Raw genomic sequence first — 57,671 nt, forward strand, 5'->3', positions numbered from 1 at the left:
CTCTTGCGGTAGCGAAAGCCGCCGCTGCGCATTCTAAACTTCCCTTATATCGTTATATCGGCGGAAACTTTGCCCGTGAACTTCCGGTTCCTATGATGAACATCATCAACGGAGGGGCACACGCGGACAACAATGTGGATTTTCAGGAATTTATGATTCTCCCTGTGGGAGCCAAAAGTTTTCGCGAAGGACTTAGAATGGGGGCCGAAGTATTCCACTCTTTAAAGTCGGTCCTTAAAGGTAAGAAATTGAACACCGCGGTCGGTGACGAAGGCGGCTTTGCTCCTGACTTGACTAGCAACGTGGAAGCGATCGAAGTCATTCTCCAGGCGATCGAAAAGGCAGGATATAAACCGGAAAAAGACGTTTTATTGGGTTTGGATGCGGCTTCTTCCGAGTTTTACGACAAAAGCAAAAAGAAATACGTACTCGGTGCCGAAAATAATAAGGAATTCTCCAGCGCCGAACTTGTGGATTATTATGCGAACTTGGTTTCCAAATATCCGATCATTACGATCGAAGACGGCTTGGATGAAAACGACTGGGACGGTTGGAAACTTCTTTCCGATAAGTTGGGAAAGAAAATCCAGCTCGTGGGAGACGATCTTTTTGTGACGAACATCGAGAAACTCTCCAAGGGAATCGCTTCCGGAGTCGGGAATTCGATTCTGATCAAAGTAAATCAGATCGGTTCCCTTTCTGAGACTCTTGCGTCGATTGAAATGGCGAAAAAGGCGAAATACACGAACGTTGTGAGCCATAGAAGCGGGGAAACGGAAGACGTTACGATTTCTCACATCGCGGTTGCGACTAACGCGGGACAGATCAAGACAGGTTCTCTTTCCAGAACGGATCGAATCGCGAAATACAACGAACTTCTGAGAATCGAAGAAGAACTCGGAAAATCTGCGGTTTACAAAGGTAGGGAAACTTTTTATAATCTATAAGAATGGTTTCCGATAAAAACGATGCGATATTTTCAAATACCTCGTTTTCAAACTTCTCGATCATTTGGACTGAAAAGTCCTAAGATCGCGGAACATAAAAACGAAGAACTCGGTTCGAGTTCTTGTGTGATGAATCGATTTCGGGAAAAGGGAAAAGAAATTTAGGAGACGGGATCAATGATGACTACTCTTCCGACAAAAGTCTTTTGGTTTTCTTGCTTTCTTGGCGGACTTTTCTATTTCATCGTTCTGGGTGAATCTGGAATCGTCGTAAGGTCTCAACTTGAGGAATCTCTTGCCTCTCTACAGTTGGATGTGGAAAGGCTTACCTACGAAAATCGACAATTGGAAGAAAAGCAGAAGATTTTAAAAAACGATCAAGCGGCTCTTGAAAGAGAAGCCAGAAGATTTTATCTTTTGAGTGAAAACGCTCATATCGTGAAATTTCGGGAAACGTCGGATAACAACGAACTGAAACCCGTTCTGGCTTCCAGATTGAATGCGTTTCGTCCGGGAAAACAATTTCCGGTTCCGCCCATCCATTTTATTCGGATTTTCTACGCAATCTTCTCTAGTTTTACTTGTATTGGAGTTTTCATAAAAATGAGGAAGAAGAAACTGGACTTTACCAACTAGTAAAGGAAAGGTTCAGGAATGCCAGAAATAGAAAAAGTCACGGAAGTATTCGAAGAACTCATAGGAAGTAAAATTTCCAAAAATTTCCTCGACCACAGAAAGATTTTTCTTTGGGGTCCGGTAACCGACGAATCATCCAAAGACTTGGTCGGAAAGCTTCTCTACCTGGAAATGAAAGATCCGGGAAAAACGATCACATTTTATATCAATAGTCCCGGCGGTGTCGTGACTTCCGGAATGACCGTATTCGATACGATCAAAATGATTTCTTCTCCCGTTCATACCGTTTGTATGGGAATGGCGGCTTCTATGGGTTCGGTCCTTCTTGCGGCGGGAACAAAGGGGGAACGTTCCATTTGGCCGAACGGAAAAGTAATGATTCACCAACCGAGTATCGGGGGACAAATCGTAGCCCCTGCTACCGATTTAAAAATCCACGCGGAAGAAATTCTCAAGACAAAAGCGAAGTTAAATCAGATTCTTGCGGACGCTTGTGGGCATCCGGTTTCCAAATTGGAAGAAGACACGGATCGGGATTACTACATGGACGCGGAAGAGGCGATCCGATACGGAATCGTAGACAAACTCGCTACAAAAATCGATTTTAATTAATCGGAATTTTTTCCCTTGTCTAAGACGTTATCCTTAGAGGAATTCTTAAAAGAATTTTTAGCTTCTCCGCATCAGAAAGGCAGAAATCCGGAAGAGGATCAAAACTTAAGCGAACTCTTTTTGGAATTCTCTTCCCTTTTATTCTTAGAAGGAGAGGAGGAGACTCAGGAAAAAGTTCTTTTGAAGGACATAGGTTCTTTCGAACTCGACGAGTTCGTAAATTTTTATCTTTCCGATATGCATCCGAACGATCCGGCTATCGTAAAACGAGGAGCTGATTTTTTAAGAAGACTTCATAAGTTCGCGAAAAAAAACTCTCGTATCAACAAAGAGCAGATGGAAGATTGGGACGAATTTTTTCAGGGGCTCTAATCGGAACATTAGGCGTCTTTTATGAGTTCCCAATCCTTCAAACCGAAACGATTTTTTAAAAACGGACACCTTCAGACCGTTTACAGTACTTTCTTTCCTCCAAAAAACCGCCTCAGAAGTAAGTTTTATTTTGAGGATATCCTCTTACAACTTTCGGACGGATCGGGAGATGCTCTTTGGCTCGAACACAATCCTCCGATCGCTCATTATTCTTCTTCGGGTCCGGTTTGGAACGGAATCTATCTCGTGATGATTCACGGAATGGAGGGGACTTCCGACAGTGCGTATCTGGTGAGCCTCGCACAGAGCGCCTTGCTCAGAGGTTACGGGTGTGTTCGAATGAATCTCAGAAACTGTGGGAGAGGGCAGGGGTTTTCCAAGGGAACGTATAACATCGGTCAAACGAAAGACCTTCAGGACGTCATCGATTTCGTTTGGAAGAATTTATCTCATAGGATTTTTCTTTCCGGCTTTTCCCTTTCGGCCAGTCTCGTTTTAAAGTATCTCGGAGAAAAAAGAAATCACAAAGTGGAAGTCTTTTCTTCCACAAATCCTCCTTTGGATCTTTTCAAAGGTTGTGATTTTATTGATTCGAAAGAGGCAAGATTTTATAGGGATCGGTTTGTGTCGGGGTTTCGCAAAAAGATCAAAAACAAAGTCATTCAACTTCCACCCGAACTGGAAAGAAACGCGTTTCGAGTAAAAACATTCTTCGAATTTGACGATCAGGTTACCGCTCCGTTTTTCGGATACAAGGGTGCGACCGAGTATTATCAAGACTGCTCGAGTATTCGATACATTCCTAACATCCGTCATCCGGGAATCATAATTCATTCCGAAGACGATCCTGTCGTTCCTCCATTCGATTGGGAAACGATTCGTTGGGATAAACTTCCTCAAATCCAAACCATTCTCAGTCCCAAAGGCGGGCATGTGGGATTTTTGACGGATCCAACCCCGGAAATTCCGGATGGAAGGTGGTTGAATAAAATAATTCTGGATTATTTCGATTCGAAAACGAATTCTGGAAGCTGATTTGAATCGATGAATTCCTCAAAGAAGAATACGCCTGCCAAGGGAAAATTGGCCAAACCACCCGGAGCTTCTTTTTTTATCGTGGTCGTTTACGAGGATGCGGAAATGTTCTATTCCATCAAAACAAAGACCGAGAAAAAATTTTCCGCAACTTTGTATGAAAGTAACCCGATGCCTGCTTGGAAGGATGCGGACGAGGAACTTTGGAATCAGTCTTCCGGAAGGCATACTAAAATTCTTTCCTTCAAAAGAAGAATTCATAGGGAAGAACTTCCTTCGATTCAAAAAGAATGTCTTTCGATTCAAAACGCCGCAATTGAAAAAGATAGGGGCGTTCGTATTTTCCCGGGGTATCTTTGCAACCATTCCGTTGTGATCTCGAGTATTCAAGACGATTTTCATAGGATTTATCTATTCAACGGAGTATATGCCGAAACGGTTTACAACTATCAAAAACAAAAAATGGTCTATCTTGAAACGGCGCCTTCCTTTTTCAAAACGCCGGAAGCGGTCTATTTTTTTACGAGTTTGAGAGAGTCTTATGTTCAAAATATCAGTAAAATCTAATATTCTTTCTTTTGCATTCGTATTTTACCTGTCGCTTTTTTCGGGGACCTGCGCTCCCGCACAGTTGGAAATAGCGTCCGTCACCCTCTGCGATCATTTCAATCGTGCCGGGGAGTGCCTTGAGCCTGTGGAAAAGGATCATCACTATAAGGTGGAAGTTCCTCATATTAAAAAGCCGGATACTTGGGAAAGGTTTGCGAACTACCTTTACTTTCATGCGAGAGAAACTCCTGGTTTTCTCATTCGGTTCAATCGAAAGCTGACTCCTTCCGAGTCCAGGGCGATTCAGGATTCTTACTATGCGACCATGAATTTTTCCGGAACCGTGGAAAGGATGGAAGGGTTTGAAATGGGGGAAGACTGGATCGGTTCGTTTCAATATTTAGGTTCTATCATTAAGGACAAATTGAAAAAAGAAAACCGTCTCGGTTCTTATCCTTATACAAATATGATCTTTCCCGCGGAAGTGGAGTTCAAGTTCAGTTCCTCTTTTTTTGAAGGAGGGGAAAAGACAAAGATCAATTTAAGTTATATTGTGCTTCCTCCGGAAAAATGATGGAAAAAAATTATCTTTGTTTTTCAGTTTGAAAGTCTATTTAGAAAATAGGAAGAGCGTCTTTCGTTCGAACCGGTTTTCGGGGAAAGGGAGTGGAAAAAAGATAATTCGATAGAAAGATACCTTTGATTTTATTCCTTGAATTTCCATCTGTTAGGCTTTCTTTTGGTATTATCCATGAACTCGGAACCCCATTTCCGTATTATTTCTTCTTTTTTCTCAGGAAGTTATACGTACTTGATGAATCGGATTCTTCTCTGTTTTGTTTTTTGCATATTGGTGATTCATTGCGCGTTGTCGGAACAACCCAATCTGGGGATCCAGGAGTTCCAGGGAATTACTTTGGACGGGACGCTGGTTCGTCTTTCTGAAGTCAAGGCGCCTCGGTTGGTCTTAAACGTTTACGGACCGAATTGTGTTCCTTGTATCAAAGAAATTCCCGCTCTCAACTATCTCTATCAGGATATGCAAAAAGATCCTAAGATTCAATTTTATATGGCGGTGGATCCGACTTTGTTCTTCGATGAAGCGGAAACGATGTCGGAAGAGGAACTGTTGACCCAGGGGATTCCTTTGGTCAAGGAAGAGATTCGTAAGTACGGAATCCAAGTTCCGACGCTTCTTATGAAAAAACCGTTTCGGGTGAGTAGAACGGATTCTATCGTTACGGGGACTCCTGAAACCCTTCTTTTTAAAACGAAACCTTTCGTACTCTATTACAATTTTATCGGACCGATCAGCGAAGAGGCGAACCTGCAAAGGTTAAGCGCGGATCAAAAAATTCTTTTTTTCAAAAGGATGGCAGGATCTTCATGAGGAGTTTGATCGTTCGATTTAAGGATTGCGAGGGGCCCGGTATTTTACTCGATTCCTTAAAGGAAAGAAATTATAAAATCACCTATCACAACGCATACGATTCGAGGGTACGGCCGTTTCCCGACGCACATTTGGTTTTTGATTTGATCGTTCTTCTCGGAGGACCTCAGTCCGTTATGGATCCGGCACTCGTTCCTTTCTTCGAGCCTTGGCTAAATTTAATACGTTATGCGGCGTCGATGCCTAATCGTAAAGTGATCGGAATTTGCCTCGGCGCACAAATTATTTCCAAAGCGCTCGGCGGGGAAGTCCGACGGGGTGAGAAAGGACCGGAAGTGGGTTTTTACGACGTTCAGGTTCAGGAGCCCGCTCATCTTGTGTTCGACGGAATCGCTTCCTTTCCCGCGTTTCATCTTCACGAAGACATATTTTCGATTCCACAAGGGGCAAAACGTCTTTTAAAGAGCGAGATGTATTCCAATCAGATGTTTTCCTTTCAGGATCGAATTTTCGGAATTCAGTGTCATATGGAAGTTACGGCTTCTATGCTCAAGGTGTGGCGCGTGGTACATTCGGATTTTATCCGAGGTTGGGTTCCAGGACCTGAAACGGAGGTTTTGAGGTCTCAAATGGAGAGCGTCGGGCGCAAAATTTTCGGGGCGATTCTCGATCTTACACCCGATTCCGCAACAGATCGGTCCGTTCTCATTCCGCAAAGCCCCGACTTCGTTACGGCCGGAAACGAATGATTCAGCTTAGAGGAATTCGGGAGTCTCTAAGATTTGGAGCGGACTCTATGCGAACTCCTTTCGGATTGGGTTTGGACTTGATAATCTTAAAAGAAATGATTCAAATGATAGAATATACGGAAAAATGAATATGATTCAGAGCATTCTCCGGGTGATCCTCGGAAGTAAATTCGAACGAGACTTAAAGAAACTCATCCCGATTGTAGGACAGATTAATTCTTTGGAAGAAGAGATGAAACGGATGAATGATTCCCAGCTTTCTTCTCAAACGCAAAGGTTTCGCGAAAGGATCGCTCAGGGAGAATCTTTGGATTCGATTCTTCCCGAAGCCTTTGCGACGGTAAGGGAAGTTTCCTTGCGAACGATGGGAATGAGACATTTCGACGTTCAAATGATGGGAGGAATCGCTCTCCACAGAGGAAATATCGCCGAAATGAAAACCGGGGAAGGTAAGACTTTGACTTCCACTCTCGCGGTTTATCTCAATTCCCTAGCGGGCAAGGGGGTTCATGTAGTCACCGTAAACGACTATCTCGCAAAGAGAGATGCGAATTGGATGAAACCGATCTATGATTTCCTCGGGATTTCCGTGGGGGTGATTCAACACGATATGGATCACGAGCAAAGAAAGATCGCTTATTCCGCGGATATTACGTACGGAACCAACAACGAATTCGGTTTCGATTATCTAAGGGACAACATGGTTTCCCACAAGGATCACAAAGTTCAAAGATCCCATTTCTTCGCAATCGTGGACGAGGTCGATTCGATTCTGATCGACGAAGCGAGGACTCCTCTGATCATTTCGGGTTCTTCCGACGAAACCACCGATAAATACGTTCGTATCAATAAGATTATACCCAAGTTGATCGCAATCGAAGATTTCGAGGTGGATGAAAAGGCGCGTAACGTTCTTCTTTCCGAAAAGGGAGTTTCTCACGTGGAGGAAATTCTAGGGATCGAAAATCTATACGCTCCGGAAAACGTGGATCTCGTACATCACGTTCACCAGGCTTTGAAAGCGCATAAAATCTTTCAGAAGGACGTGGACTACGTCGTTCAAAACGGAGAGGTTATCATAGTAGACGAATTTACTGGACGTTTGATGGCGGGAAGGAGATATTCCGACGGACTTCACCAAGCGCTCGAGGCCAAGGAAAGTGTTACAATTGCAAAAGAATCCCAAACTCTCGCTTCGATTACGTTCCAGAATTATTTTAGAATGTACGACAAACTTGCCGGCATGACTGGAACCGCCGACACCGAAGCGGAGGAATTTAGGAAAATCTACAATTTAGATGTGATTGTAATTCCGCCTAACGTTTCGGTTCGGAGAAAAGATTCCCCCGATCGCGTATATAGAACAGAAAAAGAAAAGTTCGACGCAATTCTTGCCGAAATTCGGGAACTTCAATCCAAAAAACAACCGGTTCTTGTCGGAACAATCTCCATTGAAAAATCGGAGGTTCTTTCTAGAATGCTTTCATCCGCGGGAATTCAGCACAGCGTATTGAATGCGAAATTTCACGAGCGGGAAGCGGAGATCGTGGCCAATGCGGGAAAACCGGGAGCGGTTACAATCGCAACGAATATGGCGGGCAGGGGGACCGATATCGTTCTCGGGGGCGCGCAGCTTTATAAGGAGAACCTCGAAACCTGGAAGGAAGATGACGATCTTGTAAGACAGTTTAAGGAGTCGATTTTAAAACAGGAATTGGACAATGCGGAGTCGCTGATTCAGAAGATGAATTCTTCCGCGAAACAAAAACGCGCATCCGAAATTCTAGGGTCCGTCAAGATCTGGAAAAAAAATCACGAAGACGTTTTGGCCGCGGGCGGTCTTCATATCCTCGGAACCGAGAGGCACGAGGCGAGACGGATCGATAATCAGCTTCGAGGCCGTTCCGGTCGTCAAGGGGATCCTGGTTCCAGTCGTTTTTACTTATCTCTTCAAGACGATCTTATGAGAATTTTCGGATCGGATCGAATCTCCGGACTTATGAAATGGGCGAATATGCCGGAAGGACAAGAGATAGAAAGTAAAATGGTGAGTAACGCGATCGCGCGCGCTCAAAAGAGAGTGGAAGGGCATAACTTCGATATCCGGAAACATCTTCTCGAATACGACGACGTGATGAATCGCCAGCGAATCGTGATTTACAAAATGAGAAACGAGGTTCTCGAAAATGAGGATATCTCCTCTTTGATTTTGAGTTTTATTGAAGAGGCGGTGGAGAACCAGATTGTCGCCCACTGCGAGGGAAACAATCCTTCCGGTTGGAATCTGGAGTCTTTAAGAGAATGGCTGGAAGGTTTGGAGCTGAACTTAGAAATCAGCGAAGAAGATTTTAAAAAAACCAAAAATCCTCAACTTGCTCTTTTTGAAAAAGTGAATGCGGCCGCGAAACAGAAATACGAAGGTAGGGGCGAGAGTATCGGTAAGGATATTTGGAAACTTCTAGAAAGAAATATTTTCTTAGATATCTTGGATCATCGTTGGAAAGAACATCTCTACTCCATGGATCACCTGAGAGAAGGAATCTGGACCGTAGGTTATAGCGAAAGAAATCCTCTCGTGGAATATAAACTTCAAGGTTTTAGAATGTTCGATGTCGCGATCGAGAACCTGAAAAACGAAGTCGTAAATTTTCTTTTCCGTGTGGAAGTGTCGGAAAATTCCAAACTACCGGAAGAGAGACGGGAATATAAAAAAGTAGGACAAGAAGTTACCGGAGGATTTCAAGAGCTTTCGGGTGGAACTTCCAACCGCTCTCGTTCCAACGGGGCGACCGTAACTGTTACGACCAGCTCCGGAGGAGGAACCGAAAGAAAGACGAGCCGGAGGCGGAAGCGCTGAAGTTCCGTTTTGTTACGTTTGCTTTGGTTTGCGGATCGGGAATTCTGAATTCCTGTACCACTACGCCCCAAAAAGGATCGGCGAAGCAGATCTACGCCGATTGTATGGAAACATTCGGCGATAAGGAAAAGTGCGAGAAACTTGTTCTCAAACAACTGATAGGTTCTGAAAAAACGGAGGAATCTTCTCAAATCGAAACGAACCGGACTCAAATCGCTGAATCTGTCGTTTTGGATCCGGAAATCGAAAAGAATCTTAGATTGAGATCCGAGATCAAAGATACATTGCAGGGACAAAATAGAATTTTTGTGAAGGAATTCTTAGGAAATCCTGATCGGATTCAATTTAGAACCAACAGCATCGAGGCGTTTGTTTATACGAGGCCTATCAGCCGTTACAAGCCCGGCGCAAAACCGGATTTGGAAATTAGGGTTTTAATGCGAAATGGAACGGTAGTGCGCGTAGAGCATGTAGCCCCGTGACGACGACTTATTAGAATTTATCTCAAAAATAGCTTATCATATCGCGAAACGGCTTTCCAAGACAAAGTAATCGATTTTTGAGAAGGCCTTATAAAATCCCGAAAGTTGGATGGATTCGTCTTTTTAAATATTAAAAATCGAAAAACGTTTGTAAGCATAATCTTACTTTAGAATCTTGGGCTTAATGAAGGTCCGTTGGATCCATCGATTGCTGATTCTTGTTCTGACCGCGGTAATCGTATTGCCGTGCGAGGAAGATGGAACCTTTGATCTTGCATTTCTAGACGTTCGAGGTGGAGAAATTCATTTCGCTCTTGCGAAAAAGATTCAAAATCAATCGCATCGTAAAACGCGTTCCGAAATTCAATCCGGTATCGAAGCTAGAGATCTTGCAGTTTGTCTGAGAGGACGTTACGACTTTTTAGATCTCGTATTCTCCGGTTTTTTCGAACTTTCCAAAACGGAAGTTCGTTTCTTTTCCGGAAAGTTCAACGCACCTAAGACCCATTTTAGTTATTTATTATCTTCTCTCCTTCTGAATTTACCGCCTCCGACAGTTTGATTTTTTTCTTCCGGACTATATACTTTCCGGAATTCAAATGTAGATAATTTTTTTCGTTACGAATTGGATTCGTACGCAAAGAAAAAGGGAAAAATAAATGCAAACGCGGAGAATTGTACACTGGACCAGTAAACAATCATTCTTGAGAAACCTATGAGAAAGATTTTCACGTTTTTACTTCTTTTATGGATGGTTCCGATTCTGTCGGAGGGAAACAACCCGTCTTCGACCGGATCCGATCCGGGCTTGGGCATTCCCGAATCTCCGAGCCAATCTCCGAATCCGATCCAACGCGAGGTTCCCGAGTTTTCGCCCGACAAAGAAAGAACCTTGGATTTGAAAACCGCGGAAGAGAAGCTCTGGAGAAACAACTTACTTCTCCTTGCTTCGCGCTTTAACATAGACGCCCGCAAAGCCGGAATCGAACAAGCCGGACTCTATGCGAACCCGAACATATTCATCGATCAGAGTATTTTCGCCGAACCGACACAGCGTTATTTCGATTTTACCCGTTCGGGTCAAACCGTCGTTCAGATCCAGCAGTTGTTTTTGCTCGGCGGTAAGATCGGCAAACGAGTTCGCGTCGCCGAGCTCAACGCGAGAATGGGGGAACAGGAGTTTTATGATCTTGCCCGAGAACTCGTAAGCAAACTCAGAAAACTCTTCTACGCGATCTACTACTATAGACAAGCGATCTCCTTTTACGATCAGAGTTTGGAAGCCTTGGGAAGAACGGTTACTTCCGCGGAAATGGGTTATAAAAGAAGGGCGATTCTTCAAGCGGAAGTGCTTCGTCTGAAGGCGCTGTACTTCTTTCTTAAAAAAGAAAGAGAAGAATTGAATATTCGAATTTTGGAAAGAGAAGCCGATCTCCGTGTTTTATTAAATGACGATTCTTTCCGAAGCGCGGACGTGAAAATCGTTCCGATGATCGTTGAGAACCAGCTCGACAATCTAGAACCGGGAAAGTTAAAAAGGGACGAACTCTTAGAACTCGCCCGTAACAAAAGGCCGGATTTGAAAAAAGCGATCCAAGCGCTTCGATACGAAGAAGCCAACTTGGAATTGCAGCACGCGAACGCGATTCCCGATCTCGCTTTCGGTCCGATGTACAACAGAGGGGGGACGGCCTTCCAAAATTATTGGGGGATCACCGCTCAGTTGAATATTCCGATCTTTGACAGAAACCAGGGAAACATCAAAGCCTCGGAAAAAGCGATTCTCTCCAGAAAACAGGAACTCAAAAACACCCTTTTGGAAGTGGAAAACGAGGTCGCCGTTTCCATCGAAACCGCGAGACTCAAGGACGAACTCTACAAAAAGTTCAGAAACACATATACGAAGGAATACACGGATCTTTCCAAAGACATGATTCTCAGTTACGAAAAACGTTATATTACAATATTGGAATTTACGGATTTTTTTGAAACTTATCGTTCCAGCGTCGTGGAAATGCTAAAACTGCAGACCGATCGAATGGACGCGATCGAAGGAGTGAATTTCTCCGTGGGGCAGGGAGTTCTTATCCCGAAACTTTCCCAACCGGCCGCGGAAGAAAAGTGAGGAAACAGACATGAAGATACATTTTACCAGAAGAACACTTTTAATCACCGGGGCGGCCGTTGTCATCGCGATCGTTTCCATCGCGATTTTGGCCTTATCCGGCCGAGGAGATAAGAAAACGAAACTTCCTCCGAGCAAGCCGATCATTTTAGAAAACGGGGAAAAAATCGAATTCAAGGAAAACAGTCCTGGTCTTGAAATCATCAAAACGAAGGAGATCGGAAAGGACGGAGAGTTTATCAACGTGGACGCTCCCGCTCGTCTGATCGCTTCCACTTCTCCTTCGGTTAGCGGAGGAGAAAGAATCATTCTTTTCGAATCTTCGGATCTAAACGATCTTTACGTGGGTTACGTTCACTCTCGAAACAGTCTCGCCCGTTCGATCAAAAATTACGAACGGATCAAGGACATGTTCAAACATAGAGTGGCGACTGAAAAGGATCTGATAGAGGCCGAAACACAGCAGAACAACGATCAGGCGGAACTCGCGGAATACGAAGGAAAACTTCGTGCGGTCGGTTTGAATCCGGCTCTGCTTGGAAAATCAAGCGCTCAGAGTGCTTGGATCATCAGTGACGTTCCCGAATCACAGCTTTCCAAATTAAAAAAAGGGAAACGGGTCAAAGTCCGATTCTCCTCTTTTCCGCACGAAGAATGGAGCGGAACCGCCGAAGCTCTCGGGGACAACGTAGATCCTATGACGAGAACGGTTAAGGTTCGTATCGTGATTTCCAACACGGGATATAAACTCAAACCGGGAATGTTCGCTAACGTGAAGTTTCCCGAAGACACCGCGGGGAATACGGTCGTCGTTCCTTTCAACGCGATCGTCACCGTGGAAGGACAAAATTACGTTTTTGTGGAGGAATCTCCTCGCGAGTTTGTCAGACGCGAAGTGACTTTAGGTATTTCTACCATGGATCGTGTAAATGTAATCGAAGGGTTGTCCAAAGGCGACAAAGTGGTCGTTCAAGGTTCCATCCTTTTGAAAGGGTTGAGTTTCGGTTTTTAATATGAGAAAATTGAAATTCTTAGTCCTACTTACGGCTCATCTTAAAAGCTTACAGCTCGTCCTAAAACCTGCCGAGCGACCGATAGAGAGCGAAGGCATTGAGTTCTATGCTTTATCAGAAAGATTAAGCTGCAAGGTTCTGTCCCAGTTTTGGGACAGGTTCTTATATTGCTATATCAAAAAGATTAAGCTGCAAGAGTCTGTCCTACTTTTGGGACAGACTCTGATAATATTAGGATTTTTGAATGTTGGTGTTTTGGCGCAGAGCCAGAATCCGAAATACGATTCGAACTCTAACTCGAATTCCAAGGACGATTCTTCCCCCGAATGGACGGAAGATCCGGATAAAAAGACCAGAATCGGCAAAGAAGAATCGGGTGAGGATATTCTCAAAGGAAAACCTCTACGCCAATCGACCAACTTTCTTGTATACGGCGCAAGCATCGGTTCTCCCGGAGGTATCAATCTCAATCTCGGTTATTATTACAAAGACGTTGTTCTGCGTGCTTCCGGGGGAAAATGGAATTCTCATTGGTGGGGAGGTCAGGTTGATATCGGTTATAGTTTTTGGAAAACTCCCGTGATCGCACATAGCATTTCTCTTGTATTCGGAAAGTTTCAAGTAGATCCGTTCGAGCCGGAGATCGGCCGAGGAGGACAGAATTCTTATCCGTCCGGATCTTCCTTTCCGGGATACAGCCACAGAGACCCTACCTACGAAGACCTGATTATTCGCTCCTACGTTACGGAGCAGTATCCGGATTTGGCCTTATATCTCGAATACGAAAGCCGTGACAGACAAAAAGTGCATTTGAATCAGCAATACGTGGGTTTGACCTACGACTTTTTGCTCGGTAATTTTTTCCTCCAGGTCGGAGGTGGGATCGGCAAAGGGGATTATAAAAATCCTCAGTTGCTCATTCAGCTCGGCTATTTGTTTGATACGAGATAACATCCATGAAAATTCTAAACTTAATCATTGAATCCGCGCTGCGGTATCGTTTTTTCACGTTAGCCGCAGCAATTCTACTCTTAGCGGTCGGGGTTTGGTCCTGGATCGATATTAGAAAAGAAGCATATTCGGACATTGCGGATACCCAGGTTCGCCTGGTCGCAAAGTTTCCGGGAAAAGCAACTTTGGAAGTGGAAGAACGGGTAACGATGCCGATCGAGCGTGTTCTTCATTCCACTCCGAATTTGATCGTACGAAGATCCAGAACCATCAACGGTCTTGTCGTGTTTCAGTTCGTATTTGAAGAAGGAACGGACGATTACTTCGCCCGTATGCGTTTGATGGAGAAGGTCCGAGACGCGGTCATTCCGGAAGAGGTGACCCCGACTCTCGCGCCGATGAGTTCTCCCGTGGGAGAGGTGTATCGTTACGTGGTCGAGTCTGCTACGGGAACGCATACTCCGATGGAACTCAGAACGATCCAGGATTGGATCGTGATTCCCAAGCTGCTTCAGGTTTCCGGAATCGCGGATGTTGTGACGTTCGGAGGTTTGCCGAAACAATTTCACGTGGTGACTTCTCCCGAAAAACTGATTCGATATAACGTCACCGTCGGGGATCTGATCGACGCGATCAAAAGTAATAACTTAAACACGGGCGGTAACTTTCTCTTACAAGGGGAACAATCGCTTCCGATCCGTTCTTTGGGTGCGATCCGTACTCCCGAAGACATCGAAGACATCGTCGTCAAAACCGTGAACGGGGTTCCCGTATTCGTACGAGATATCGGTTCCGTGGAAATCTCGCATCCGATTCCGAGCGGTGTTTTGGGATATACGGTTCAAAACGACCAGGAAGGTCTGATTGACGTGGACTCCGCGGTACAGGGGCTGGTCGCGATGAGAAGATGGGTGGAACCGAACGCGTTCGGGGATCGGGTCCGAGCCAAAGTTAAAGAGATCAACGATCGTTATATGCCGGACGGAACGAGACTTCGGAACACATACGACCGGGGAGATCTCGTAAAATACACTTTGAGAACGGTGGGAACCACCTTGCTCGAAGGGATCGCGGTCGTGAGTTTGGTCGTGATCTTTTTTATCGGAAGTTTGCGAGCTTCGATCGTGGTCGTCGCGACGATTCCGTTCGCGCTTTTGTTCTCGTTTACGATGATGAACGCTTCCGGAATTTCGGCGAGTCTTCTGTCGTTAGGCGCGGTGGACTTCGGGATCGTCGTGGACAGCGCGGTCGTGATGGTAGAAAACATCATGCGTCGTTATAAGAACGCGACTCCCGCCGAAAAACAAAAAGGAATCATCCGCTTCACATACGACTGCGCGACCGAAGTCGGAACGGAAGTTCTCTTCGCGATTCTCATCATCATCCTTGCCTATCTTCCGATCTTTTCCTTTGAACGAATCGAAGGACGTCTTTTTAAACCGATGGCGTTTACTTTGTCCTTTGCGATTTTCGGTGCGTTGTTATTCACGATGACGGTCGTTCCCGTTTTGATGTCGTATTTTTACAGAAGATATTTCGAGTCCAAAAATCCGGGACCGATCGAATGGCATAACCCCGTTTACGAATGGGTGGAACGAAAATACGAAAAGATCGTCCACTACCTTGTGGATCGTTCCAAACGAGTCGTTACGATCGCGTTTACCGGCGTTACGGGGCTTTTGATCGTCGGTATGATGTCGCTCGGAACGGAGTTTCTTCCTTCTCTCGACGAGGGCGGGTTTACACTGCGTTTGTATTTTCCGGTCGGGATTTCCCTTCCCGAAGCGAAGAAGTTCATTCCCAAGATTCGAGGGATGATCTACAAAAACGAACAAGTCAATATGATTCTTTCCCAATACGGGAGAAACGACGACGGAACGGACCCGCTTCCTCCGAACCGTTTGGAAATCTATGTCGGTTTAAAAGATTATAAAAACTGGCACGAAAAGATCACCAAAGAACAACTTCTCATTCGAATGCGAAACGATCTCGAAGAGGGATTGCCCGGAGTGAAGGTGAGCTTTTCCCAGCCGATCATGGACAACCTATCCGAGGCGATTATGGGAACGATCGCCGACCTTGCGGTTTTCGTTTCGGGTCAGGACTTAAAGGAAATGCGGCATATCTCGCAACAGATTCTGGACATCGTTTCCAAAATGAAAGGCGCGAGCGAGTACGGGATCGAACAGGAAGGTCCTGCTCCTCAGCTCGTGATTCGCCTGAAACGAGCGGTGGCCGCGCGTTACGGAATCAATATCAGCGATATTCAAGACGTGATCGAGGCGGCGGTCGGTATGGAACCGATCAGTTATTTGTACGAAGGTCCGATGGATACTCCTCCGAAAGAAAGAGCGTTATTCGGAATCGCGGTTCGTTTTGCGAAAGACTATCGTCAATCCGCACGAGAGATCGCAAACATCCCGATCATATCTCCCAAAGGGGAAAGAATTCCTCTTTCGGAGTTGGCGGACATTACACAGGAAGATTCTCCTACGATGATTTTTAGACAGGACGGAAAAAGAACGATTACGGTTCGTTTGAACGTGCGCGGAAGAGATCAGGGCGGTTTTGTTTCCGAACTCCAGGAAAGAGTGAAGAAAGAAGTGAAGATTCCCGAAGGATTTGAAGTTCGCTACGGGGGACAGTATGAAAACCTCGCGCGGGTTGGAAAGCAGCTCGCGATCGTGATTCCCGTAACGATCGGAATCATCTTCGGACTTCTGTTTATGCTCTACCGGGATTTGAGATCCGTGATCGTCGCGCTCTCTTGTATTCCTCTTTCTCTCTTGGGAGGAATCTACGCGCTACTTGCTCGAGGATATTATTTCAACGTATCCGCCGGTGTGGGATTTATTTCACTTTTCGGGATCGCGACGATGGCGGGGATCCTTTTCGTATCGAAAGCGAATCACCTGCGTCACGACGATATCATGATGTCGGTCCGGGAATCCGCGATTCTTTCCGCTGTGACTCAGCTCAGGCCTCGTTTGATGACGATGCTGCTCGCATTGTTGGGGCTAATTCCCGCGACGATGGCTTCCGGGGTCGGCTCGGACGTACAAAGACCTCTCGCCACCGTGATGGTCGGAGGGCTTGCGTCCGCGTTGTTCTTGGTCCTAACCGTGATGCCTAGTCTTTACATTCTCATCATGGGAACCGAAGAGGATCTGAAAAAAGGTTCGAATTTTGCTTCCAAGGGTTTAAGCAGCGGGGATTATGCCTCACCTCATCCGGATGAAATTTATTCTACGATTGATTACGAAGAAGAATCTGTGAGCCAGACTCGTAACGAAAAGAATGAAAAAAAAGCCAAGTCCGCAAAGGTAAAAAAGCCTAAGAAAAAATAGGTTTTGTCAGATTTCGCCGCCTGTTTAGATTCCGGCCCAGCGGCGATTTTACCGCATTCTAAAATTCTCGCCTAACGCTTACCCATTACGAAGAAAAATAAATCATTTCTTTACGACGAGAACGTAGATTTAGAACTTAGGGCGCTTTTTTTTGCGCTTACTACTGGCCGCTTTGAGAGTTTTAGATCTTTTATCGGAACCTTCCGGCTTTTCATCAAATTGAAAGTAAAACTCGAAGGATTTACCGAGAATTTTATAGATTCTCCAGAATTCGATAACGTCGAGTCGCCTTTCACCGGATTCGATTTTCGAAATATAAGACTGAGGTTCACCCAAACGTTTTGCAATCTCAAGCTGGGTGAGGTCTGCGTTTTTTCTGGCAGCGATTAGATTTTTGCAAAAAATCTTCGCTTCGCGTGAATGAAGGGACTTAAACAAAACGCAGTAATTCTACATCCTGGAACGGAATATACCAAAATGGGATATTTTCATGACAAACATACGGGTGTTATACTGGATTTACGAATTTGGATTTTTTTAGAAACTTTTAAGATTATAGAATGGTGCAATTGTAAATTTGGAATTTTATAGGATGGATTTCAATTTACTAAATCGAAAAGCAATTTGTAATTCGGTTTAAAAAGTCAATCCTACCGAAAGTTCAAGTTTTTGCTTTCAGTATAAAATTCAATTCGAATTTGAAAGAAACGAAGGCCGGTTCTTAAAATTCGGTACAATAGTATTTGTTCTTTGTCTTCGAAGATGCGGGAGCTTTTTGTTTTTAAAGAGGTCTCTCCGATTTAGAGAATGTGAGACTTGTGCAGTCTATCAGTGAAAGGGAAATTTCAATCTACACCGAAAAAAAAATCAGGCATTTGTGTTCTAACTATGAGTTATTTAGCCTGATATGAATTCAAAGTTGTCAAGTTCTCCGATGAGACACCGGGCGCAAATGGGTCGGGCATGGGAAAGTTGATTTCGGCTTCGAAACGTTTTCACGAATGCCTCGGATACGAACTATCCCATTGCGCTTTCGATCCGATACTTATCTTATAAATCGGTTTATTTTTTGGAATAACGCCAACATCATCGAATGAATTTATTATGTTCTTTTTAATAAGTGCGCCGTAATCGTTTGTCCGATTAAATTCAGGATTTGAACGCTTAGAAAACTGATCATCAAAATTTCTTTTTCCAAATCGAGAACTTGAAAGGAATTTTTCCACCAGCGAAACAAGATGAACGCGAAAAGTAAAACTACGAATAAAATCATTCTCGCCGAATACCAGAAAAGAAGATCCTCGGATAGGAGATTTAATCTGGAATAAAAACTTAACTCGGGTGTTTTACGAGCCGCGAGAAACAAACCGATTGCCCAGATCGTCTGTCCGAATGTTGCTACCAAAAGGAAAACGGTGAGAGAATGGATCCCGAAGATATGGAAAGGACCGATCGCAACAATTCCCGTAAAATAACCCAAGATCGTAAACGCCCAGCCGATCCAAAAAAGCATAAAACCAGTATAATAAAAAAGCTGTTGAGAATGGATGAGAATCTGCAGAAGATGTCTCATTCCGTCTCTCCAAGTTCTCAAATGAGGAACTCTTCCCTCTACGTCCGGATACAAACTGATCGGGACATGGGAAAGTTTGACTCCGCTTCGAAGCGCTTTCACAAGCATCTCGGAAGCGAATTCCATTCCGGTACTTTCAACCTCCCATTCCAGATATTTTTTTTTCAAAAAGCACCGAAAACCGGAGTTCGCATCTTTGACACGATTTCCTTTTTTGGAATATAATAAATTAATGATCCAGTTGATGACCGGAGTTCCCAGATAACGATGTAAAAAAGGCATTGCTCCTTTGTGAATGGATCCATCCAGACGGGAACCGATTACAAACTCCGCGCCTTTTTCCATCTCAGCAAGAAGCGCGGGAGATTCCAGGAAGTCGTAAGTGTCGTCCGCGTCCGCAAACAAAACGATTTCCCCGCTTGCATTTGTGATTCCGAAATTGAGCGCGGCTCCGTATCCTCTTTCTTTGCAATGAACCACTTTCGCGCCGTATTTTTTAGCGATCGATACGGATTTATCTTCGCTTCCGTTGTCGGAGACTAAAATTTCCACGTTGTATTGTTTCAGTTCTTTTTTGAGCCGAACGAGTTTTTCCAAAACGAGAGGAAGGGTTTTTTCCTCGTTCAAACAGGGGATGACGTAGGTGACGTTTTTTTTCTTCATAATTTCAGGTTTAGAGAATTATCTTTTACGAATGGTAATGACTCTCATTCCGTAGAACAACCGATCTTTTCGATCGAATGTTTTTTGTGTGAATAACGAATCCGTATCTTCCGAGTTCAAATATTTCCAAGAAGTTTCCAAGATCACTAGATTCTTTCTTGCCGGATCGTGAACGAAAAGATCAACCTCTTTCTTCGTATAAGTCTTCGGAATTACTCCCTCAATTTTTGCCGTTTTTAAGAAATATTCCATGTTGTACACATGAGAAGAACAGAGAAGAGTAAATTCTCCGGGGCGATCCTGAACCGTAGAGATGATGTATTGGGAGCTTTCCCTCCACTGTTCCTTAAAGGGTTTGTAGTAAGATCGGGTAAAATAATAAAGGGAAACGACGGAGATTAGAATTAGAATCGATTCGAGTCTTTTTCCTTTGTAGATCGGGAATAGGGAAAAACCGGTAGTGATCAAAAAATACAAAGTAGGGGCGGTGACTAAAAGATTTCTGGCCGTAATCAAGGGTTGAATCAGAGAAAGAATCCCAAGGACGACGGAAAAAATCAGCAAGATCATTCCGAGTAAAATCACGGATCTTTTATGATTTGGTTCCAAAAAAACGGTCTTCGTTTGATTCTTCGGAAAATAAAGGGAAGCAAAACCCGCGAGTAAGGCTAAGGAGGCCACAATTCCAGGAATAAATTTTTTTAGAATTCCGGAATGAAAGATCAAATCGAAAAAAACGAGAAACGCGGTTAAACCCGCCTCCGGAATCCACGAAGCGATTCCGATCTTATCCGAATTGAACAATAGATAAAGAGCCGGAACAAATAAAATTCCGAATAAGATCCCGAAAAAGAATTCCACTTTGGGAAATTTTTTCGTAAAAATCCACTTCGTTATAAAAATTCCGAGAAAAACGGAAGCGGACCAGATGAATCCGAAAAAATGAGTATAAGACGCTAATAAAGAAATTCCTAATAAACTCCAGTATGTACGGAGATGGTTTTCGTAGACGGATTTTAAAAGAATTGCAAGTTGGATCGTGCTGAACAAAACCAAAAGACTATAAGATCTGAGTTCCTGGGAATAATAAATGAGCCCCGTAGATAAACTTAGGAAGGCCACGACGGAAATTTTGATTCTTCCATTTAAGTCACGCGGCGAAAGAACGTAAAACGAGAGAGGAACAAGTACACCCGCGATCGCACTAAGCAATCTTCCGGCAAAAACCGTAGGTTGAAGGAGTTGAAACCAGAAATACAAGAGTGTTTGATACAACGGTGGATGCGGATCGTTCTTCATCCAATTCCAAAGATTGTCGAATGAAGTCTCAGAAGAGGCCCGGATTGAAAAAAGTTCGTCTTCCCAGGGGCTTTGCAGATCTAAACGAAAGAATCGAAAAAATGCGCCTAATCCTAGCAGGAATAAGAAAACCTTCAGATCTTTATTCCTTTTGGTTTCTACTAAAAACGCGTTCAATCGGCTCATAGATCACCAGATTCCCATAATTCTTCTGTAGAGATCGGTTTCCAAAATCCCTTTCGGGTCGAATTTTCTTTTCAAAGAATGAAACGTTTCCAGATTTTTTTTCGGAAACGCTCTTTGAACGGTTTCCGGTCTGAGAGTGCTGTCTTTGGCGAAATAAAATTTTCCTCCGAACTTCAACACAATTTCGTCTAACTCGCCCGCAAGCTCCCAAAGTTTTTTTCTATTTCCGAAAGTCACGGGAAAATCCATAGCCATCGAATAACCGTCCAATGCGTGTGTGAGAAGAAAAGGATCTGGTTTATGTTTTTTGAATACGGCAAGCCAAGTAACGATTCCCCGCTTCTGGCAGATCTTTAAAATTTCAGAAAAAGCATCCACCGCATTCTCCTTGGGAATGAAACTCTGGTATTGAATCATGGAACCCGGCTTATACATGAACTTCCAATTTGGAACGTAATCCAATAAAAACGCATATTCCGCGTGACCTTGAAGATACGGTTTGTTCTCCGTCAAATAACCGGAAACGAATTTCGCAAAATTGACGAGTCTCATTCCCAAGTTATTAGCAAAGGGAATCATAAACAACCACATCCAAGACTTAGGGATAATTCCGAGAAATGTGCTTGGTAAATTCTGTCTTTCTAATTTACAATTTTCGGGAAAGTCCGGATCTTCTCCTTTCTTCAAATGCACCGCTTTGTGGATCTGCCCTCTTCCAAGAGAATTTCCGGATGCGAATGCGTCGACCCAACCTACGAGATAATCCGCGCTTTTATATTCCCTTTCGAAGTAGTCGAACATATCTTGCAGATTTTTGCTGACCACGGGCCATACCTTCATTTTTCCCGCGTAGATGTTTTTCAGTCGGATCGTTACGTTCAAAAAAACTCCGAGCATTCCAAAGCCGGAGATTGCGGCAAAAAAAAGTTCCTGATTTTTTTTACGGGAACAGACGAAGACCTTTCCGTTCGGAATCATAAACGTAAATTCAAGAACGTGATCGCCGATCGAACCCGCCGCAAAATTATTCTTTCCATGGATGTTCATCGATAAGGCGCCGCCTAAAGTGGGAAACATCGTTCCGCTTACGACAGGAGGCCAATAACCTTTTTCGATTCCGAATTCCCAAAGTTGTTTGATCGTAACCCCGGATTCCGCTTTAACGATTCCCGTTTTTGAATCGAATTCCAAAATTCGATTGTACTTGGAAATATCAATCACCGCTCCCTTGGTATTTGTGGCCGCGTCTCCGTAGCTGCAACCTCCTCCCCGAAGCGTCAACTTCAACCCCTTATTGTTCGCATAAGAGAAAAGATCCCTAAAGTCTTCTTCCTTTTCCGGAAAGAAGACGGGCGAAAGCGAATAATGGTTCATCCCCCAAGTCTCCACTTTACTCGGAGACGGAAGGGTGATTTCAATCGGAGACTTTTTTGCCGCTTTCGAAGTTTTTGCAGATGTTTTCTTTTTCGGAGAAGCTTTGGATGCCCTTGCCATAGTATTACCCTTTGATCGATTCAGGTTCGTTCAAATAGAAAGACGTTTGAAGAGAAAAGATGGAATCAAACGGATAATCAAACCCACGAGTCCCCAACGGGCCGGAACATAGACGCATTCTTTACCGGAGTCGGCCGCTTTGACGATGATAGTCGCCGCTTCTTTCGCGGAGATAAGCCAGAAAAGACCTTTCATGCCCCGGGTCATGGCAGTATCGATAAAGCCCGGTTTTACGGTGAGAACTTGAACGCCTAACATCGAAAGACGATTTCGAAGAGCTTCTAGATACGTGTTCATTCCCGCTTTGGAAGTATTGTAAACTGGATTGCCTCTTCTTCCACGGTCTCCTGCGATCGAAGAGATCCCGATAATCTTCCCGCTTTTTTGTTTTTGAAAAAGAACCGCCGCGGGATTGAGCCATGCCACACAACCCAGAAGATTTGTATTTAACATGGCGATGTCTTTTTTGACATCGAACTCATCCGGTTTAATATCGTACATAATTCCGGAAGCGTAATAAATTTCGTCGATACCTTTCATGGATTTGACCGCTTTTTGAAACGCGGAGTCGACCTGATCAAAGTTGGTGACGTCTTGTTTGATAACGAATGCGTTTGTTTTACCGGGCGAATTAAACGAAGCCGCGATCGCTTTCAGTTCCTTATCACGACGGGCTACGAGAGTGACCGTATGTCCTTGCTCCAAGAGGAGAATCGCTAATTCTTTTCCGATGCCGCTAGATGCGCCGACAACGACGATTTTTTTTGCCATATTCATCCGTTCTATGAAAAGAAACGGAACTGACAAGTATGATTTACCAGGAAAAATCGGTGTATTTTTTTTGGAATTCCTCGAAGCCGATCCAATCATTCGTACCAAGATCGCGAATTTCCGAGGGAGCCCAATACTTTTTATAGTCCATATCCGGATGTCCCGGAAGAAAATAACCGAGGTGATAGTATTTCATTCCCAGTTCTTTTGCGTAAAGGATGGAATAAAGAATCGCAAAGCTTCCCAGGCTACGGTCCGGATAATCCGGATCGTAGACCGAATATACTGCGGAAAGAGAATCGGATGCGGAGTCCAAGATCATAAAGCCGAGAACTTTTTCATCTAAGCTAAGAGTCATCTCTAAAGAATTTTCCGGATACCCGAAAAGATTCCAACGCATCCCTTCCAAAAGTTCCCGATCCGATTCTCCGATTACAAAATTTTGATAACGGGATCTTTGATAACGTAGGTAGAGAATTTCTTTCTCTGCGGTCAAACTGGGAGATCCGAAACGAATCAGAAGATCCGAATTCTTTTTTAAAAGTCTCTTCCGATTTCGACTGGGAACAAATTGATTTAAAGGAACCCGATAACTCAGACATTCGCGGCAATCGTTACAAGAGGTACGATAGAGAACGTTTCCGGTTCTTCGAAAGCCGGAATCGAAAAAAAACTGTAAGTTATTCTTTTCGATCTTTCCTTGAAATGGAAGATATTGAATCTGGCTCAAACGATCCGGATAGTAAGAACAGCTTCTCTCCGGACTGATTGGAAGAGAATTCACAAAGTTTTGGAGTTCATGCCGGATCATCTAAAGAGATGATGACAAACCGTGCCGGACTGTAAAGTTTTTTAGGGAAAACTCGACGAAAGAGGCGGTTGTTTTCAGTATGGCTTTTAATACGAATTACCTACAAGATTCGGAATTTTCAGATGCATAACCTCTTTACGAACTTCGAAGTAAAAAAACGTGGCCTTCGTATCGCCTTATTTTTTACGATCCTCAGTCTGATTTGTTTTTTGATCGAAAACACAATTCTTCAATTCATTCTCTTAGGACTCGGATTGGTTTCTTTCGTGTTCACTTTGATTCGACCGGATGCTTTTTATTCTTTTACGAACTGCGTTTTGGAATTCGTTTTGGTTTTTTTAAGTGGAATCGTAAAAGTCGGCTTATTACTTATCTATCTGATCGTCTGCAAACCGATTCGGTTTGCGATCGGTCTTTTTCCCGGGGAAAAAAAATCTTGATCTCCATTTTTTGCGACGGAGCATCCAAGGGAAATCCGGGACCTTCCTCGATTGGAATCGTGGCGTATAAAGACGACAAGGAAGAATTCAGAATCTCCGAACGTATCGGAGAAACCACCAACAACGTGGCGGAATGGGCCTCTCTCAAAAAGGGTTTGGAGGAGTGTATTCGAAGGAAGTTCGATACCATTCATGTGTATATGGACTCGGAGCTTGTGGTGAGGCAGGTCGGCGGAAAGTATAAGGTGAAACATCCCAATCTCCTGGAGTACAAAAAGGAAGTGGACAAACTTGTTTCTTCCTTACAGAATTTTCAAATCACCCATGTCCCTCGTGAAAAAAATTCGGTCGCTGATAAGCTCGCAAACGAAGCCTTTCAAAAATAAGAGCCAATTATTTTCTTTTTTGTGTAGAATTCCGTTCTGCGTCCTTTTGTTTTATGCGATGTTGAATTGCGGCCGATCTTTGAAGGACAAGCTGACCGTTCTTCAAAAAGAAGAAAGGTTCGAAGAAATGCTTCTACTTTGTCTTTCCGAAAAGGAAACGCAAGATACAAAGGAACTCTGTCATCTCGCTATGGAAAAGACGGAGGAGGGAATCGATAGAATTCTGTCCGAAAAAACGGAACTCCCTTACAGTCAAATTACGGTGGATCCGGAATGGAAAAAGAAAATCGATATCATTCTTGAAAATAACCGAACTCTCAAAAATCGATACGGGAATCTCTGGAAAAAAATGATTCAAAATGACTAACGTGAATCTGGACGAACTTATCAAAAAAATTCCCGAAAACTTTCGGGAAGATATAATCCGGATAACACAAACCATCCGTAAAGAAGGCGGAGAATGTTATCTGATCGGCGGATCCGTGCGCGATTTGTTGCTTTCAAAAAAACCGGATGAATTCGATTTGACCACTTCTTTGTTGCCCGAAAAAATTCTTACCTTGTTCAAAAGAACGGTCCCTACGGGGATCAAACACGGTACGGTTACCGTTCTGATACAAGACCGTTCTTACGAGATCACCACCTTCCGAAAGGACGTGGACTATGTGGACGGAAGAAGACCGGAAGCCGTTGAATTCGGAGTTTCGTTAAGCGAGGATTTAAAACGAAGAGATTTTACGATGAATGCTTTGGCCTTAGAGTTGGAAACGAAACGTCTGATCGACGAGCATTCGGGGCTCGAGGACATTCAAAACAGAATCATTCGAACGATCGGAGATCCGATCGAAAGATTTGTCGAAGACGGTCTTCGCCCGATTCGCGCGATTCGTTTTGTAAGTAGTCTCGGTTTCACTCTGGAGTCGGAAACCGCAAAGGCGATTGTTCAGTGTAGAAACGTAACCGCAAAGATTTCCAAAGAAAGGGTTCACGACGAATTAAACAAAACCCTCAAAAGCGAAAATCCGGCTCCCTCCTTGAGATTACTCAAGGAATTTCAAATCTTGGAATTATTTACGAATCTCAAATTGTATCCGACGGAAAATACGAACGTAGAGAAAAAAATTCAGGAAGTTCCCGTGTTCCCTTCGAGTCTTAGGCTTTCTTTTTTACACGCTTGGCTGTTCGGAAGTTTTCAAGATAGAAATTCGGCAAAACAGTTTATGAAAGATCTCCGATATTCCAATCAAAACACGAAGGATTCCCTATTTTTTTCGGATATGCTTTCTACGATGCTGAATCGGAAAGATGACGTATCTTTGACCGACGCGGAGATTCGAAAGATCGTTTTACATCCGATCTGTGTGTATGCAGGAAGAGAAAATCTAAGAATTTTGACAGAATATATTCTTAATCTTGCATATACTTACGAACCCATTCTCAAGGATGTTTTCGATTTTCAGAGAATTCTGGATTTGGCCGAACGGTCTCAAGCTCTTCTTGTGACCGAATTGGCGCTACGGGGAGACGATATCCTCAAGGCTTGTCCGAATCTTCCTCCTAAAGAAATAGGATCCGTACTTGAAAAACTTCTGTTTCATGTTCTGGAAAATCCGGACAAAAACCGAAAGGATTTCCTTTTTTCTCTTCTTTCCAAGTAGTTATTCTTGTTCCCGCATTCGAATCGGATGAGTTCTTTCGAGTAGGTATATTCGAGTTTGTAGTTTTTAACGTGAGTTTGGCGGTTGAAAATGAGAAAGAATTTTCTAAAAGTAAGAGTTCCTACTTTTAGAATTTGTTCGTAAAATCGCGATTTGTTGTAGTTCCCACATTTTACTGATCCCTATAAAATAACGTGAATCGGTATAACAAAATGCGAAAGCGATTATTATGTTGCGATCCGTAGAGCCGTAACCTTAAATTAAAAAGGCTTTTGGGATGATAAGGATCAAAAACTGATATTTTTCAAGTGTTCCGACAAGAATGATACTTTTTACTTGCAAAAAGTATCATTTTCTGATAGAGAAAAATCTCCCGAGTCTTTCCGCCTCCAGGCTCAATGATTTGCTCCCTACGGGTCGCTCATCACCCCACCACCCAAAATCAGGGTGGGGCCGATCGTTTTACAGAGGATTTGTCGGAATTCCGACAGATTTATCTTCGGATCCAAGTATTTGTGTGGGGTTGGTTATGTTAGAGCAACACTTTAGTTTCTTATTCATCCAAACTTTCTTACGCCGAACTCACGTTAAGATAAGAGGTCGCAACGTCTAAAAAATTTCGCACTGCGTTTTAAAGTCTCATAAAAATCAAAAATTCTACGAGAAATCGAATTTCTTTATGTATAAAAATTAGGCATATAATTTAAAAAATGGAATTCAGTGAAAAGTATATTCTATTTTATGGGCATCATATGTATTCTTAATAAAGAAAATATGCTTATTTTTTGGCCATGTGACTGATTTGAAGCATTGGCATACATTTTGCATAGTAGAAGCATAGGAGATTTAGAAGAATGGTGAGAATAAAAACAATAAACCTTATTGCTTCTGTTTTCTGCTTCTTGGTTTTTTCTCAGGTTTTTGCTCAGGCCGGAAAAAAATCAGGAGCGGATGCTTCCGTCGTTCCGGCGCCTGCTTCCCAAACGGTGGAACAAGAAGATAAGAAATGGTATGATCAAGTTGAATTTTCCGGGTTCGCTGATGTGTATTACATGTACAACCTCAACCCAAAACAGGGAGGAGACATTGATGCGACCCGTGCTTTCGAAACAAGCAACAAGAATTTTGCGGTCAACGCGGTAGCTCTTACGATCCAGAAGGCTGCTGAAAAAAGTTCTCCTTGGGGTTTTAGGATCGATCTCCAAAACGGTCAGAACAACGCATTTCAAGAAGCTCCTTATTCTCAAAGCAATAGCATTTACAATTACAACATGCTCAAACAGGCATACTTAAGTTTGTATTTCCCCGTTTTAAAAGGAATGACCTTGGATGCCGGGAAGATGGCCACCCATATCGGTTACGAGGTTCTTGAATCTATGAGCAATCCGAATTACTCGATAGGCGCGATTTTCCAGAATACCATTCCCTTTATTCATACCGGCGTTCGTCTGACCACTCAGTTTACGGAGAAATGGGCGGGAACCTTTTATCTCTACAACAGTGGCGGCGGTACCGGTTATAATTCTCCTGCGACTACGACCACCGCTCCATTGAATGTGATTACGGATCCGACTTACAGCGGTAATGCGGCGGGAAAAAGCTACTTTGTGGAAGGCCAGACCGAAAGAAAAGCGATCGGAACTCAGCTCAAAGGTCAGTTGATTGAAGACAGACTTTCCGTTACTTGGAACACTCTCTATTCCAGCGACGGAGCTTACGCTCGCGTCGATCCTTCCAAAGCGGCTATGGCTACGGAACTGGCGAACATTTCGGGAGATCCGAACATGGGAATGTACAATACCGCCAATCCTAGGAGAGCGAAATACAACAAAGACTATTGGTTCATGAACCACGCGATTCTTTCCATCACTCCTTCGGACAGAGTTACGATCGACTTGGATTACACTTGGAGTGAAAAATCCGGAGCGCTTGCAAACAATAACTTGGATCAGAAACGTTATAATGTGGACGCAACAGGAGCGGAAGTTTTCAACAAAGACACTCTTTTTTGGGGGTTGAACAACAAACGCGATTCTAAAACCGCTTACAAAGCTTACGGTATTTTTGCGAAGTTTAAAATCAACGAAGCTTGGGGTGTGAACGTTCGCGTGGAATACATAGACGATAAACACAACAACGGCGCTTTAACTACTTTCAATCCTTTTATGGGACCGAACACTTACGTCAGCGCATATAAAAAAGCCGCGGATCTTGCGATCGCGGACGCGGTGGCGACGGCTTTTGCGGCGGACTCTAATTTAGGATCCTTAGGAATTACCAAAGAGCAAATTCTCGAAGTGATGAGCGACGATTACAAAAACTACGCAGGAGTCAGAAACGCGGGGCAATACAAAACTTTCACCGTTACTCCCGTTTGGAATTTTACCGAAAATCTACTGATCAAACTCGATCTCCGAAGAGATTGGGCGACCGGCAAACAATTTGTGGATCAAAAGGGCGAAAAAACGGACCATCAATACGGTATGACTTTGGGAGCTGTCGCGAAGTTCTAAAATTGGAATTAAAGACTCCTGCATTAACGTGAGTTCGGCGTAAGAAAATGAGAAAGCGATTCTATGTTGTGACCTGGCTGCCGATCCATAGAGAGGCAGCCGCTGAGTTATGCCGATCCATAGAGAGGCAGCCGCTGAGTTATGCCGATCCATAGAGAGCCGTTTCGCTGAGTTAACGCGATTCTTAGAGAGCCCGTAACCAACCCTACAAATTAAGGAGGCTTTTGGGATAATAAGGATCAAAAACTGATATATTTCAAGTGTTCCGACAAGAATCCCACTTTCTACTTGCAAAAAGTATGATTTTCTGATAGAGAAAAATCTCCCGAGCCTTTCCGCCTCCCGCCCTATTTCGCGCCCCATAGAAAGCGAAATAGAGTTTATTTTCCCTGCCACCCAAAAATCAGGGTGGGGCCGATCGTTTTACAGAGGATTTGTCGGAATTCCGACAGATTTATCTTCGGATCCAAGTATTTGTGGGGTTGGTTATGTTAGAGAGCAACACTTTAGTTTCTTATTCGCCCAAACTTTCTTACGACCCTGCTCACACGTTTACATTAGAGTTGTTGAAAAATTAATTTCTCTATCCGTTTCCGCTTCATTGAAATGGATGTTTGAAGCGGTTTTGTTAATCTGAATCACGGAATTTTTCAACAACTCTATTCAAAAGCGCTTTTTAAAAAAGAGCGCCCTTCTTTTAAAAAGAAAACGATTCCAATACGATTGGACGAGAATAAACGGTTTCTCGAACGATTCGACGGAGAAATGATTCCAGAATATTCAAAATTTTGAATTCTTTTTCAGTTCGTAGGTTCTTAGGGAGAAATTCAGGATTTTCTTTCGGTCTTTTTCTCTATAGTAACGATTCGGATCCGGAAAACGAACCGCGATTTTTTCTTTAAATTGTTTCTCGGGAAGATTCGGGTCTCGGGGAGGTTCCGACTCATATTCTAAGATAGAATACGAGTCGACTTGGTTCTTTTTTAAAATCTGTTCCAATTGAGTCGCGTCTTTTTCCGTATTTACCGTGAAATGGATGGAATTTAAGTAAGAAAAACCGATTAAGTAATTCGTAAACTGTCCTTTGTGAACGATGATTCTCTTGGATTGGAATTCGTTTTGTATTTGCAAATAAGGTGCGATCGATCCGAATAAAATCTTAAAACCTTCTCTCGTGAATTTGTAATTATAATATAAACTCAAAGAAGCCAGCAAAATCAAAATTTTTCCGATATTTGGAAATTCGATACTCTTTCGGTACAAAAAGACAAAAATTCCGGCGGATAAAAAAATAAAACCGGATTCCAAATAACGGAGCCCGAAGTGATGAACTCCTGCCGTATAAGGGCTGAAAAAGGAAATTGAGAAGAGAGTTCCAATTCCCACAAGGCCGAGAATCGACTCGCCGGAAAGTTCTTTCTTACGAATCAGATCGGAAAAAATACCGAAGATTAAAATCGCGTAAGGAGATGCCTTTAGGAATCCGGATTTGGTTGTATCGCCCAAAAGATATCCTTGAAGAATTACGATCTGTTTTCCGATGGAAAACTGACTCATCGCGTCCTGTGAGCTGACAAGAAAACGAATTCCCATCGGATGGCCGGAATAAAATAAATTCAAGACGCCTATCAATCCGAAAGAAAGGACTCCGCCAAGAACCGAAAAGACCAAATATTCTTTAAGATTGTTTCTCGTTTTTTTGGAAAAAAAGGCGAGAAAACCGAATAAGAATACGGGAAATGCAGATTCGGTTCTTAGAAAGAATGTGGTTAGCGCCAAAAAACCGGAAACAAATGAGAATATTCTAAAATTCGAATTTAGATTTTCGTTTTGAACCGTAATTTTGTCCGCAAAAAGGGAACGAATCAAAAAATATCCGAAAGACAATAAAAGAAAATTATTGAGAGGAACCTCCGAAAACTCAACGGAGGATAGAGCCGGAAAACTGAGAGTGAAGGGAACTAAGGCGCCGATCAAAACGACCCAGGCTTTATCGATGAATAAGGAAAGAATTTTATCGAAAATCAAAAGACACCCGAGCAGACAGAGAAGAGGCACCAATGTAATGATTTTTGCTCCGAAAAAATATGCCGGAATTCCATTTAAAAGCGCAAATAGAGGAGGATATTGAAAGAGACATTTTCGATTCTCGTTTCCTTTCAAAAAGGCCCAGGGATAGTCGAAAGGAAAATACCTAAATTCGGGATCGTAAACCTTTCCAGGATAGAAACATTCCGATTTCGTGATCGCCTTGAGTCCTTTTTCGAAGAACATTATGGTTTGGTAATACTTAATCTCGGAGTCGCTGGAAACGAACGGAACTTTATTGTCGAGTTTCAAACGATTAAAGATCAGGAATAATACTACGAGTAGGTAGATGAAATAGCGAGAATAGGGAGAGGAAATCAATCGATTGAACATACTTGTTTATTCCGTAAAAATGATATGGAACGGATCCGTTTTTTTCCCTTCTTCCAATTCTTTTCGGATATCTAAATTCGGATCCTTTTTTTTAAGAACATCGACTTTTTCTTTCCAACAAACGGAAGAATACGGATTTTTTCGGACGCAGCGATCTAAGAAGGATTCCATCAAATCCGAATGGCCCGGACTTTTACGAAGAATTAGGGACGCCAGGACTAAATTTTCTTCGGAACGGATCCAGATTTGATTGTTAGTGATTTCTTCGATCGGATGAGAAAACTTTTTACGGTTTCCGGAAACTTTTTTTTCTTTGTATATTAGAAAATTATCAAATTCTATTTCGTCTTGAATGGAGGCTATGATCAGATTTCTGAGTCTTTGTTCCCAGACCAACTGAAAAGAAAGATATCCCAAAAGAACCAGTGAGACTGCGTAAACGGCCTTAAACGAACTGTTCTGACGAAACGTTCCCATCGTAGAACTGGATCGGGTTCGAATCAAAGATAATGCAAGCACTACCGGGACGAAGAAATGTTGTTCCCCCAAATTGTAATCGAAGAACTCGTGAACAGCCACAAACACAAGAACTCCTGAAATGAATATCCCTATATCGAAAATCTTCTTACTTTTGGAAACTAACATTCGATAGGAGAGAAGAGAAAGATAAAGGGTGATCCAAAGAAAAAAGAGGGAACCTAAAATTCCGAGACTCGTAAACGTTTCCACGTAGAGATTATGAGCTTGCGGATAGGATCTGAAAGAATGCAGAAATTTATAAAAATCGTCGTAGCCGATTTTTTCTGAATGCGCTCCGGGCAGATGAGCCAAAAGAGAATCCGCATCCAATCCAATTCCGAAGATCGGAGAATTTTGAAGCACCGATTGAAAGTGGAAGTTCCACAGGGAAAATCGAATGAGAAGTGTTTTTGGATCGAAATACTGGGAAGCGGCTTCTTGGGGAAAGAAAAACACGCTTACGACCGAAAATAGAACGATTAGACAGAATGCCGGAATGAAAATCCGAAAGAAAACTTTCCTTTTACTCCAACGGAAAAGAAAAATACAAAGGATAGCGAGGCCAAAAGCCAATAAACTTGCGCGCGAATGATTGAAGTACGTAAGATAAATTGCAATGAGACCTCCCGGAATTAAAAACCAGGAATACCGGCCATATTGGGACGCTGTGTAAAAGGCGACTAACGCGGAAAATGCGGATATCACCGCGATCGACGACACGGGGAAACCCGCGTAGGTAAGCAAAAGAGAAGGTTGCAAAAAATCAAAGGGCCAGATCGTGTGAACCGCGGAGAACAAGTTTACGGTATTCAAAAGAAGATTTGAGGAAAGGATCAAAAGAAGTCCTTTTTTAATAAACAGACTCGGATAAGAAGAAAGCAAAAAGAAAATCAGAATTCCTGAAAACAAAAGACAAAGTTGCAAGAGGGCCGCTTGGGATTTGTAGGAAAGTAAGGACGAAATCAGTAGCACAAAAAAGGAAATGGAAACGATGACATACAATTTACGAAGCCGAATTTTTTTCGGAGTAAGATAAAATAAGGAAGCGGCTACGAAGAGTAAAAGCGGAACCGATTTGATGCTTGAAAAAAGAGGGGGGGAGCATGCAAACGCAACGGTGTGAACGAATAGGAAGATCGGATGGACGTTTTTAAGGAATAAATAAATCGCAAGACACAAAGCCGCTACATAGAGAAGTTTTAAATTTAACTTTTGGGAAAAGTAGACGACCGGAGCCCGGTTGATTCCGTTGACCGTAGAAAGTCCGATTAATAATAGACAGGCCAAAAGGAAAAGAGGATGAACTCTGAGTTTCTTTTTCCGAAACGAAATTCCTAATGAGACAAACCAAACAAAAAAACTAAATACCACCGAATCTCTGGAAAGAGAGGGATTCGAAGGATCGAAAAAAAACAACAAAGCGAGAGAAAAAGTAAGTACTACAAGTGGAATCGTTTTTAAGTTGAGAAGCAGACTCATTTATTTTTTATTTGGTTTTGTAAATGATAAATAAATGCAGGGTGTCTTCGCTACCCAATTTTAGCAATCAAGATTCTTCCGACAGAAAGAGAGACCCGTTTTGAAAAAAATTATAAATTTTTTAGATACCATTCCCGCCTATTTTTATCTTCTCCGTTTCGAAAGTAATAAGAATCGAATTCGGAAAATTTTTTCTTTCGGAGAATCGGATCCAGTTTTTTATATTTGTGTTTGTAGGCGTCCAAATACGATTCGAAATCCACCGCTCGAAACGAAGGAATTTTAAGAAGTTCTTTCATTACGGAAGGTGAATACGTTAGAATCCTCCAAGGTGTGGAAAAATCTCCCGTGAGAAATTCGTCGTACTCCGTTTTGGTCGGAAGTCCGTTCGAATAGAGAAGAAGATGCACGTTTCTATCTCGAAGATACTGCAACGGAACGGGTTTTCCATGGCCGACTCTTTCTCGATTTTCAAATTCCATCCTTGCGATTACCGGATCGGTGAGACCCGCTTCTGTTTCGATTGCCAAAATCGGATTTAAGTAGTAAATCAAAATACATTCCGAACCGGTAAAGGCGACTCGAACTTTGGAATTTTCAAAATGTTCTTTCCAGGGAAGAATCCGATTTCGGATTCGTTCCACCGATTCCCTTTTGTAGATTTGATTTTCGTCTGCGATTCCGGACACGATCGGTAGCGGAAGTCCTTTGTAAATATCCCAGCGTAATAGAATCAAAATCGGAATCGAATAAAACGCCACATTCAGGATTTTTTTCCTTTTAGAAAGAGATTCTCGGAGGGAAAGAATTTCCTGTTCCGTCCAGACGAAAACGATAGGAAGAATCGGAAGATAAAATCGGGAGAACATAAAATCCCCTCCGATCCAGGTGTAATAACCCGAATAAAGAATCGGAAACAAAACGAGTAAAATCCAACGAAAGTTCTTTTTTTCCTGAGTGAGAGAGAAATGTTTTCGGATCGTTTGAAAGAAAGAAAAGAAAATCAATCCGACGATCGGGATCATTCCGTAGTACATCGTTAAGAAGGAGCCGAGATAAACGAGACCTTGTAGAAGATTGACGCCTCCTCCCGACTTCGCGTAAAAAGTGTTAGGAAGTAGATTTCCATAATATTCCAATTTCCAAATATAAAAAAAGACGGGGGATAAATAGGCGATACAAAGAATTCCAAAGGAAGGTTTTATAAGTATTGAACGTACGTTGTTTGATCTTACTTCTTGGAAGAATTGTAGGACGAGATAAATTCCGACGAGTACGTGGAATAAAAGACCGTCCGGTCGGTTAAGACAGCTCAGTGAGGAAAAAACGATTCCGGTCAGTATACTGTAAAAGGAGACTGTTCTGGAATTTGTTAGATAATAAGAAGCGGCTAAGAATAGAAATCCGTGCAATGAGGTTTCCAATCCTCCGGTGGCGAAAACCCGATTGTGGTGGAGTAAGACGAAGCAGGAAAGCGCAAATGGAAATTCCGTTTTTGAGAATTCCTTTCGAAAAAAAACCAGATAGAGACAGGTTCCGAGAAAAGAGAGAATTCCCAAAAAGTAACTCGCGTTTACGGGATCGATATAATCGGAAAGATGGAACGGAACAAATAGAATCGTCCAAAGAAAATTGGTATAACCCTCCACGAATTCCCCTTCGTTAAAGACTAATCCTTTTCCGTCGGCAAAATTCTTGGCATACCGTAAACTAATAAACGCGTCATCCGAAATCCAACGCATCCGATAAGCGGAAATAATGCCGAATAAAATCGACAGAATCGTAAAGATGAAATAAAAGATACGTTTCAAAATTGAATTCCTTTTCCCATAAGTAATGTACGTTGTTTTTTTACGGTTAGTGGAATTTCCTTGTATGAGATTGGGTTCGTTTACAAACTTGTAACTGAATGATTCAATCTGCCGAAGTATTTCCAAAAACGAAATCGGAATGGGATGTTTGGTTCCAATCCGGGGAGATCATTCCCTTCTTTCAACCGATTCTGTCGGTGGAAAGAGATTCTATTTTCGGTTATGAAACTCTGGGAAGGTTTCGGGATCAATCCGGAAAAATTCATTCCTTAGGACCTTTCTTTTTAAATGCAATGTCTGGAGTGGAGGATCTTCAGGAAAGAAGAGAAATCTACTTTCTCAAAAGGGATATCGATCGGGCTATTCGTAAAAAAGCTCTTCTCCATCTTTTGAAAAATCAGAATCGATTTCCGGAAGAGAAGTTATTCGTAAACATTTCTCCCGCGTACATGAGAGATCATATGGAAGAGGAGGAAATGGATCCTTACACGATCCGACTTGTAAAAGAGTTGGATATCGATCCTTCTAAGATCGTTATTGAAATCGTGGAGGAACATTTCGACGGAAGTATTGAAAGTTTAAGACCTTTAATTTCCCGCTATAAGGAAGAAGGTTTTTTGGTGGCGATCGACGATTTGGGTTCTCGTTCGTCCAATTTGGATCGGATCGGGATTTTTCATCCCGATATCCTGAAGGTGGATCTGCAGATGCTCAGGCATTCGGTTACATCACGAAACTTTCAGGAAATCCTTTTTACGATTTCGAGACTTTCAGAATCTCTCGGTTGTTCTCTTTTGTTTGAAGGAATCGAAAATGAAACAGAACTTTTTCAATCTCTGACTTATAGCGCACGTTTTTTGCAGGGATTTTATTTTGCCGAAGCGCTTCCGAACATGGTCGGTCAGGAAGGATTAAAACTAAGACTTTCCGCAGTGCATGAACATTTTTTAAATCACAAACAAAATCAGTTGGTGAGAAGGATTCAATTGGAAAAGGAATTGGAGGAAAAGTTGGATCTTTCCGAAATTCTTGTAAATGAGGAAGAAGAACTTTGTTCGATTCAAATCGGCAATCCGGGTCTTCTCAGCGATTTTGTGTTTCGAATTTATGTTACGAATCTTATTGGAAGTCAGGTTTCCCCGAACTACATGAAGATCGAAGACCTTTCCGTGGATGTGGATCATTCTTTTGTGGGAAGAAATTGGAGTTGGAGACCGTATTTTCTGGAACAGCTTTATAAGTCGATGAAAAACACTCAGGCGAAATGGATCATCAGCAATCCGTATTACGATCTCAATTACGAAACTCTTTTGGTGACCTATAGTAAAAAAATTTCGGACAAAAACGTATTATTCGTAGATATTCAATTTATTGAATATTAGGAATTTGGAGTTCTTTTGAGACCTAATTATCGTAATTATTAGGTCAGGGGTGAATTTGGCCGCTTTCTGCAAGAAGTCGATTGACGTTGTCTATATATTTTTTTCTTTCCCCAGGTCTTGAGGAATTTCCTTCGATCGAAAGGCCTACGTAAAGATTTCCCTCCGCATCCTTGGTGATGGAACGAATGAGTCCGAAAGCGGTGAGAGGAGCCTGCATCTTAAAAAAGATATCGAACGTAAAACCTGCCCTTTTTGTAAGATCTTGATTTAAGTCCGGGTGATTGATTTTAACTTTAAGACCTCCCGAGGAAATGTTCACGATTGGAAATCTTTCTTTGACTAGGATCGTATTGGATTCCCGGATTCGATCTACCATTTCGAAAGTGAGGGTTTTAATTTCCATCACTTCCAGGATGTCGATTTCCCTATTTCGGTTTTGGGCGTGAACGAATCCGATCGGGATCGCCTGTTCCTCGTGGCTCAAATAAATAACGGGGACGATCAGTTCGGATTTGATCTTCTGATTTGCGTATTCTATGATTTTTTTGCGAATGTCTTCCGCGTCTCCCAGTTCGGAAGCGTAGTCGATAAAACCTTCCTGGTCATAGGCCGCATAACTTTCTTCCTTCTGAGTGTTCGGGATAAAAAGAATCTTACGCGTTTTTTTAACGAGATCTAACTTGTCTCCGATCGTTCCGAACACGTCGATTTTTAGAAAGTCGTACTTTGATTTTAATTTCGTTTCATAATCCGCAAAGTTTACCTTTACGGAGGTGGGAATGTTAAAAAGATTCGCGTCGATCGTAGTTCTGCTCGTACGGATATTTGTAATCCAAACGGTCCCTTCGGGAGGCGATATTCGACTGAGACTCCTTTCTTTACTTGCGATCGAGATGTCCGAAACGGAAAGAATCAATTGGTTGTTCGGTCTTTCGTCTATAATTTCGCAATTGAGCTCCACGTATTTTGCAAGGAGTTTAGTAAGGGTGACATGACTATTTAACGGAAAGGCGTTCGGTATTTCCGTTTGGATCAGTATTTTTGTGGCGTCTTTGGAAACTTGTAAGATTTTAATGATCTGAATTGTGGAACCGGGAACACGTGCGATGATATCTGTTTGTACGAGAAATTTTGAGATAATGTGAAACTTTTTAGTGGGGTCGGAGATCGTTTCCTTCTCCCTTTTTTTTCTCTGAATCGTTTCCATAGTTTTTCAAAGCAAACGAGGGGAAATTCTCTTGATCTTACTTCTCAGTTTACCTTTTATGTACTAGGTAAGGAATCAGAATGTCAAACCAAACTTACCGCAACTCCGAATATTTAGATGGATTGTCCGGAGATGAATTATTCAGTCTTCAGATCGGTCTAACGTACAGAGATTTTCTCGTCCTCCCTGGATTTATCGACTTTCATCCGTCCGAAGTTGAGCTTGAAACCAGACTAACTCGAAATATAAGATTAAAGAGACCTTTTATAAGTTCTCCGATGGACACGGTAACGGAATCCCAAATGGCGATTGCGCAGGCTCTCATGGGAGGAATCGGAATCATTCATTACAATAACACGATCGAAGAGCAAGTCGCTCTTGTGGAAAAGGTAAAACGTTTTGAAAACGGATTCATTACGGATCCCGTGGTTTTGGGACCGAAGAACATTATCCGTGATTTGGATTGGATTAAGGAACACAAAGGGTTTACGGGAATTCCGGTAACCGAAGACGGCACAAGAAATTCCAAACTGATCGGAATCGTTACCAATAGGGACATTGATTTTGAGAGGAATCGAGAAATCACTCTCGACCAAGTGATGACTAAGAATGTGATCACTGGTACGGAGGGAATCACTTTGCAGGATGCGAACGACATCATCAAGAAATCTAAGATCGGAAAACTTCCGATCGTAGATTCCAGTGGAAAATTGGTGTCTCTTGTAAGCCGTTCTGACTTAAAGAAGAATAAGGAATTTCCGGATGCTTCAAAAGACGAAAGAAAAAGGCTTCGTTGCGGCGCGGCGGTTTCCACTCTTCTGGAATCCAGAGATAGGGTGGCTGCCCTTTATGAAGCGGGAGTCGATGTAATCATCATCGATTCCGCGCAAGGAAACTCGAATTACCAGATCGAAATGATTCAGTTCATCAAGAAAGAATTTAAGAATTTGGACATAGTTGCGGGGAATGTGGTGACTCGTGCGCAGGCGGAGAATCTGATCCGAGCCGGTGCCGACGGACTTCGAATCGGAATGGGGCCGGGATCCATTTGTATCACACAGGATACGATGGCGGTGGGAAGAGCTCAGGCGACTGCGGTCTATCAAACCGCAAAACATGCCGCAAAATACGATGTTCCGGTCATTGCGGACGGGGGAATTTCCAATATTGGCGATATCGCAAATTCTCTCGCAATTGGCGCTTCCACCTGTATGATGGGATTTATGTTCGCCGGGACCACGGAAGCTCCCGGAGAGTATTTTTATGAGAATGGAATTCGTCTCAAGAAATATAGGGGTATGGCGTCGATCGAAGCGATGAAAGCGGGCGGTGATAAACGTTATTTTAACGAAGGCCAAAAGGTGAAGGTCGCCCAAGGCGTCAGCGGGTCGGTCGTGGATAGAGGATCGATTTTGAACTTCATTCCATACTTATCTCAAGGTCTTAGATTGTCCTTTCAAGACATGGGTTATAAATCGATACCTGAAATTCATAAAGCTCTTCGGGAGGGAAAGCTTCGTTTTGAAAGAAGATCTGAATCCGCACAGGTTCAAGGTTCAGTTCATGGTCTTTATTCTTTCAGTGCGCCGACGATGAGGGCGGAATAAATTGGATCGGATTCTTGCGTTTGCGGTAGGTTTTTTTGCTCTCACCGTACTAAGTAAGGAAACAAATTCGCAAGGATCCAATGTAAGGGTCGCCCAAGAGTTGGTGGCCAGACTCGATCAGGCACTCGTAAAATCCAACCAAGGTTTGATCAAAGGAAATCTAATTCTCATTCGACGCAGTGGAGAAACCTGGAGTTGGGACGTAAACATGTTCAGGAAAGAAGAGGACACGCTCTATTTATTTGAAAGTAGGGGAAGGGGACTAGAATACAAGATCTTGATTAAGGACGAGGGAGAACAGATCTATGCGTTCAACGTGCTTTCCAAAAAGATATTTCGGAAAGTGGACGAGGAAAAATACGAATCCCACTTAGCGACCGGATTCAGTTTTATCGATCTATCCGGCGCTTCCTATCAGGCCAATTATAATCCGATCGTTCAGAGCGATCTCAAAATTGCCGATCAAACTTTCAAAAGGATTGCGCTCAAGCCGATCATACCGTATTTTTATTCCAAGTTGATTCTGCTTTTGAATTTAGATTCTTTAAGGCCCGCACGATTGGATTTTCACGATCGGGACGGAGTATTGTTCAAAACGATGAACATAAAATACGGACTTATCAAAGTGAAACAAAATCAGAAGACTACAAAGGAAGAATACGCAAGCCGACTCGAGATGTTGGACTTAACTACTGGATCTATTAGCGTATTAGAATATACGGAAATAGATAAGGAAGTAAGACCGGATTCTTCCTTGTTCGAACTTGCAAACTTGAATCGATAAGGACTTGTTTTGGAAGAAGCGATTCTTTTCAGAAGAGGTTTTGGCTGCGAATCGCAGTTTTCCTTGAGCAAAGAGGAGATTTCCCATTTAAAGGCGCTTCGGATTTTTTCCGAAGATAAAAATCTTAGAGTGCTAAACGGAGTTGGGTCGGAATGGATCTACGAAGTAAAGGGAAATTCACAACAAGGGGTTCTCAAAAAAACCGAGGTTCACGTAAAACCGGAATCCATTTCCGCGGTTGCAACTGCGATTCCTAAAGGGAACCGTTTGGAATGGCTTTTACAAAAAGGAACCGAACTGGGCTTAAGTCATTTTTACTTTTTAAACTTCGAACAATCGGATCGGAAGGATTTTAATTTGAGTCGAGCTCAAAAGATTGTGGAAGAAGCGGCGATTCAATCGAAAAGAATTTTTCTTCCCGAAATATCTGCTCCGGTTTCCTTAAAAGAATTTTTAAATTCGCAAGAAAATCGAAATCTTTCCATTTATCAATTCGATCCGAAGGGAAAGTCAGAACCAAAGCCGGAATTTTTTCAGAATTCGATTTGGATCGTGGGGCCGGAAGGCGGATTTCGTGAAAAGGAAATGTATTTATTACGAGAAAAGAATATACTCGGAGTTAAAGCGGGAAACACGATTTTAAAAATCGAGACCGCGGGAATTTTTGCGGCCTCGTTGTTTCGCTATTTTAACGATTGAGGTTGCTCAATTGAAGATACAAACCGAGAACGTTGCAGTTTGTTGTACAAGCGCTCGTGCAGGAAGTCAACGCTTGTAAATTTGCATTTGTTACGTTTGTCCCATAAGTCTCTCCGCAAGCTGCATTGCAGGAATCAATTGTTCCACCAGGACCACAGTATAGAATATAGTTAAAAAGCGCTTTTTCCTTTGTTTCGTCTTTTCTTGAACTACAATCCGTCATCAAGACGAAAACAAAGAATAAAAAAAGTAAAATCGAAGACAATTTCCTCATAAAATGTATGGTCGCTCGTTTTGGAATTTCGCGTAAATCAAAAAAGATTGGACGTTAAAAGATTCTTAAGCCAAACTTTCTAGAATCAGTCTATGAAAGTGAACGTAACATTGTTTTCTCCCTTCGAATTGGAATCTACGAGAATTTTTTCTTTATTAGAATATTTGAAACTTAGTTCGGGCATGTTTGCCGTTCAAAGTAAGTCGGGGATTCTTTTGGGAAAAAATTTGAAGTCGTGTCGATGGGAAAATAGAGGCGGCTTGAGATCGTAAAATTTGTCGTTACAGGTTCAAACTTTCTCTTGGCCGTTGCCTGGAATTTATCCGATTCTTGATTGGGATTTTTGTAAAAAGAAAAATCTCGATTTTTTAACTCTCCCCGGGATTTGGTTAGAATATCCGGATCTCGTTCCTTTTGTTCAAGTTCGCGCTAAGTCGGCTTCCATTCTTGAATTGGAATTTTTTGTTAAGTCCCTTCAGGATCGATATCCTCACTTGCTTTTGATTTTAAATGATTTTTGGGAACAAGCGATCGAGTGGAATTGTTTCGGCGCTCATGTCGGAAAAGAAGATTATGAATCTTTGAATTCCGAAGAAAAGAAAGTTTTATTCGACTCGGAGCTCTATCTCGGGACCTCGTCTCATACGCTGGAGGAAGTGAACCTATTGGATTCTTCCCTTTGGAATTATACCGGGCTTGGACCGATTTTTCCCACCGATAATAAAGGAGACGCAAAGCCCGCAATCGGGACGGAAATTTTAGAGAAAGTCGTAAGAGAATCCCTATTACCTGTAACTTTAATCGGTGGAATTCAAGTTGGAAATTTGGATTTGATTTTGAAAAAGGGAGAGTTTTTACTTTCAAGTATCTCCATGGCTTGTTTAGAAAGAGAATTTAGAGCGGCTGCTACGAAAATACGAAAGTAAAATCGCTAAGTTTCAATTGACTTTGAACTTATGTCTTATAGGATGCCTTTAGATGAAGAAGCCGGATGAAATCGTACATCTTTCCGCCAAAGACGATAGGGATTATCTCTTAGATTATCAGGTCATTCAAACAGAAACATTAGGAAAAACCGATATTCTCGGAGTTCCATTCGATAATGTGACTCAGGACGAATCCGTAGCCAAGATTTATCGGCTCTTAGAGGAAAAAGAAAAGTTTCACCACATTCTTTTTTTGGATCCGGTTAAAATCATGTCGGTTCGAAAGGGGAAAAAACTCCATAGAATCACGGAAAAGGCGACTATGGTTCTTGCGGAAGGAGCGGGGCTGCAGTGGGCTGCGGCCCGTCTCGGCAAAATTCTGAAAGAGCGGATTTCTACGATTGCTTTGATGATGGATTTGGTCCGTCTTTGTGAACTCAGAAATTATTCCATCTTTATGCTCGGTGGCAAAGAGGACGTCATCGAAAAAGTTTATTTCACTCTTTCGAGACATTTTCCCGGGGTGCGAATCGTTGGAAGACACGCCGGTTATATGAATCCCCAAAGGGAATTGATGGTAAAGGAATCGATTCGTAAGACGAGCCCGAATCTCATTTTTCTTGCTATGGATTTTCCGGAACAGGAAATCTGGATCGAAAATAACACGGCGTTTTTCGGGCATTCCGTAATCATAGGAGTCAGCGGTTCCTTAGATATTCTTTCCGGTAAGGTGAGAAAAGCTCCGAACTTTTTCAAACTCAGAGGGCTGGTCTGGCTGTGGAGAATTCTGAGCAAACCTTGGAGATTATTCCGTCTTTTTAGAATGTTTCAGTTTTTTACGGTCGTATTCTTTAAATCTCTCTTTCAAAAAAAATCCTAAGAAACGATTTTCCCTTTTTGGTTTGTTGGAAAAATTTTCTAAAAGTATATATTTTTTCCTAAATATATCTACCTATTATAGAAAAAGAATTGATTCCGATTTTTTCGTATACGATTCTTCTGAGCATGACGGATATTTCTTTTCTTGCGTTGATCGTCACAACCCTGGTCGGCTTCGGTTCCCTTTTCGGATTTCTTCATGTAATCTGGAAACAATTATCCTCTCAAACTCAGGAATTGAAGTTGGAATTGAAAACGGAAATTCAGGAATTGAGAAAGGAAACGAAAACGGATATCCAGGATTTGAGAAAAGAAACAAAAACGGAAATTCATGAGTTAAAGACGGAAATGGCAAGCTTCCGATCCGAGGTCAAAAAGGACTTTCACCGTTTCGAAGTTCGTTTTGAAACTGCAAATTCCGCGCTGAGAGATCGAATCGACGTTTTAGTCGATACGTTGGCGATCCGATTTATAGAAGATCTGCCTCGCAAAAAGAAACGTCTTCCGGGATAATTGATCCACCGTAGCCGCAAAACCTTTCCATTCGGTTTTTCATGGAGTGAATCGGTTGCAAATTTCCTGACCCGATTCTCGCATCTTAGAGTGTGAGCTACGGAATCTTGATGATTCAAACGGACAGTCTTTTCGCGACCGGAGTTATTCCATAACCAACCCTACAAGTATTTGGATCCGAAAATAAATCTGTCGGAATTACGACAAATCTTCTGTGAAACCTACGCCCCACAACGCGCCCCTTAGGAAGCGTTGTGTCTGAGTTCCTTCAGAGCGGCCTATCTCGGGAGCGAGATTTGAGTTAAGAAAGCTCTGCGCCTGAGTTTCCCAGATTTTTGGGTGGAGTTTATTCCGGCCTCATCAATGGAAACAGAATGGTGTCCCGAATAGAATGGGAATCGGTCAAAAGCATCACCAAACGGTCGATTCCGATTCCGAGCCCTCCTGTCGGAGGCATTCCGTATTCCAGAGCGCGAATATAATCCTCATCCATCATAAATGCTTCGTCGTCTCCAGCTTCTCTTTGTTTTACCTGATCTTCGAATCTTTCTTTTTGATCGAAAGGATCGTTTAACTCTGTGAATGCGTTTCCGATTTCTCTTCCGGCTACGTAAGGTTCAAATCGTTCCACATAACCCGGCTTATCCGGATTGGATTTCGCGAGAGGAGATAGCTCTTTCGGATAATCGATGATAAAAACGGGTTGGATTAGATTCGGTTCCGCTTTTTCGGAAAAGACTTCGTCCGCCACTTTCCAGATCGTATTACATTTGGAAACGTCCACTTTCAATTCGGAGGCTTTTTTCTTCGCTTCTTCCAAAGAAGTGATCAGACTGAAATCGATTCCGCTGTACTCTTTGATGATATCCGTGTAAGTTACTTTTCTCCAAGGAGGAGAAAGATCGATCAGATCTTTGCCGTATTGAATTTTTAACGTTCCGTGGATTTTTTGCGCTAAGTGTGTGATGAGTCTTTCGGTAAGGTCAAGCATCGTATTCATGTCTGCAAATGCGATGTAGGCCTCCATCATCGTAAATTCGGGGTTATGTTTTGTCGAGGTTCCTTCGTTTCTAAAGTTTCGATTGAGTTCGAAAACTCGGTCCATGCCCCCCACGATCAAACGTTTGAGATAAAGTTCGGGAGCGATTCTCAAAAACAACTGCATGTCCAACGTATTATGATGGGTTACGAAAGGTCTCGCCGCAGCGCCCCCCGCAATCGGTTGCATCATCGGAGTTTCCACCTCCAAAAAACCTTCGTTGGTGAGGAAACTTCTGATTTCGGAAACGATCCGGCTTCTCGTGATAAACGTATCCCTGACGTGATCGTTCACCACAAGATCCACGTACCGCATTCTATATCTCTGTTCGACGTCGGCAAATGCGTCGTATATGACTCCGTCTTTCTCTTTTACCACGGGAAGAGGACGAATACATTTGGCGAGAAGTTCCACAGATGTGACGTGTAATGTGATTTCTCCTTTTTGGGTTTTAAAAAGATAACCTTCCAGTCCGATGATATCTCCCAGATCAAGAGACTTAAAAATTGCGTAGGAAATTTCCCCTAAATCGTCTCGGGTCGCGTAAAGTTGAATGATTCCTGTGCCGTCTTTGAGATGGGCGAAACTCGCTTTTCCCATCACTCTTTTGGAATGTAATCTCCCGCCTAATTTGAATTTGGTTTCCGGGCCGGTAGGATTTTTTTCGAACTTTTCAACGATGTCTTTCGATTTTGAATCCGGAAAAAAACGAACCGGGTAAGGATTGATTCCCTGTTTTTTTAATTCTTCGATTTTTTGAATTCTTTGTTGAATGAGTTCGTTTGAGTCTAACATTTTAGATTTTATTTTCCTGGGAGTATTTGATAAAACATTCTGGCTATGTTTAAAAAGACAATTTCGAATCCTTCTTCGCTTAAGAACCAATTTCCGAGCCCGATTTTATCCGACAAAGGGACCACATGAATTTTTAAACCCGCCGGACCCAATACGGATTCGTAGAGCTTTTGATTGAGAGACGATTCGAATCTTTTGGAGAGAATAAGAATATTCTTAAGCTGTCTATCCAGACAGATTTTTAGAAGAGATTTAGAGAAATTTCTAGCGCCGATCGGATACGGTTCGAGTTTATAGATTAGAATTTTCGATTCTTCAACGCCTAAGGTGACGAGTGAATTTTGGATTTCAGCCGTTAAGTCTTGGCCCACACCTAAGTTGGAGTTTGTTGTGGCGGGAGAATAAAGAACGATGAGTATTCCCGCGTATCCTTTTTTGAATCCGTCTGCCGCGTTTTTGAGTATGTCTTGCGGAATCGTTTCCTTTGCCTCCAGTACTAAGGCGTCGCTTTTCGGAAAAGGACGGTCTCGGATCAAAAAGAGAGGACTGGAAGCGATCAATCCGAAAATTAAGATCAAACTGAGAAGGAATCCGGAAAAAAATAACCGCGCTTTGTGTAAAACTTCCTGTACGGATATCGGTCCTGGATGTGTGGACATATAAAACGAGAGTTTTTTCCAGGAATCAAATTACAAGAGGAAATTAGGAAACGATTCAATCCGTGCTTTGTTTGTAGATCTCCAGATCGATCGTAACCCTCGGTTCCACCAAATGAGCGACCTTTTCTACGATCTCCACCGGAGGTTTATTCATGGAAAGCAGAATGTCTTCCCAGCAGAATCGGAGTCCTATAAATTTAATGATTCCATAACCTAAAAGAAAAGCGTTTCCTAAGTTGTAGATCGAATAGACCCAGTTTCTATGCAGATAGTTCGTGATAAATCCGAAAAGCAATTGGGCTAAAAGAGAGTATTCGGCGACTACGTAAAGAGCGGGAATCGCAGTCCTACCGATTACCTTTGGGGTTCTACTGAATGGAATTTGTTTTCCCGTAATCGCCTGGTTGATCGACATGAAAACACCGGCTAAGTTTACGGGAATCAAAAGTAAGTTGAGAGAATAGACTCGAACTAGATCGATCCACTTGTATCCGATTCTTGCCAAGTCCATGCCGTATAAGATGAAATATGGAAGAGAAGAGACCGCTATCCAATACGTTTCCATTCCTTCTCCCAGAGGGCTACCCATAAGAATGACAAGGCCTATGTTCACCGCCGCGATCGACCCGAGATAGTGGACTCGAAAAAAGGCTTCTATGAATTTTATAAGACTCCAGGGACGCCGAAATACGTAACGAAGAAGTTTTGGAAGAATGATAAGACCTCCGTTGGCCCACCTCCTTCTTTGGATCAAAAGCGATCCGAAGTCGGGAGGAGTCGCACTGTAGGCGAGTCTTTCCGGATAGTTATAAAGATTCCAATTTACATCCAAAAGATCGATGCTGGATTCCGTGTCTTCGATGACCGTATTGTCTTGAATATATTTATGAATTTGAAAGCCGCGTTCTTCGTAAACGGTCCTGATATCCAGAAGCGCTTTGTGGCGAAGCATCGCATTCGCACCTACCCAGAACGTGGCTTTGAAATATGTAAAACCTTGATGAATCTGATACTGAATGTCGGTGGTCGCTCCGGCCATGTTTTCTAGAACGTTAGTCGCTCCCGGAAAGGAACTGTAAGGAGCTTGTACCACGGCTATTTTTTCATTTTCGGGAGAGGACATGACGTGGGATAATTTCAGAATGTAATCGGGAAGAAGAACGCTGTCTGCGTCCAAGGTAATCAGCAAATCCGCCTTAGGAATTTCAAAAGAAAAATCGGTATTGTTGGATTCTTCCAAAAAAAATCCGTGAGAATCTTCTCGTTCTTTCCATCTTTTTCCCAAAAGAGCTATGTAGCTATTCAGGTTCATCGCTTTGTTGGGAAGATGGGAAAGGTTCAGATATTTCTTTCTTTCAAAGGTGGAAAAATTTACGCAAAATAAAGACGCAAGACGATTGTATTCTTTTTCAATCCTTTCTGGATCGGCCCCGCCTTTCATCCAAAGCAACTCCAGTTCGGAAACTCTCTCTAAATGAAGTATGCCCCATTCCTTAAAAAAGAAATCTCTCATAAAAGCGCGGATATGTTCGGGAAGTTCCTTTCGGATCGCAGGATCGTTATACGAGTTTACTCGATTTTGAAACCAAAAAGCGGCCTCCTTATAAAGCTGAATCAAACGTTCCGTTTCTTTCAAAGGTTTGGATTTGTGAGAAAGCTTACGTTCCAGATATTCCTTCTGGGCTTGAATAAAAGGATCGGCAGCCTCGTTGAATTCCTTTTGAAGAGAATTCGGTAACGCTCTCATATTTTGTAGAGCTTCAAAATCCGCATAACTTTTTGGCTTTGGAGGATCGTCGATGAGTAATACAACTCTCCGATTCGGATAATCTTGAAGCGCCGCAGAAAGAAGTGTTTCGCGAACGACGTCCAATTCTTCCTTGTAGGAAGGCACCATTACTGCCAAGGGAGGACAATCCTGTTTGTAGATCTTTTCTAATTCTGCCCGGCTCCGGGGAGAATGTTTCAAAAGTCTTTTGAAATAGCCGATTCGGGTAAATTGATAAACGAAGTTACCGTAGGTCAGAAGGGCGATGATGAAGAAAAACGCGACTTGTCCTATGGCCGCAAAAGGTCTACGATCGAGAAGCTGTTCCCAGAAAATTCCGAACATCTCGAAACCGGCGAAAGAACAGGCGACGATTGTTAAGAGAAGAAAGATTTTTGTGATCCAGATCTGGTTCCGGTAATACCGGTTGTTTTTCAAATGCGTGGATTCCGTTGCAGAAGCTGGATTGATGTTCATTCAAATTTACTTAGATTTACAATAAACAAAACTATGCTTCCACGATGAAATCATAATAATTCTCCGAGGAAGAAAAATTTATTTTGGGAGATAAATTTAAAAATTTTAATAAGAATAGGGAGAATTTCCCTGTGTGGGTTTTTTAGACTTTTGGCATACGATGTATCTTGGATTTTCCAATTGTTTGATAAAAGAAGTAAGATCACATTTTCCATCTATGAAAACACGTTTGATTCTCAAAGGATCTCCTCCCGGCAAATTGGTTCCATCTTCCGTTGTAAATATCGCTTTATAACCTGACTGCACTGCTAACTGTATGAGTTTATCATTGTACCAGCCACAGGGCCAGGCTAGATAGTCGACAAGGATGCCTAACTTGGATTCTAGGATTCTTTTGGATTCTTTCAGTTCAAAGAGAGCGTCTTTTTCACTTTTTCCATCGACACGATTGTCGACCCAAGTCACCAAGTTATCATTTGGATTCCAGGGATGGCTGTAGGTATGAGATCCGATTTCAAATCGAGGATTCTTGGAGAGTTCTCGGATATCGGACCATTCCAGATATTCTCCGTTTCCGATACCTTTCGGTCCGGCTATGATCCAGAAAGAAGCCGGAAAGGAGTATCGATTGAGTACTGGAACTGCGTTTAAGACGTTTTTCCAACCGTCGTCGAAGTTTAAAACCACGGACTTGTCCGGTAAAACTTTTTCTTTCCGCATATAGGAAAGAAGGTCCTTCGTCGTAATCGGGTTATAACCTTTGGAAAAAAGATATTGCATCTGTTCTTCGAACTTTTGCAGAGAAATCACGGTTTCTCCAGATTCTTTTTGGGAATCGGTTACGATTTCATGATAGATAAGAACCGGGATTCCGTTCGAATTGATTTTTGGAGAAAGAGAGGTTTTGGATTCCCTAAAAGGAGAATTACAAACATTGAATGTGATCCAAAACGTTCCGATCCAAAAAATCGGCCGTCTTAAAATTACGAGGGACTGTTTCAAGAAACCCTTTGTGATTGAGGCTCATTTTTAAGCGGCATTTCACCGAGGTAATTTTTCTTTCCGATATCGACTCCGTTGTGGCGGAGGATGGAATACGCAGTCGCGATATGAAAGTAGAAATTGGGAATCGCGTGTTGAATTGCGAATTCTTTTCCGGTCATATACTTTCCGTCCCAGCGCGGATGGAAGATCTTTCGTTCGTTCGAATCGACGAAGTCCTTTTCCGTAAAGGTAGAAAGATAGTCTAACGTGGATTGGATTCTTGTTTGTAATTCTGCGATGGTTTTTTCTTGATCGTCGTGTTTTGGCGCTTCTTTTCCGGTAAGTCTGGAAACCCCCAGTTTTGCCGTATCGCAGACGGTTTGAATTTGTTTGATGAGATGGAACTGATCGGGGGCCAGCCTAGAGTTCAGTAGGATTTGCATGTCGAACTTTTTAGATTCTGCGTGAACCTCTCCTTGTTCCAAGATAAGTTTTAGATTTTTGAGCATTTTGGAAAATTGAAGAATCGTGATTTCGTAGAGCATAGATTTGGTCGCCTTTGGCGTTTATAGTTTTTCTCATTTTTTGGAAAGGCTTTTATCGAGATAGGATTTTTCGATAAAATGACGAGTAAAGCAATCGAATTGAAATTTTAGGGGAAGGTTTTGTGATGGAGAAATTCTTTCGGGATTTTCAAATTTAGCCCCACCAGGTTGAAAATATATGTTCTTATCTTTTTCTAAAAAACACGGAATAACCTATGAGTATCGAAAGAATTCCCAAATTTAAAAAAGCGATCCATTGAACGTTACTGATTTGATCTTTAATCTCTTCTAAACCACTTAGTATTCCCTCACTGGGAATTGTCGAAACAGTGGGTTCCGTATTTTCGATCATTTTTGCGGGCAATCTTTGTATTTCTGAAACACTTTTAAAATTATTAAGGCATTTTCGAATCTGACTCTTAACATGAGGATTGTTTGCCCATTCCTTATCAACTTTCGAATAGTAACTCAAAGCTAAGTTTATGGATCCTTTTTGAAAAAAACTGTCCGCATAGGCAATCCACAATTTGTTCTGGTATAATTGTAAAACCGCGTCGTCTGGATAAATCTTTAAAAGGTCCGACAAACTTTCCTGCGCAGTTTTTAGATTCCCTCTTTCAATGTAAGATTTTATGTTTTGGTACGGTTCGCTAAACTCTTCTCCGGCGAGGTCAAAGGCGAAAAGTAGGACGACTAAATAGACAACAAAAGTTCTTTTCATATTAATGACTCAATAGAATCGATTTGTGGCCGTATCTTGGAAGTGGCATTTTAGAATTTACGGATTGCCATTGAGAGGTTGCGGGGGTGGAAAGATCTAGGCTGAAAACCATGTCGCTTAAATTACCTAAGGATGTTTCGCCGCCAAAAACAAATGCACTTCTGCGGTCGTATGAAATTTCCATAGAAGGGTAATAAAGATTGGATGGAAGGGCAGCATAAGAATTGAAAGCGGAGGGATTGATTCGACTATATTCGAATGAGTTCGTTGGCAGAATCCCGGAAGAAGGTTGGATTAAATTTGATGAAGTGGATCCTCCCGCTATTAAGATTGCCGGAGGATCCGATGGAAAGGGATCTTTTGAATTGGGAATATAACAAGCAGCCGCCGATCCGTGTCGGGCTACGTTCAACGAACTTTCAACAACAAAGGTCGTGGAACTTATACCCGGAATGTATCCGTCGGAACTAGCAAACGGGCTTCCATCCGACGCCCTTCTACCTCCGGCAAAAAAGAGCGAGCCCCCGGTATTACAGGAAGCTATGTCGATTCTTTGGAAGATCGCACTGTTGGAAACGTATTTTGTCCAAGTTCCTAAATCTCCATTGGAAGGGGAAAATTCGTAAACGGTATTTATCAATGTGCCTGTTTGCATCGCTTCGGACGTGGTTCCCGCGATTATAACGATTGAATTTTCAACCGATAAGGAATTTCCACTTTGATGAGTATTCGGCATCGGAGAAAGGGTTCTCCATAAATTTAAAAACGGATCATATTCGTCCACTCGATCGGTAGCGTTGAAAGAAGGCCCGGACTTTATCAAACCGCCCATGACATAGATTTTATTTTTATGCGCGATAATATTTGCGAAAGCTCTCGGAGTTGGCATTTGCGTAATATTAGGATACCATCGGTTTTCCACCGGATCGTACAAATCGATTTGTGAGATTGGATTCCCGTCCGTTCCTATGCCGCCTAACAGCCAAATACCTCTGGTTTTAATTGGATCGTCGCTCACTGCGGATTGAAAACGGTTCATCCAAGTCATATCGTCTAGATTATTTCCGCAAGAAACGGTATAAATGTAATCCGTTTGCGGAATCAAATCGGTTAGGGTGACGATATGCGATTTTCCGAAATTTAAACTAGGAATTATCTTATCCAAAGTTTCTCTTCCGTAAGTCGCGTAAGCGTCCATTTCTTCCTCGCAATTCCAGACTAAAGTAGCTGAATTCGGCCTTATGCTTAGAAAGAAAATATTTTCTATGTTATTTTTTCGAGCCTTACTTCCCTCAAATAAAGTGGAATCTCCGCATGACAAAAATAAGGCGATAAGGACTAAGTATTTCATAACAAGTACATGGCTCCCAATTCGATTCCTGTCGCACAAAACGTACCGGCTCTCTCAAATGTACAAAACGAGTTGATTCCCATTCGAAGCTGAATCGAACGGAAATTGATTCCCTGCCATCCAAAACCTAAAATTGTCGAAGGACTCACACCGCTACGTTGTTCCCCATTTCCTGAGAAACTTGTAATCGAGGCGCCTAACCCGATATTGAAATAAAAATTCAACCTAGGATTATCGAAGAACATTTTTCCTTTGTTGAAATAGACAAACTGATTTAGAAATAAGTAATTCGATTCCGCGGTCTTGGATTGTAAATAATCCATTCGAAAAGATAGCCTATAACCGGAAAAATCGAAAGCGGAAGGTTCGATAAAGAGAGAGCCTCCATACGATACGGGATTTGATTGGGAAATTGGAGAGTGATTTGCTAAAGCATTCAGACTGAGCCCGAATCGGTTGTTCCAAATCTTACTAAGATGAGATAGGTATTTTCGATCTAATCTCGGATGAGGTTCTAGACTTGAATATGTTTCTAAGAGTTTCTGTTTTTCAATATTAATAAAACCTAAATTCGTTTTTATGACAATCAGTTCTTCCGATTCTTCGACTACAACTCCTACAATTACGCTTCCATCTTTTAACTTGAGGGAAGAATAACGGTAAGAGGCGTCCGCTCCTTTTTTCTTTCTGTCGATCGAAGAAATATCGGATTTGGGAATTTCATACTCTTCCCCTTTCCATAGAAACTTCGTTTTTGCTTCCGTTTCTTCAATTACGGATCCGATAAAAGAATCTCCGTTCTTTAAAACCAATTCCGCTGCATTCAAATTCGAAAAGCAGAACACAAATACAATCATTGAATTCCGACCGAAACGTTTCCTGAGAAATGGCATTTTAATTATTTTCAAGCCTTCAGAGTGAGGGGAAAATGAGTCTTCCAGAAGTGAAGGAATTCAATCAATATGATAAACAAAATTTTCTTATTCCATATGAGGAGGGACAAAAACGGCTCTCCTGATTTCAAAATTATTGTGAAACGCTGTCGGAGAATCCCGGATTACCTGCCAAATATAACCGATTTGATCGGAAGAGGTGCTTACTAGAAAACTGTTTCTCTCACAGTAAGTGAGGTTAATTCTGGCAAATAATTCAACTAATCTTCCTCCGGTCCAATCGTTGGGGTTGACCGGATAACTTGCCAACGGAAGAATTTTAACGGATGATTTAGAATGAGGGGGAATGGTTCCAAAATCGTAAACAACCGGAAGTCCTGGGTATTTTGGGGCTGCATTCGGATTACAATCGGAATTATCATAGATCATCGCAGTAACGGTAACGTCTCTTTGGTTGTCGACTCGTATCATTGTATTCATTTTTAAAGTAGTACCAAGTAAAAATAAATCCTCAAAGTTGTTTCTGGTAATTTCATTTTCTTTTTGTTTATTAACGTTTTCGCATGAAGCAAAACATAAAAATAAAGTGGAAAGCATTAAACTCTTAAGAATATTCATAGTTTTTATTTTTACTCCATATTAGGAGGGACAAAAACAGCCCTTCTGATTTCAAAATTATTGTGAAACGCTGTCGGAGAATCTCGGACTACCTGCCAAATGTAACCGATTTGATCGGAAGAGGTGCTTACTAGAAAACTCTCATATTCACAAAAGTTATTTATTTTTGTATAGAATGGTACTAATCTTCCTCCGGTCCAATCGTTTGGATTGGTAGGATAACTTGCCAAGGGAAGAATTTTAACGGATGATTTAGAATGAGGGGGAATGGTTCCAAAATCGTAAACAACCGGAAGTCCTGGGTATTTTGGGGCTGCATTCGGATTACAATCGGAATTATCGTAGATCGCCGCCGTAATAGAAACGTCTCTTTGGTTGTCGACTCGTATCATTGTATTCATTTTTAAAGTAGTACCAAGTAAAAATAAATCCTCAAAGTTGTTTCTGGTAATTTCATTTTCTTTTTGTTTATTAACGTTTTCGCATGAAGCAAAACACAAAAATACAATGGAAGGTATTAAACTCTTAAAAATATTCATAGTTTTTATTCGCTTTATATTAGAATAGATATTTCATTGATTTCTATTTTATCCGCAAATCCCAGCAAAGAAACAAGCCGCAATCTCATCAATGGAATTGATTACGACCGGAAAAACTTGTGTATTTCCGGTCGCGTCGATAATTATCACGGTGAACGGATACAAACCTAAGAAGTTCGCGGTAGCGGGTCCGGTCAATAGACCGGAAGTCGATAAATTCACTCCAGGCGGATACGCATTCGGATCTCCGGCAATATACCATTGATAAGGCGGAAATCCTCCCGAGGCGGTGAATTGTATGGAATAAGGGTTTAACCAATTGACTTGGCATTCCGGTTGGCATGTCGAAGTTGTTGGATCCATTGGAATACCATCTTGCTGAACTGAATACACGAGCGTTATAGCGATTTCTTTACCATCGATATCTAAACCTTTTACGCTTAACGTTCTTCCTACGCCCACGGCTCGGTTCGATTGACCCGGAATTACAAGTCTATCGTTGAAAAGATCGGCTCGATTGATTTGAAATCGATTCCCGATGCTGGAACCGATCGGACCGGAAAATGTAAAGGAATCCGATTGAGTGGATTTATCAAATTGAATCTGAATCGGAGAGCTTTGGTAAATTCTCGCAGCATTGGAAGGACTGAGAGCTTTTAGGATTGGAGGTAGAGGAATAAAATTGTTATCACCGATATATTCGCCGACTCGGGCATTTTGAACAGTTGTACCACCTGCGCCTGCGCAAGTTTCCACCTTTACACAATCCAAAGAACCGTTAGGCAGCTCGATCGTTTTTCCGCAAAACTTCTTACTGTTATCATTTTCCCAATGAGATGAAAATGAGCCTCCATAACCGATTTCGTCTGGCTTACAATACCCAAATGAATAACCGTATTCACACCCTACGCATGCCGGGCTTCTTCCTCCTGGCGCAATTTGATTCACAAATGCACACACTGGAGGTTTAACTCCCCAATCTGCGGGCCAAAACGTACATGCTCCAATCATAATGTCTTTTAATTGTTCTTTGCTAATTTTACAGTTATAATAGCTGTAACCTAAACCGAGCATTGCGACGATTAACAATAGTTTCGGAAAATAGCTCTTTTTCACAAATTTCCCTTCCAAGATTGAACGATTTCTTTTATGCCAGGTTGATCGAAAATACTTTTGTTCGGATCATACCCGCCCGAGTTAACTAAATTCTTAAATGCGTTTTCAATGGAATCGGATTGAACCGGTAAGATCCATTGAAAGTCATCGCTTGGATTATTTACGGAGTCTTTCAGAATTTCTAAAGCGGATCGATTTGAAACGTAAAGGTATTCGTTCCTTTTAGAGATTAAGATCTTATGGGGATTGATTATCTTTTTATAGGGTCTTATCTCGGGGAGAAATTCGTAGACATCGGTGATTCTTAAATCTCCGTTGAATGAGTAAACCGCGTCTTCGGAAGGGCAAGTTGCGTAAATGCTACCGCTCGAATTGACTGCGATCCCTAAAAGCTGAGGAGCGTTGTATCTGATTCCTTTTTGTGTAACAAAAGAAAAGTCTTCTAGGGAATTTGTAAAATTGAATCGTCCGTTCCCTTCGGAAAATAAAGTTAATTTGGTTCCTTTATTTTCTAAGACACCTAAAAAACCGTTGTTATAGGCTAAGGAAAACACTTCTATCGGCTGCGGATTTATATTCAAAGAGGTTAAAGAATTATCGATTATATTAAATTTTTTTAATTGTTTTTGGTGATCCAATAAAATCACTTCTCCGTTATCTGGTTTAAACTCAAAAATTGAATAAGCGCCTATGTTTGTTTTGATACAGTTTGGAGCGAAGCTAATGTTACCCGTCGCAGTGAATGTGTAACACAGATCTAAAAAGTTATCGGAGGAAATGAAGAGAATTCTTCCGTTGGGAAAAACATAAATTTGCTTATAGTTTTCGATACGGTCGTCATGAAAATATCGAATACTTTGATTTGAATTGGAATAAATAATGTTTCCTTTTGGCGAATCCAGGATGAAAAGATTTACATCGGTCTGCAAAAGACTCGTATCACGAATGGAGTCGTCTAAATGAACCACGGAAAAATCCTGAATTCTCCGTAATTCGGGGAAATTTAAGTTTCGAGTGTAAAGAAAACCTATGTTTTCGAAAATTTCCGGATTGAGTTGAAATTTTGAAACTAAGTGGGAGTTCTGGAGATTTGTTACAGTCCCTCCGGAACGATTTATTGGAGAGTCATTTTGAGAAAAAAGGCTCATTAGTTGAAGCGAAATGGCCGAGGCGCTTCGGTCCCCTTTTTGATTCTTGCAATGAATGATTGTTGATAAAAAGACAACTAATGTGAATTTTTTTAACAAATTTGCCATATAGACAACATAAAGAATTTCGATTATGTTTCCTGTCAAATAGTAAAATATAAAATGAAAAATAGTTTGTTATATTTTGTTTAAAATTAAGTTAGTTTTACTTTAAAATAATGTTTTAATTTACAAATTATTGTCAATTTATGAAATTATGTTTGTTAAATAAAGACTTTATCTGTCTCAGTTTATCGAAATGGCAAGGCCTTAAGCTTTTTCGAAGTAGAAAGAATTAGAACAAAATAAGATAATTCGAGAGGAAGTGAATGGATTTAAAATTTAGCTCCACGGCGTCTCGCTTTTGCCTCGGAACATAGTGTTCCTCGGAAGCGTTTCTCGCTTCTTATGGAAGCTCAAAACGCTTTACAAAAAGCTCGCTTCGAGTCCGGTCTTCTTGTAATTGATAATTGATTTTAAAAATAGGAGAGAATTTTGCTCGAGAGGGGACTCGCCGTTACGCAGTCTCGCATCCGTGCTCGACTTGGCTCCACGGCGTCTCGCTTTTGCCTCGGAACATAGTGTTCCTCGGAAGCGTTTCTCGCTTCTTACGGAAGCTCAAAACGCTTTACAAAAAGCTCGCTTCGAGTCCGGTCTTCTTGTAATTGATAATTGATTTTAAAAATAGGAGAGAATTTTGCTCGAGAGGGGACTCGAACCCCTACACCTAAACGGCACAAGCACCTCAAGCTTGCGTGTCTACCAATTCCACCACCCGAGCGGTTGCAATGACAGAATGAGAAAATAGCCTTGGGAGTCAAGGAACTTACGATCAAACCAATTCGTATTTCTTTCGAGTCTTTTTATCCGCAGGATCGATTTGGATTTTTTCCGGATGAAATACGATGTCCCAGTAACGTTTGGAATAAGCGAAGATTCCCGCACAAAGAATCATAACGAGGATGTAACCGGAGATTTCTGGGTGTTTCAGAATACTTTCTCCTGGAATTCGAAATTTGATGAGAGGGATACACATATACCAGAAAACTGTAATCGCTACGAGCCCAACTCCGAATTTTCCCCACCAATTTGGTTTTCCCTGAATTCCCCGTTTGAGGTAAAGAAAGCTTCCCAACCAGATTCCTAAAATTTCGCGGATGATGTAAGCAATTAGAATCCAAAGCGGAAAACGAAAGTAATGAACGATGACTGAAAGTCCTCCGATTGTCACGATCTTGTCGCAGATAGGATCTAAGTATCTACCAAGAACGGATTCTTGATGGAAAAGCCTTGCAAGAAATCCGTCGAGATAATCGGTAAGTACTGCTAAAAGGCATGTAAGTATGGCGTAAAGTAGGAATTCGGTTTTTTCCGGCGAAGCCATATATGTTTTTGTGAAAGTGATGAAAAAGGGTAAAAGAAAAACTCTACTGATCGAAAGTAAATTGGAAATGGTGAAGATCCTGTCTTCTAAAAGTTCCTGAGGTTTTTTTTCCTGAACGATCATCTTTACTTTCGTTCCAATATTTTTATGGAGAGAATTCTGTATTCCAGTAAATGAAAGGATGAATTTCAGGAATAGAATTTTTCGAATTAATTTAAATGAAATCGATTGACCG

The 57,671-nt window shown here is 42.1% G+C and carries 53 protein-coding genes and 1 tRNA gene (1 of these 54 only partly in view); 29 read left to right on the plus strand and 25 right to left on the minus strand.

Annotated elements, in window-relative coordinates:
* The 16 genes from eno to FHG67_RS10560 all read left to right on the plus strand — a co-directional run.
* Positions 1–947 carry the 3' portion of a phosphopyruvate hydratase gene (gene eno, locus FHG67_RS10485; protein ID WP_002630770.1) on the plus strand. 352 nt of this gene lie to the left of the window's left edge, so only the last 947 of its 1,299 coding nucleotides appear in the window; the start codon falls outside the window, past its left edge; the stop codon is at positions 945–947.
* Between the two features lie 180 nt (positions 948–1,127).
* On the plus strand, positions 1,128–1,583 hold the full coding sequence (locus FHG67_RS10490) for a septum formation initiator family protein (RefSeq protein ID WP_016760389.1): 456 nt from the start codon (positions 1,128–1,130) through the stop codon (positions 1,581–1,583).
* An 18-nt stretch (positions 1,584–1,601) separates the two neighbouring features.
* The gene (locus FHG67_RS10495; protein ID WP_002630765.1) at positions 1,602–2,195 is read left to right on the plus strand and encodes an ATP-dependent Clp protease proteolytic subunit; all 594 of its coding nucleotides are present in this window, start codon (positions 1,602–1,604) and stop codon (positions 2,193–2,195) included.
* A gap of 15 nt (positions 2,196–2,210) precedes the next feature.
* Complete coding sequence (locus tag FHG67_RS10500) at positions 2,211–2,567, plus strand: hypothetical protein (protein ID WP_004500434.1); 357 nt, start codon at positions 2,211–2,213, stop codon at positions 2,565–2,567.
* A gap of 21 nt (positions 2,568–2,588) precedes the next feature.
* Complete coding sequence (locus tag FHG67_RS10505; RefSeq protein ID WP_004498253.1) at positions 2,589–3,602, plus strand: YheT family hydrolase; 1,014 nt, start codon at positions 2,589–2,591, stop codon at positions 3,600–3,602.
* Positions 3,603–3,611: 9 nt separating this feature from the next.
* Complete coding sequence (locus FHG67_RS10510; protein ID WP_002630776.1) at positions 3,612–4,169, plus strand: DUF4416 family protein; 558 nt, start codon at positions 3,612–3,614, stop codon at positions 4,167–4,169.
* The gene (lcpA, locus tag FHG67_RS10515) at positions 4,144–4,725 is read left to right on the plus strand and encodes a complement regulator-acquiring protein LcpA (RefSeq protein WP_002630789.1); all 582 of its coding nucleotides are present in this window, start codon (positions 4,144–4,146) and stop codon (positions 4,723–4,725) included. Before FHG67_RS10510 ends, lcpA begins: the two co-directional genes overlap by 26 nt.
* A gap of 177 nt (positions 4,726–4,902) precedes the next feature.
* Positions 4,903–5,541 carry a TlpA family protein disulfide reductase gene (locus FHG67_RS10520; RefSeq protein WP_036076110.1) on the plus strand — a complete coding sequence of 213 codons (639 nt, stop codon included), beginning with the start codon at positions 4,903–4,905 and terminating at the stop codon, positions 5,539–5,541.
* Positions 5,538–6,290 carry a type 1 glutamine amidotransferase gene (locus FHG67_RS10525; protein WP_004500377.1) on the plus strand — a complete coding sequence of 251 codons (753 nt, stop codon included), beginning with the start codon at positions 5,538–5,540 and terminating at the stop codon, positions 6,288–6,290. Before FHG67_RS10520 ends, FHG67_RS10525 begins: the two co-directional genes overlap by 4 nt.
* Positions 6,291–6,420: 130 nt before the next feature.
* On the plus strand, positions 6,421–9,147 hold the full coding sequence (gene secA / locus FHG67_RS10530) for a preprotein translocase subunit SecA (RefSeq protein ID WP_004500401.1): 2,727 nt from the start codon (positions 6,421–6,423) through the stop codon (positions 9,145–9,147).
* A 23-nt stretch (positions 9,148–9,170) separates the two neighbouring features.
* Positions 9,171–9,629, plus strand: a complete 459-nt coding sequence (locus FHG67_RS10535) for a hypothetical protein (protein ID WP_002630779.1) — start codon at positions 9,171–9,173, stop codon at positions 9,627–9,629.
* 184 nt (positions 9,630–9,813) lie between these two features.
* Positions 9,814–10,191: a hypothetical protein gene (locus FHG67_RS10540; protein ID WP_004498304.1), complete on the plus strand. Its 378-nt coding sequence runs from the start codon at positions 9,814–9,816 to the stop codon at positions 10,189–10,191.
* Positions 10,192–10,344: 153 nt separating this feature from the next.
* Positions 10,345–11,754, plus strand: coding sequence for a TolC family protein (locus FHG67_RS10545; protein WP_002630792.1), 1,410 nt, complete (start codon positions 10,345–10,347; stop codon positions 11,752–11,754).
* A 10-nt stretch (positions 11,755–11,764) separates the two neighbouring features.
* Positions 11,765–12,766: an efflux RND transporter periplasmic adaptor subunit gene (locus FHG67_RS10550; RefSeq protein WP_002630800.1), complete on the plus strand. Its 1,002-nt coding sequence runs from the start codon at positions 11,765–11,767 to the stop codon at positions 12,764–12,766.
* Positions 12,767–12,977: 211 nt separating this feature from the next.
* The gene (locus FHG67_RS10555) at positions 12,978–13,718 is read left to right on the plus strand and encodes a hypothetical protein (RefSeq protein ID WP_004498252.1); all 741 of its coding nucleotides are present in this window, start codon (positions 12,978–12,980) and stop codon (positions 13,716–13,718) included.
* A gap of 5 nt (positions 13,719–13,723) precedes the next feature.
* Positions 13,724–17,065: an efflux RND transporter permease subunit gene (locus FHG67_RS10560; RefSeq protein WP_004498272.1), complete on the plus strand. Its 3,342-nt coding sequence runs from the start codon at positions 13,724–13,726 to the stop codon at positions 17,063–17,065.
* A gap of 129 nt (positions 17,066–17,194) precedes the next feature.
* Here the strand turns inward: FHG67_RS10560 and FHG67_RS10565 are convergent, their stop codons facing one another.
* From FHG67_RS10565 to FHG67_RS10590, 6 genes are all read right to left on the minus strand, one after another.
* The gene (locus tag FHG67_RS10565) at positions 17,195–17,503 is read right to left on the minus strand and encodes a helix-turn-helix transcriptional regulator (RefSeq protein WP_004498303.1); all 309 of its coding nucleotides are present in this window, start codon (positions 17,501–17,503) and stop codon (positions 17,195–17,197) included.
* Positions 17,504–18,167: 664 nt separating this feature from the next.
* A complete protein-coding gene (locus FHG67_RS10570) occupies positions 18,168–19,301 on the minus strand; it encodes a glycosyltransferase family 2 protein (protein WP_004500480.1) in 1,134 nt (377 codons plus the stop codon).
* 18 nt (positions 19,302–19,319) lie between these two features.
* Complete coding sequence (locus FHG67_RS10575; RefSeq protein ID WP_061230861.1) at positions 19,320–20,786, minus strand: glycosyltransferase family 39 protein; 1,467 nt, start codon at positions 20,784–20,786, stop codon at positions 19,320–19,322.
* 3 nt (positions 20,787–20,789) lie between these two features.
* Positions 20,790–22,280 carry an FAD-binding oxidoreductase gene (locus FHG67_RS10580; RefSeq protein ID WP_004502152.1) on the minus strand — a complete coding sequence of 497 codons (1,491 nt, stop codon included), beginning with the start codon at positions 22,278–22,280 and terminating at the stop codon, positions 20,790–20,792.
* Positions 22,281–22,310: 30 nt separating this feature from the next.
* The gene (locus FHG67_RS10585; RefSeq protein ID WP_004498317.1) at positions 22,311–23,051 is read right to left on the minus strand and encodes an SDR family NAD(P)-dependent oxidoreductase; all 741 of its coding nucleotides are present in this window, start codon (positions 23,049–23,051) and stop codon (positions 22,311–22,313) included.
* Positions 23,052–23,094: 43 nt separating this feature from the next.
* Positions 23,095–23,862 carry an arginyltransferase gene (locus tag FHG67_RS10590; RefSeq protein ID WP_004502139.1) on the minus strand — a complete coding sequence of 256 codons (768 nt, stop codon included), beginning with the start codon at positions 23,860–23,862 and terminating at the stop codon, positions 23,095–23,097.
* A 122-nt stretch (positions 23,863–23,984) separates the two neighbouring features.
* On the opposite strand from FHG67_RS10590, the gene FHG67_RS10595 reads away from it, so the two are divergent.
* The 5 genes from FHG67_RS10595 to FHG67_RS10615 all read left to right on the plus strand — a co-directional run bounded on the left by FHG67_RS10595 (position 23,985) and on the right by FHG67_RS10615 (position 28,859).
* On the plus strand, positions 23,985–24,302 hold the full coding sequence (locus FHG67_RS10595; RefSeq protein WP_004500430.1) for a hypothetical protein: 318 nt from the start codon (positions 23,985–23,987) through the stop codon (positions 24,300–24,302).
* A complete protein-coding gene (locus FHG67_RS10600) occupies positions 24,299–24,688 on the plus strand; it encodes a ribonuclease HI family protein (RefSeq protein ID WP_004498318.1) in 390 nt (129 codons plus the stop codon). The genes FHG67_RS10595 and FHG67_RS10600 overlap by 4 nt, the downstream gene beginning before the upstream one ends.
* Before the next feature lie 58 nt (positions 24,689–24,746).
* On the plus strand, positions 24,747–25,055 hold the full coding sequence (locus FHG67_RS10605) for a hypothetical protein (RefSeq protein ID WP_232423669.1): 309 nt from the start codon (positions 24,747–24,749) through the stop codon (positions 25,053–25,055).
* On the plus strand, positions 25,048–26,346 hold the full coding sequence (locus FHG67_RS10610) for a CCA tRNA nucleotidyltransferase (RefSeq protein WP_004500436.1): 1,299 nt from the start codon (positions 25,048–25,050) through the stop codon (positions 26,344–26,346). Before FHG67_RS10605 ends, FHG67_RS10610 begins: the two co-directional genes overlap by 8 nt.
* An 854-nt stretch (positions 26,347–27,200) precedes the next feature.
* The gene (locus FHG67_RS10615) at positions 27,201–28,859 is read left to right on the plus strand and encodes an outer membrane beta-barrel protein (protein WP_004500455.1); all 1,659 of its coding nucleotides are present in this window, start codon (positions 27,201–27,203) and stop codon (positions 28,857–28,859) included.
* 780 nt (positions 28,860–29,639) lie between these two features.
* Here the strand turns inward: FHG67_RS10615 and FHG67_RS10620 are convergent.
* The 3 genes from FHG67_RS10620 to FHG67_RS10630 form a co-directional block, all read right to left on the minus strand.
* Positions 29,640–31,280 carry an LA_3751/LA_3752 family putative glycosyltransferase gene (locus tag FHG67_RS10620; protein ID WP_004500486.1) on the minus strand — a complete coding sequence of 547 codons (1,641 nt, stop codon included), beginning with the start codon at positions 31,278–31,280 and terminating at the stop codon, positions 29,640–29,642.
* Positions 31,281–31,286: 6 nt separating this feature from the next.
* Positions 31,287–33,278 (minus strand): O-antigen ligase family protein, encoded by a 1,992-nt coding sequence (locus FHG67_RS10625; protein WP_142499777.1) that lies wholly within the window; start codon positions 33,276–33,278, stop codon positions 31,287–31,289.
* Positions 33,279–33,388: 110 nt separating this feature from the next.
* Positions 33,389–35,089 (minus strand): hypothetical protein, encoded by a 1,701-nt coding sequence (locus FHG67_RS10630; RefSeq protein WP_142499778.1) that lies wholly within the window; start codon positions 35,087–35,089, stop codon positions 33,389–33,391.
* A 98-nt stretch (positions 35,090–35,187) separates the two neighbouring features.
* Here FHG67_RS10630 and FHG67_RS10635 point away from each other — a divergent pair, with 98 nt between their 5' ends.
* Entirely contained in the window at positions 35,188–36,471 is a 1,284-nt protein-coding gene (locus FHG67_RS10635; RefSeq protein ID WP_004500451.1) for an EAL domain-containing protein, read from the plus strand.
* Between the two features lie 43 nt (positions 36,472–36,514).
* Here FHG67_RS10635 and FHG67_RS10640 read toward each other — a convergent pair whose 3' ends face one another.
* Complete coding sequence (locus tag FHG67_RS10640) at positions 36,515–37,678, minus strand: DUF1577 domain-containing protein (RefSeq protein ID WP_004497838.1); 1,164 nt, start codon at positions 37,676–37,678, stop codon at positions 36,515–36,517.
* A gap of 80 nt (positions 37,679–37,758) precedes the next feature.
* Here FHG67_RS10640 and guaB point away from each other — a divergent pair, with 80 nt between their 5' ends.
* Genes guaB through FHG67_RS10655 form a run of 3 tightly spaced genes read left to right on the plus strand, consistent with a single transcriptional unit; the run spans position 37,759 to position 40,768 of the window.
* A complete protein-coding gene (guaB, locus tag FHG67_RS10645) occupies positions 37,759–39,285 on the plus strand; it encodes an IMP dehydrogenase (protein WP_004497807.1) in 1,527 nt (508 codons plus the stop codon).
* Position 39,286: 1 nt separating this feature from the next.
* Positions 39,287–40,069: an outer membrane lipoprotein-sorting protein gene (locus FHG67_RS10650; protein WP_002616385.1), complete on the plus strand. Its 783-nt coding sequence runs from the start codon at positions 39,287–39,289 to the stop codon at positions 40,067–40,069.
* Between the two features lie 9 nt (positions 40,070–40,078).
* The gene (locus tag FHG67_RS10655) at positions 40,079–40,768 is read left to right on the plus strand and encodes a 16S rRNA (uracil(1498)-N(3))-methyltransferase (RefSeq protein ID WP_004501389.1); all 690 of its coding nucleotides are present in this window, start codon (positions 40,079–40,081) and stop codon (positions 40,766–40,768) included.
* Here the strand turns inward: FHG67_RS10655 and FHG67_RS10660 are convergent.
* A complete protein-coding gene (locus FHG67_RS10660) occupies positions 40,758–41,042 on the minus strand; it encodes a hypothetical protein (protein WP_010578023.1) in 285 nt (94 codons plus the stop codon). The genes FHG67_RS10655 and FHG67_RS10660 overlap by 11 nt on opposite strands.
* Positions 41,043–41,134: 92 nt before the next feature.
* Here FHG67_RS10660 and FHG67_RS10665 point away from each other — a divergent pair, with 92 nt between their 5' ends.
* The 4 genes from FHG67_RS10665 to FHG67_RS10680 all read left to right on the plus strand — a co-directional run bounded on the left by FHG67_RS10665 (position 41,135) and on the right by FHG67_RS10680 (position 43,360).
* Positions 41,135–41,314, plus strand: a complete 180-nt coding sequence (locus FHG67_RS10665) for a hypothetical protein (protein ID WP_020983799.1) — start codon at positions 41,135–41,137, stop codon at positions 41,312–41,314.
* Positions 41,315–41,350: 36 nt separating this feature from the next.
* Positions 41,351–41,968, plus strand: coding sequence for a thiamine phosphate synthase (locus tag FHG67_RS10670; RefSeq protein WP_026054330.1), 618 nt, complete (start codon positions 41,351–41,353; stop codon positions 41,966–41,968).
* A 52-nt stretch (positions 41,969–42,020) separates the two neighbouring features.
* Positions 42,021–42,848 carry a WecB/TagA/CpsF family glycosyltransferase gene (locus FHG67_RS10675; protein ID WP_002616401.1) on the plus strand — a complete coding sequence of 276 codons (828 nt, stop codon included), beginning with the start codon at positions 42,021–42,023 and terminating at the stop codon, positions 42,846–42,848.
* Between the two features lie 125 nt (positions 42,849–42,973).
* Entirely contained in the window at positions 42,974–43,360 is a 387-nt protein-coding gene (locus tag FHG67_RS10680; RefSeq protein WP_036058392.1) for a hypothetical protein, read from the plus strand.
* 346 nt (positions 43,361–43,706) lie between these two features.
* Here FHG67_RS10680 and lysS read toward each other — a convergent pair whose 3' ends face one another.
* The 14 genes from lysS to FHG67_RS10750 all read right to left on the minus strand — a co-directional run bounded on the left by lysS (position 43,707) and on the right by FHG67_RS10750 (position 57,559).
* A complete protein-coding gene (lysS, locus tag FHG67_RS10685; protein WP_004497831.1) occupies positions 43,707–45,194 on the minus strand; it encodes a lysine--tRNA ligase in 1,488 nt (495 codons plus the stop codon).
* Positions 45,195–45,202: 8 nt separating this feature from the next.
* Positions 45,203–45,853 (minus strand): hypothetical protein, encoded by a 651-nt coding sequence (locus FHG67_RS10690; RefSeq protein WP_002616386.1) that lies wholly within the window; start codon positions 45,851–45,853, stop codon positions 45,203–45,205.
* A 55-nt stretch (positions 45,854–45,908) separates the two neighbouring features.
* A complete protein-coding gene (locus tag FHG67_RS10695; RefSeq protein ID WP_142499918.1) occupies positions 45,909–48,059 on the minus strand; it encodes a glycosyltransferase family 2 protein in 2,151 nt (716 codons plus the stop codon).
* Between the two features lie 144 nt (positions 48,060–48,203).
* On the minus strand, positions 48,204–49,082 hold the full coding sequence (locus FHG67_RS10700; protein WP_376767582.1) for a polysaccharide deacetylase family protein: 879 nt from the start codon (positions 49,080–49,082) through the stop codon (positions 48,204–48,206).
* A 14-nt stretch (positions 49,083–49,096) separates the two neighbouring features.
* Positions 49,097–49,627: a DUF1993 domain-containing protein gene (locus tag FHG67_RS10705; RefSeq protein WP_004500403.1), complete on the minus strand. Its 531-nt coding sequence runs from the start codon at positions 49,625–49,627 to the stop codon at positions 49,097–49,099.
* Between the two features lie 184 nt (positions 49,628–49,811).
* Positions 49,812–50,348 (minus strand): tetratricopeptide repeat protein, encoded by a 537-nt coding sequence (locus FHG67_RS10710; RefSeq protein WP_004500393.1) that lies wholly within the window; start codon positions 50,346–50,348, stop codon positions 49,812–49,814.
* 1 nt (position 50,349) lies between these two features.
* Complete coding sequence (locus FHG67_RS10715; protein WP_142499779.1) at positions 50,350–51,699, minus strand: Kelch repeat-containing protein; 1,350 nt, start codon at positions 51,697–51,699, stop codon at positions 50,350–50,352.
* Positions 51,696–52,592 (minus strand): LA_3334 family protein, encoded by an 897-nt coding sequence (locus FHG67_RS10720; protein WP_002616370.1) that lies wholly within the window; start codon positions 52,590–52,592, stop codon positions 51,696–51,698. Before FHG67_RS10720 ends, FHG67_RS10715 begins: the two co-directional genes overlap by 4 nt.
* A gap of 87 nt (positions 52,593–52,679) precedes the next feature.
* Positions 52,680–53,210: a hypothetical protein gene (locus FHG67_RS10725; RefSeq protein WP_142499780.1), complete on the minus strand. Its 531-nt coding sequence runs from the start codon at positions 53,208–53,210 to the stop codon at positions 52,680–52,682.
* Positions 53,211–53,221: 11 nt separating this feature from the next.
* Entirely contained in the window at positions 53,222–53,749 is a 528-nt protein-coding gene (locus tag FHG67_RS10730; protein ID WP_142499781.1) for a hypothetical protein, read from the minus strand.
* A 48-nt stretch (positions 53,750–53,797) separates the two neighbouring features.
* A complete protein-coding gene (locus FHG67_RS10735; RefSeq protein WP_039931911.1) occupies positions 53,798–54,880 on the minus strand; it encodes an Ig domain-containing protein in 1,083 nt (360 codons plus the stop codon).
* Positions 54,862–56,070 (minus strand): LIC_11904 family protein, encoded by a 1,209-nt coding sequence (locus FHG67_RS10740; protein ID WP_039931932.1) that lies wholly within the window; start codon positions 56,068–56,070, stop codon positions 54,862–54,864. Before FHG67_RS10740 ends, FHG67_RS10735 begins: the two co-directional genes overlap by 19 nt.
* Before the next feature lie 680 nt (positions 56,071–56,750).
* Positions 56,751–56,833 (minus strand) — tRNA-Leu (locus FHG67_RS10745).
* A gap of 51 nt (positions 56,834–56,884) precedes the next feature.
* Entirely contained in the window at positions 56,885–57,559 is a 675-nt protein-coding gene (locus tag FHG67_RS10750) for a CDP-alcohol phosphatidyltransferase family protein (protein WP_002620521.1), read from the minus strand.
* Between the last annotated feature and the right edge of the window lie 112 nt (positions 57,560–57,671).

The organism is Leptospira weilii, from assembly GCF_006874765.1.
Lineage (GTDB): Bacteria > Spirochaetota > Leptospiria > Leptospirales > Leptospiraceae > Leptospira > Leptospira weilii.

Bases quoted from the DNA above. Each gene is read 5' to 3' on its own strand.
- FHG67_RS10490 (WP_016760389.1), top strand. From the start codon at position 1,128: ATGACTACTCTTCCGACAAAAGTCTTTTGGTTTTCTTGCTTTCTTGGC.
- FHG67_RS10495 (WP_002630765.1), top strand. From the start codon at position 1,602: ATGCCAGAAATAGAAAAAGTCACGGAAGTATTCGAAGAACTCATAGGA.
- FHG67_RS10505 (WP_004498253.1), top strand. From the start codon at position 2,589: ATGAGTTCCCAATCCTTCAAACCGAAACGATTTTTTAAAAACGGACAC.
- FHG67_RS10510 (WP_002630776.1), top strand. From the start codon at position 3,612: ATGAATTCCTCAAAGAAGAATACGCCTGCCAAGGGAAAATTGGCCAAA.
- lcpA (WP_002630789.1), top strand. From the start codon at position 4,144: ATGTTCAAAATATCAGTAAAATCTAATATTCTTTCTTTTGCATTCGTA.
- FHG67_RS10520 (WP_036076110.1), top strand. From the start codon at position 4,903: ATGAACTCGGAACCCCATTTCCGTATTATTTCTTCTTTTTTCTCAGGA.
- FHG67_RS10525 (WP_004500377.1), top strand. From the start codon at position 5,538: ATGAGGAGTTTGATCGTTCGATTTAAGGATTGCGAGGGGCCCGGTATT.
- secA (WP_004500401.1), top strand. From the start codon at position 6,421: ATGATTCAGAGCATTCTCCGGGTGATCCTCGGAAGTAAATTCGAACGA.
- FHG67_RS10540 (WP_004498304.1), top strand. From the start codon at position 9,814: ATGAAGGTCCGTTGGATCCATCGATTGCTGATTCTTGTTCTGACCGCG.
- FHG67_RS10545 (WP_002630792.1), top strand. From the start codon at position 10,345: ATGAGAAAGATTTTCACGTTTTTACTTCTTTTATGGATGGTTCCGATT.
- FHG67_RS10550 (WP_002630800.1), top strand. From the start codon at position 11,765: ATGAAGATACATTTTACCAGAAGAACACTTTTAATCACCGGGGCGGCC.
- FHG67_RS10560 (WP_004498272.1), top strand. From the start codon at position 13,724: ATGAAAATTCTAAACTTAATCATTGAATCCGCGCTGCGGTATCGTTTT.
- FHG67_RS10570 (WP_004500480.1), bottom strand. From the start codon at position 19,301: ATGAAGAAAAAAAACGTCACCTACGTCATCCCCTGTTTGAACGAGGAA.
- FHG67_RS10575 (WP_061230861.1), bottom strand. From the start codon at position 20,786: ATGAGCCGATTGAACGCGTTTTTAGTAGAAACCAAAAGGAATAAAGAT.
- FHG67_RS10580 (WP_004502152.1), bottom strand. From the start codon at position 22,280: ATGGCAAGGGCATCCAAAGCTTCTCCGAAAAAGAAAACATCTGCAAAA.
- FHG67_RS10585 (WP_004498317.1), bottom strand. From the start codon at position 23,051: ATGGCAAAAAAAATCGTCGTTGTCGGCGCATCTAGCGGCATCGGAAAA.
- FHG67_RS10590 (WP_004502139.1), bottom strand. From the start codon at position 23,862: ATGATCCGGCATGAACTCCAAAACTTTGTGAATTCTCTTCCAATCAGT.
- FHG67_RS10595 (WP_004500430.1), top strand. From the start codon at position 23,985: ATGCATAACCTCTTTACGAACTTCGAAGTAAAAAAACGTGGCCTTCGT.
- FHG67_RS10605 (WP_232423669.1), top strand. From the start codon at position 24,747: ATGTTGAATTGCGGCCGATCTTTGAAGGACAAGCTGACCGTTCTTCAA.
- FHG67_RS10610 (WP_004500436.1), top strand. From the start codon at position 25,048: ATGACTAACGTGAATCTGGACGAACTTATCAAAAAAATTCCCGAAAAC.
- FHG67_RS10615 (WP_004500455.1), top strand. From the start codon at position 27,201: ATGGTGAGAATAAAAACAATAAACCTTATTGCTTCTGTTTTCTGCTTC.
- FHG67_RS10620 (WP_004500486.1), bottom strand. From the start codon at position 31,280: ATGTTCAATCGATTGATTTCCTCTCCCTATTCTCGCTATTTCATCTAC.
- FHG67_RS10625 (WP_142499777.1), bottom strand. From the start codon at position 33,278: ATGAGTCTGCTTCTCAACTTAAAAACGATTCCACTTGTAGTACTTACT.
- FHG67_RS10635 (WP_004500451.1), top strand. From the start codon at position 35,188: ATGATTCAATCTGCCGAAGTATTTCCAAAAACGAAATCGGAATGGGAT.
- FHG67_RS10640 (WP_004497838.1), bottom strand. From the start codon at position 37,678: ATGGAAACGATTCAGAGAAAAAAAAGGGAGAAGGAAACGATCTCCGAC.
- guaB (WP_004497807.1), top strand. From the start codon at position 37,759: ATGTCAAACCAAACTTACCGCAACTCCGAATATTTAGATGGATTGTCC.
- FHG67_RS10660 (WP_010578023.1), bottom strand. From the start codon at position 41,042: ATGAGGAAATTGTCTTCGATTTTACTTTTTTTATTCTTTGTTTTCGTC.
- FHG67_RS10665 (WP_020983799.1), top strand. From the start codon at position 41,135: ATGAAAGTGAACGTAACATTGTTTTCTCCCTTCGAATTGGAATCTACG.
- FHG67_RS10675 (WP_002616401.1), top strand. From the start codon at position 42,021: ATGAAGAAGCCGGATGAAATCGTACATCTTTCCGCCAAAGACGATAGG.
- FHG67_RS10680 (WP_036058392.1), top strand. From the start codon at position 42,974: ATGACGGATATTTCTTTTCTTGCGTTGATCGTCACAACCCTGGTCGGC.
- lysS (WP_004497831.1), bottom strand. From the start codon at position 45,194: ATGTTAGACTCAAACGAACTCATTCAACAAAGAATTCAAAAAATCGAA.
- FHG67_RS10690 (WP_002616386.1), bottom strand. From the start codon at position 45,853: ATGTCCACACATCCAGGACCGATATCCGTACAGGAAGTTTTACACAAA.
- FHG67_RS10705 (WP_004500403.1), bottom strand. From the start codon at position 49,627: ATGCTCTACGAAATCACGATTCTTCAATTTTCCAAAATGCTCAAAAAT.
- FHG67_RS10710 (WP_004500393.1), bottom strand. From the start codon at position 50,348: ATGAAAAGAACTTTTGTTGTCTATTTAGTCGTCCTACTTTTCGCCTTT.
- FHG67_RS10715 (WP_142499779.1), bottom strand. From the start codon at position 51,699: ATGAAATACTTAGTCCTTATCGCCTTATTTTTGTCATGCGGAGATTCC.
- FHG67_RS10720 (WP_002616370.1), bottom strand. From the start codon at position 52,592: ATGCCATTTCTCAGGAAACGTTTCGGTCGGAATTCAATGATTGTATTT.
- FHG67_RS10725 (WP_142499780.1), bottom strand. From the start codon at position 53,210: ATGAATATTCTTAAGAGTTTAATGCTTTCCACTTTATTTTTATGTTTT.
- FHG67_RS10730 (WP_142499781.1), bottom strand. From the start codon at position 53,749: ATGAATATTTTTAAGAGTTTAATACCTTCCATTGTATTTTTGTGTTTT.
- FHG67_RS10750 (WP_002620521.1), bottom strand. From the start codon at position 57,559: ATGATCGTTCAGGAAAAAAAACCTCAGGAACTTTTAGAAGACAGGATC.